The following is a 55,455-nucleotide window of genomic DNA, read 5'->3' as shown; positions in this document are numbered from 1 at the left end:
GACGGCGATAACGCCGCCGCCATGCGCTACACCGAAGCGCGCATGACCGAGGTGTCGACCGCACTTCTTGAAGGCATCACCGAGGATGCCGTCGACTATCGCCCGACCTACAATGAGGAAGACGAAGAACCGGTCGTTCTGCCGGGCGCTTTCCCGAATCTTCTCGCCAACGGTTCGTCGGGCATCGCCGTCGGCATGGCCACCTCGATCCCGCCGCACAATGCAGCCGAGCTCTGCACGGCGGCCCTGCTGCTGATCGACAATCCCGACGCCTCGGTCGAGGACCTGATGAGCAAGGAGCCCGGCGACGGGCTGGTGCAGGGGCCGGATTTCCCGACCGGCGGCATCATCATCGACGGCCGCGCATCGATCCTCGAGGCTTATGAGACGGGCCGTGGCGGCTTCCGCGTTCGCGCCCGCTATTCGGTCGAGGATCAGGGCCGCGGCACCTGGAACATCGTCGTCACCGAAATTCCCTATCAGGTGCAGAAGGCGCGGCTGATCGAGAAGATCGCCGAACTGCTGATCGCCCGCAAACTGCCGCTGCTCGAAGACGTGCGCGACGAAAGCGCCGAGGACATTCGCCTCGTTCTGGTGCCGAAGAGCCGGTCTGTCGACCCGGCGTTGCTGATGGAATCGCTGTTCAAGCTGACCGAGCTCGAAAGCCGCTTCCCGCTCAACATGAACGTGCTGTCGCGCGGCAAGGTGCCGAACGTGCTGTCGCTGAAGACCATTCTTCGCGAATGGCTGGAGCACCGCAAGGAAGTTCTGGTGCGCCGCTCGAAGCACCGTCTTGCCGAGATCGAGCGCCGGCTGGAAATCCTCGCCGGCTACCTGATCGCCTATCTCAATCTCGACGAGGTGATCCGCATCATCCGCGAGGAGGATGAGCCCAAGCAGGTGATGATGGCCCGCTGGGCGCTTACCGACGTGCAGGCCGAAGCGATCCTCAACATGCGGCTGCGTGCCTTGCGCAAGCTGGAAGAAATCGAGATCCGCAAGGAATTCGACGGGCTCAGCGCCGAGAAATCGGAAATCGAGTCGCTGCTGGTATCCGACGCCAAGCAGTGGAAGACGATCGCCTGGCAGGTGCACAAGGTTCGCCGCGATTTTGGCCCCGAAGAAAACGAAGCGCTCGGCAAGCGCCGCACGACCTTTGCGGAAGCGCCGGACCACGATCTGAGCGACATCCACCACGCCATGATCGAGAAGGAGCCGGTAACGGTCGTCGTCTCGGAAAAGGGCTGGCTGAGGGCGATGAAGGGTCATCTCAACGACCACTCGCTCTTCACCTTCAAGGAAGGTGACGGCCTGAAGCTCGCCTTCCATGCCCAGACCACCGACAAGATCCTGGTCTTCACCACCGGCGGCAAGTTCTACACGATCGGCGCCGACAGGCTGCCGGGCGGGCGCGGCCACGGCGAGCCGATCCGCATCATCGTCGACATGGACAACGACCAGGACATCGTCACCGCCTTCGTCCACGATCCCAAGCGCAGGCTGCTGCTCGTCTCGCATGACGGCAACGGTTTCGTGGTGCCGGAGGCGGAAGTCGTCGCCAACACCCGCAAGGGCAAGCAGGTGATGAACGTCAAGTCGCCGGATGAGGCCAAGCGTTGCGTGCCGGTGGCTGGCGACCATGTCGCGGTCGTCGGTGATAATCGCAAGATGCTGGTGTTCCCGCTTTCGGAAATCCCGGAAATGACGCGCGGCAAGGGTGTTCGCCTGCAGCGCTACAAGGATGGCGGCGTGCTCGATATCAAGCTGTTTGCGATGGAGAGCGGACTGTCCTGGCAGGATTCGGCCGAGCGCACATTCGTGCGGACGCGCGAGGAACTGACCGAATGGCTGGGCAACCGCGCCGCCGCCGGCCGCATGGTGCCGAAGGGGTTCCCGCGGACCGGAAAATTCGGATAGGGTATATTGATCTTCGGGTGATGGCGGCCTGCGAACGGCAGTTTTCTGCGCTTCCGGTACTCACGTACTCAAATGTACGCTCCGTTCCGGTTCTCGAAAACCGCCATTCTCGGCTCGCCCTGACCCGAATCTCAACATACCCCGGAGCTCCAAAAGCGGGCGCATCTCGATCTAGGCAGGCGGCGGCGCTTGCCAACTTTCCGGCATCATCTTTTCGTCCCACGCCTTTTGCCGGCGTGCGATCGGACCATATTGCTCCGACCATGCGATGAATGCCTTGAATACCGGTTTCAGGCCGTAGGCCGCTTCGGTGATTTCATATTCTACGCGCGGCGGAACGACAGCATGCGCAGTGCGCTTGACCAGCCCGTCCGCTTCCAGATCGCGCAGCTGCTGTGCGAGCATATGTTGGGTAATGCCGGGAAGCGCGCGGCGCAGCTCGCCGAAGCGGTGGGTTTTTTGAGCCAGCGCCCACATGATCTCGATCTTCCATTTTCCGGTCAGAGGCCGCATGGCTTCGAGAAAAGGCAGGTAAGGCAGTTCGCCGTCGCAGGCATCTTCGCCCGCCGTTCCATTGTTTTGATTTTTCATCAGGTCCGGATTTTTCATTCTGTCGGCTGGCGGGAGCGCGGAAGATGGGTATTCGCCCAGAGAAAAGGAAGCCCGAGATTGATTGCAGCTGCCTGTCTCTTCTGACGTTTTGTTGAATTTATGACTGCCGGTGGCACGGTGTCGTGATGCCGGCGCTTGACATTATTATTAACTGGTAGGTTAAATATAGATACGGCTGAGCGGCGATATGCTGTCCAGCTTGCCTGAGGGCGGCCGTTGTCGCAGGGAGGGCGGCAATATGAGCGATGACAGTATCTCGCCCTGGGAACGCTTTCTCGCCGCGCGAAAGGCAAGCGTCGGGCTTCAACGGATCAAGACGACACAGATGAATGAACTCGCCGGACACCTGCGAGACTATCGGCGTTTCTGGGACGATAGCCTTGATCGACTGGGTGCCTATCTGCAGCAACTGAAGAGGAAATGATTGCGATCGAGTTCCCGGTCGCGAGCGACCGGACCTCCCAGACATCAAGAAATTTCCGGGGCCCTGTCGGGAGCCGCAATTCTCGTTCGTCCTTGGATCGGGCCCTGAGAGGCTGACGACATCTGGAGGAATGAACATGCAATCCGCGATCCATACCGCTGAAACATCGGTCTCGAAAAGTGCCTATCGGGCAGGGTGGGCGATCAGCGGCCTGCTCATCCTGTTCCTGGCTTTCGACGGGGCGATCAAACTGGTGCCGCTCGACATCGTCACACAGACGATGGGCGAACTGGGCTGGCCTACGACCATATCCATGGCGCGCACACTCGGCGTGCTGACGCTGGCCTGCACCATTCTTTACGCAGTCCCGCGCACCGCCGTGCTCGGCGCTATCCTGCTCACGGCCTATCTCGGCGGCGCGATCGCAACCCATGTGCGCATCGGCAATCCGCTGTTTTCCCACACGCTGTTCGGCGTCTATCTCGGCGTCATGGCCTGGGGTGGGCTCTACCTGCGCGACGAGCGGCTGCGCGCATTGATACCGCTGGGGCGTTGAGGCGAAATCGGTGGGCCGGCCACAGGAATGTCACCCGGTCGGTACATCATGCGAGGCGAAGGGCACCGGAACCACAGGCGCCAATCAGGTGGAAATCACAGGGAGAAGACCATGAAATCCAATACATATCTCGCCTTCAACGGAACCTGCGAGGCCGCATTCAAATTCTACGAGAAGGTGCTTGGCGGCAAGATCGTGATGATGATGCCTCATGCCGGCACGCCGGCGGAGGGCTATGTCCCGGCGGAGTGGCGCGACAAGATCATGCATGCGCGCCTGACCTTCGGGGACGACCAGGTGTTGATGGGCTCGGACGCGCCGCCGCAATACAAGACCAAGATGGACGGGTTCTCGATCTCGCTGCAATTCACCGACAAGGCGGAGGCCAAGCGGGTTTTCGACGCCCTTGCAGAGAAGGGCGAAGTCAAGCAGCCTTTCGAAAAGACCTTCTGGGCCGAGGGTTTCGGCATGTTGATAGACCAGTTCGGCACGCCGTGGATGGTCAATTGCGAAGCGCCTAGCGCCTGACGATCAACTACGCCGGGTGTCGAACCGCCAGGGCGGCTCGGCGCCGGCGCCCATCCTGAAGCTGCCAGAGCGAATGGGCGATCAGCGTGACGATGAGGATCGTGCCGCCGATCATGCTGTTTCGGCTCGGGGCCTCGGCAAAGATCATCCAGATCCAGACAGGCGCCAGGATGGTCTCCAGCAGATAGAACATCGCCACCTCGGGGCCGGAAATGTATTTCGGGCCGTTGGCGAGGCAGAAGAACGCGATCGGCATGACCACCGCGCCGTTGAGAATGATCCACCACGGTGCGGCGACATTGATGCCGGTCTTCGATACCATCAGCACCGCGACCGCGAACGGGAACACCACGCCAACGAGCGAGGTGAAGCCCATGTCCTTGCCGCTGGCGCGGGTGATCGTGATGGCGCCGGCAATGCACAGCGTCGACAGCAGCGCCATGACGTTGCCGAACATCTGCCCGGTGCCGATCGAGTCGCCGACGATGATCAGCACCCCGAATACCATGAACAGCATGGCGATGAGCGTTGCTGGCCGTGGGCGCTCTTTCAGGAAAACCCACGACAGGAGTGCTGCGAACATCGTGTTGAAGGCAAGGATGAAGACGAGATTAGCGGTCGAGGTGTTGTAGACGGCCGTTATGAAGACGATCGAGCCGAGACCGTAGAGGGCTGCCACTGCAAGCCCTGCGCGGCCCGGAATGAGCTGCGGCGCTTTCGGGCTGAAGAAGCGCCATATTGCCCAGATGAGAAGAGCGGCGATTAGCGTCGTGCCGGTGCGCATGAACAGGATGGACCAGTGGTCGCCGTTTGCGAGCCGGATCAGGGGAATGTCGACGGTGAGCGTGAGGCCGCCGAAAGCGGTCAGGGCAAGACCCTTCGCATGGTCGGAAAATTTTGCGGACACGGGGAACTACTCCGGAAAGGACGGGAACTGTTGCGCGGTTGCGTCCAAGAAGCCGATTAGACGGCTTCGTGCGCGTAGCGCTCCCAGCCTTTCGACCCCAGATGTTCCTGCGGCGTGAAACGGACCTTATAATTCATCTTGCGCGAGCCGTTGACCCAGTAGCCGAGATAGACATGGGGCAGGCCGGCGGCGCGCGCACGCGCGATATGATCGAGGATCATGAAGGTGCCGAGCGAGCGCTCGTCCATCTCCGGGTCGAAATAGGAGTAAACCATCGACAGGCCGTCGGCCATCTGGTCCGACAGGGCAACCGCGATCAGTTCGCCGTGACCATGGCCGGTGATGAAACTGTCTGGTCCGCGCCGCCGGTATTCGATGATCTTGGTGTTGACGTGGGTATCCTCGACCATCATCGCGTAATCGAGCACTGTCATGTCCGACATGCCGCCCTTGCGGTGGCGGGCGTCGAGATATTTGCGGAAGAGAGAGTACTGCTCGGTCGAGGGCTCGGCGTCGTGCATGGCGCCGACAAGGTCGGAGTTGTGCTGCGTGACGCGCTTCAAGTTCTTCGTCGGTTTGAACTCGTTGACCAGGATGCGCACGGACACGCAGGCCCGGCAGGTTTCGCAGGCGGGCCTATAGGCGATGTTCTGCGACCGTCGAAAGCCGCCCTGGGTAAGCAGGTCGTTCATCTCCGGAGCTTTGTCGCCGACAAGGTGTGTGAACACCTTCCGCTCGAACTGGCCGTCGATATAGGGGCACGGCGACGGCGCGGTCAAAAAGAATTGCGGCGACTGGGTAGTATGGTGCGTCATGGCACGTCGATTCAATTCCCACGAATCGCTCTACCTTGGCGGCAGCCGCGAAAAATTCAACTGGATATTGATACCACCAGTCACCGCACAGTCACAAATCCGCGCAAGGGCGTAATCGCATTCGCCCAAAAGCTGAAAAACTTAGCGGTCGTCGCGCGTCACCACCGTGCCGAGCAGCAGGTCGTGCACGGTACGCTTGCGCTCGGTGAAGAGCGAGGCGAGCAGGATGAGCGGCGTCAAGACGACATTGCCGGCCCAAAACAGCACGGTATGGACGACTGCGAGCATGCCGTCGACGGGCTTGCCGTCGAGTCGGTCGAGCCGGATGCCCATCATGCGCATGCCGACTGTCGCCTGATTCCGGCCGCCGAGCGTGTTCCAAACGTAAATGATGGCGACCATCGGGAACAGGATGCCGAACAGCGCCCAGCCGATACCGAGCGTGATGATACCGAGAATCGCTACCAGAATAGCGAAGGGGATCATCAGCAGGCCGATGATCAGATAGTCGATGCAGAAGGCAAAAACCCGGCGCGACAGCACGCCGTCATAGGCGCGAACGTCGTCAAGCCGCGTCGCAATGATTTCGCCGTCGAGAACACGTGTGTTCATGTTTTTCCAAAAAGCTCCGTTTCGGGAAAACCCGTTTTCCAAAACATGGTAATTGCCGGTCGGAATTCAAGAAGTCTTAGCGTCTATTGCTGTGACGCATCCTTTGTTTCCCTGAGTTTCGCTAGCTGGATCTGTGCCTGTTCCAGAACATTGCGCGTGATGTTGAGATAGATTCTGGAGCCGGCGCTTTCGAAGAATGGAATGACGCCGTTCGCCAGGGACACGCTCTCCTCCAGCAACGGTATTTTCTCGGCATCTGAAACGGAAGACAGATCGGCAGCCGCGTAATGCTGGAGCGTGCGCGCCAGCTTCATCTCCATGTAGCTTGTCTCTTCGATATCCTTGCCTTTGTGGGTAATCTCGAAGGCTGCGCGATGCAGTTCGAGCGCACGCTTTATCTGCTCTTCGTTGCGTTCCAGTTCGCCGACCTGCAGCGTCGAATCGCCAAGATTGGCCATGTCTTCCCAGGTCGCCTCGCCGCTGCGGTACTTCATGCTCAGCTGATAGGCCTGGGTGTCGAACTGCATCGCCTTTTTGGCGTCATCCAGCGCCTTGGTCTTTTCGGCGATCCGGCCATAGGCAGCGCCAAGATGGCCGTAGATCGGCTCGAGCTCGTAGCCCAAGGAGTCCTTCTCGTATTTCTTCAGCCACGCCTCGAGCGGCGCGGCACCTTTCCTGACGTGGTCGGCACCTCTTTCAGCGCTGATTTCACCGGCATATCCAAGCGTGCGGGTGTAGTCCTTGGCGAAATCGAGTTCGTCATTCTTGCTGGGACTTGCCTTGCTGCGATAGGTGCGTTCCAGCATTTCGGCAGCGCGCAGCAGCAGCGCCTCGTCGGATTTCCACCGCCCGAGATCGGTCAAAGCCTGCATCAGTTTGTCGGGAACGTAGAGATTGCAATCCGTTTTGCCGGTGATGGGGCACAAGGCGATCTCTGCCTCGCCGCTTTCGACCTCCATGGCCGCGCCGAACAGAAATGCGGGCTGGTAGCCGGGAAAGGTGTCGCTGGCGAATTGCGCGACCCAGAACTTATCGAGAATTTCAGAAACCTGATCCGGCGCGTCCGCCGGAACTTCATCGAGTGCGGCCCTGAGAGCCGACAAAGCCAGCGTAACGCTTTTGTCTTTGCTGGCGTTGTCGCTGCCGGAAGTTGCCGTCGCAATCGTCGTGGCCAGTTCGACCAGTTGCTGGGGGCGATCTTCCGGTTTGGCGTTGGAAAGCCCTGCGCAGGATGCCTCAGAGGTTTCCGCAAAATCGTCGACGGGCGGTGACAGTTTTTTCAGCTCAGCGCAGAAACCGGCATCGCCCTCATAGTGAAACGCGTCGAGCAGCGGCGTCCTGAACCTGATCTCATGGCCGGATTTGTCGCGGAATACGCGCTCGGCTACGGGATTGCTGTCGACCGGAACTATAGGGGGTGGAGGAACGAAGCGATTTTTGTTGATGTTCACTGATGCGACGTAAAGAACGACCGCGCCCAGGACGACCCATAGCAGAAGGCGGTCTTTCATCGATCGGAATCCAGTTTAAGCACGGCGGTTTTCGTCAGGGTGAACCATATGAGAACGTCAGCCCTCCAATTCCTTGCCGATGGCGCGGAACAGGGAGATTGTCTCGTATTCGCGATAGGTGCTCTCGTCGTTGACCGTGCCATAGTCCGGGCTGGAGGATAGCTTGACGATGACCAGTTTCTTCGCCGGGTTGACGTAAATGAACTGGTTGTAGACGCCGATCGCGGCGAACTCGCCTTCCTCTCCGTCCGTCAGCCACCATTGGTAGCCGTAACCGAACAGCGAGTCGGATAGTCCGGTATCGCCGGGCTGGAGATGCGGACCATCCGCCGTCAAGGACGCTTTCACCCAGCCGGCCGGCACGACCTGCCGCCCTTGCCAGACGCCACCATTGCGGAACAGCTCGCCAAGCTTGGCGTAGTCGCGCGCGACGGCGTTCAGCCCGGCAAATGCCATTTCCATCCCGACTGAATCAAGCAGCCATTGTCCGTCTGCCTCCATGCCAAGCGGATGCCAGAGCTTTTCCTGCATGTAGTCGGCAATTGTCCGGCCAGTAGCTGCGACCAGCAACATGCCGAGAACCTGCGTGTCGGTGCTGTTGTAAAGGTTGAATGTGCCAGATGGGCGTTCACGCGAGAGGGTGGCGGGGAAGGCATCGAATGACCCGCCTTGCGCGAAGATGGCGGCGAAGCGGTTTATGTCGGAGTCAGGGTCGCTGTAGTCTTCGTTCCACCTTGCCCCGGAGGACATCTGCAGGATGTCCTTGATCGGCACGCCATCATAGGCGGAGCCGGTCAGCGCTGGCAGATAAGCGGTTATCGGCTCGCTGATATCACCGATGAACCCATCTTGCACCGCTATCCCGATCGCTGCCGACACGAAACTCTTGGCGACCGACATCGAAACCCATTTCGTTTCGCGCCCGCCCCAGGGCGCGTAACGCTCGAAGCGGATCGCGCCATCCTCGATGATGAGTAGCGCCATCGTTTCCGTGAGCGACAGGAAATCCTCGACGCTTCTCGGGGTTCCGTCATGAGAATATTGGTCGGGAAGTTGCAGCGGGCGACCTTCGGCGAACCGGAACGGCGCTGGTGCTGCCGTCATCGTTGCGACGGGAAAGATGCTGTCCAATCGCTGAAAATTGTCGCGCTGGCTGGCGCCTGTGAAATGGCTGGAAATGTAGTCGATGCGGTTCATGCCGGGCCTATTGAGCGAAGCGAAGACGGGGAAGTAGCACGCCGCTTTTTGAGCTTTACCCCTTCAACATCTGCGCCACTTCCGGCGCGAAATAGGTCAGGATGCCGTCGCAGCCGGCGCGCTTGAAGGCGAGCAGCGATTCCAGCATGGCTTTTTCGCCGTCGATCCAGCCATTGGCGCTCGCCGCCTTGATCATCGAATATTCGCCAGACACCTGATAGGCGAAGGTCGGCACCTGGAACTCGTCCTTCAAGCGGCGGATGATGTCGAGATAGGGCAGGCCGGGCTTGACCATCAGCATGTCGGCGCCCTCGGCCAGGTCCTGCTCGGCCTCGCGGATCGCCTCATCGCTGTTGGCGTGGTCGATATAGTAGGTCTTCTTGTCGCCTTTCAGCAGGCCCTGCGTGCCGATAGCTTCGCGATAGGGGCCGTAGAAGGCGGACGCGAATTTCGTCGCATACGACATGATCGCCACGTCGTGAAACCCGTTGGCGTCGAGCGCGTCGCGAATGGCGCCTATGCGGCCGTCCATCATGTCGGAAGGCGCAATGATGTCGGCGCCGGCGGCTGCCTGGAGGACGGCAGCGGCGGTGACCTGCTCCACCGTCTCGTCATTGACGATGATGCCGTCGCGCAGGATGCCGTCATGGCCATGGCTGGTGAAGGGGTCCAGCGCCGCGTCGGTGATGATGCCGATTTCCGGCACCGCCGCCTTGATGGCGCTGGTGGTGCGGTTGATGATGTTTTGCGGGTCGAGAATATGCGAGCCGGTCTGGTCGCGCAGGCCGATATCGACATTGGGGAAGGTCGCAATGGCCGGAATGCCGAGCTTGGCCGCGCGCTCGGCCTCCTGGACGGCGAGGTCCACCGACAGGCGGAAGACGCCGGGCATGGCGGGAATGGGTTCGCGCACATTCTTGCCGTCGATGACGAAGATCGGCCAGATCAGGTCGTCCACCGTCAGATGGTTTTCCTGAACGAGGCGGCGCGACCAGTCGGCCTTGCGCATGCGCCTCAGCCGTCTGCTGCCGGTAATCTCGTCAACGGTGCGCGCGCCGGCAGGCTTCAGGCGGGTCTGTCTGTTCATCGCATGATCTCCAGTTGCGCGTTTTTTAACATGCGGCTTTGCAGTTCACCAAGCCATGGGAATGAGGCCAGCAAGATTGACGCACCTTGCCGCATTCCTTAGCACTTGCAGTCCCGGTCGATAGGGAAGGGATTCTGTGCATGGACTTTGGCGGCGGCGACGAAATACGGTTCGAGCACATCGGCATGGCTGGTGTCGTCACGCTGACGCGGCCCAAGGCGCTGAACGCCATCACGCACAATATGGTCAAGGCACTGTCGCGGGCGCTGGACGCCTGGAAGACGGACGCGCAGGTCATGCGCGTCGTGGTCAAGGCCGAGGGCAGGGCGTTTTCGGCCGGCGGCGACATAATGGATGTTTATCAGGCCGGGCCAGGCTCCGCTGCCTCTCTTGAGTTCTTCGCTGACGAATACCGGCTGAATGCGCAGATCGCCCGTTTTCCCAAACCATACCTCACCTTGATCGACGGCATCGTGATGGGGGGAGGGGTCGGCGTTTCCTTCCACGGCTCGCACCGCGTCATGACGGAGAATGCGCAATTCGCCATGCCGGAAGTGGGCATCGGCTTCTTTCCCGACGTCGGCGGCAGTCATCTGCTGCCGGACCTCGGTGGCAGCTTCGGCATGTATCTCGGCCTCACCGGCAACCGCATCCGCTATGGCGACGCGCTCTGGTCGGGCCTGGCGACGCATACGATACAGTCGCAGTATATCGGTGCTCTGCTCGAGGAACTGTTCGAGCCGGGCGAGACAGACCTGACGCTGCGCGAGACCTTCATGGCGGCCAGGCGCGAGACCGACCGGGATACGCTGGAGAAGATCGCGCAGCATTTTTCGCTGCCGTCGCTGGATGCCGTGCTGGAGAGCCTCGAAAAGGCGGCGGTCGACGATGAGTTCGCCGCCAAGACGCTGGCGACGATGCGCCTGCGCTCGCCGACCAGCCTCAACGTGGCCTTCCGCCAGATCACGGCGGGATCGACCATGTCGATGGACGATTGCATGCGCATGGAGTTCCGCATTCTCAACCGAATGCTTGAAGGCCGGGATTTCTACGAAGGAATACGCGCGGCGCTCATCGACAAAGGCTCGACGCCGGTCTGGACGCCCTCGACGCTGGAAGAAGTGGATCCCGCCGCCATCGATGCCTATTTCGCGCCATTGCCGAATGGAGACCTCGCGCTGTGAGCGAACGCGCTGTCAGGTCGCCGGCGATAGGGCCCACGGTGGCGGAGTCGACGTTCGCCTGGTTCCTGCGCATCATCGCGGCCTATTGCCTGCTGTTCGGCGTGCTCTACTGGATAAGGCTGATCGGATTATACGACGAGCCGCTGTGGCGGTTCGATACAATGCCGGTCTATTGGCAGGTGACGGCCGTGACGCTCGCCGTCTTCTATCCCTTCGCCGGCATCGGCCTTTGGATGCTGGCGTCCTGGGGGCCGGTGATCTGGTTCATCTGCGCGGCAACCGAAGTCACCATGTATGCCGGCTTTCCCGACCTGTTCGGCCATCGCTTCGCCATCGTCGTTTCACACGCCTTCGTGGCCTTGCTCTATATCGCCTTCCGCGTGGTGATCTTCTTCCAGAAACGGCAGGCCAAGATCTGAGCCGTTTTCGGCCATTGCCCAGAGATCTCAGGCGTTACCTAAATGTTTAGGTTAATTTTCGCTCCTCGGCTGGCCGTTTGTTAACCTTCTTGCGAAACCACCCAAGGGTAAGCCCTTGTTAAGCCTGACGTTTAAGTCGAATTTTATACGTATTCGATAGTGTCGCGATCAAGGTGAGAAAAACAAAACAATCACCGGGCGACAAACGAGAGGCAAAGACAATGAACACTTCCCGTCCAGTGGCGAAGACCACTAGCGTATCCGATGACCGTCGCGAAGCAATCCGCTCGCTTTACATGGAATCCCTGCAGCTTGTTGAAAGACTGCACCGCCGTCTTCTTGATGTTATCAAGGACGAGTTCGACCGCAATGCACGCAGCGACATCAATGCAATCCAGGCGCTGCTGCTGTTCAACATCGGCAATTCGGAGTTGACGGCGGGCGAACTGCGCTCCCGCGGCTACTATCTCGGCTCGAACGTTTCCTACAATCTCAAGAAGCTGGTCGAGCTTGGCTTCATCAACCACCAGCGTTCGCGCATCGACCGCCGTTCGGTCCGCGTCAGCCTCACCGACAAGGGTTCGGAAGTGGCCGAGGTGGTTGCAGGCCTTTATGAGCGCCATGTCGGCTCGATCGAGCAGGTCGGCGGCATCAACACCGAGGAATTCAAGCAGATGAACCGGGCTCTCCAGCGCCTGGATCGCTTCTGGAACGATACGATCGCCTACCGCATGTAAGAACCGGCTCTGTCGGGCGAACAATATGGACCGTGGCGAAAGAACCACGGCGCGGACAAATTCTCCAGTCAGAGCCGGTGCCGAGGGGCGCCGGCTCATCTTTTTTCTGGCATACGCGCTTCGCGTCCCTTATGGCCACGCAAACGCCATATTCCGATGACTATGCGGAAGGGTGAAAAGGACCGTCAGGCTTCGAGGGATTGCCTGAGGGGGGAACTCCGGACGACGATGTGCGTTGAAAAGCGCTACCGACGCGGAGTTATGGTTGGCTAATTGTTAAGCATAGTCGCCATAAGCTACGGATGAATTCATCCGATCGATGCAACGCAGGATAGATGTCTGGAATGTCCATGAACACCACCCGCCGTTCCTTTCTGACCACAGCCGCAGCGCTTGCGGGAACTGCTCTCGCTGGAAAAGCCTTCGCGCAGGACGCGATCGGTGAAATTCTCAGCTCCTCGCGCCGCGGCAACTGGGACGACACGTTCGATGCACGCGCCAGCCAGGGCGGCAAGGTTGCCTCCAACCAGCCGATCTTCTCGCCGCAGACCGTGTCCTATGTCGAACAGGCAATCGGTCAGTACCAGGGTATCGTTTCGCAGGGTGGCTGGCCGGAAGTGCCGTCGACCAAGAAGCTGCAGCTTGGCGTTGAGGATGGAGACGTCAAGGCGCTGCGCCAGCGGCTGATGGTTTCCGGCGATCTCTCTTCTCAGGCTGGCATCTCGCCGGTGTTCGATACCTATGTCGACAGCGCCGTGAAGCGCTTCCAGGCCCGTCACGGCTTGCCGGCAGACGGCGTCCTCGGAAAGTATTCCTATGCCGCGATGAACATTTCCGCGCCGGTGCGTCTCGGACAGCTCGAGACGAACCTCGTGCGCCTGCGCTCCATGTCGGGCGATCTCGGCCAGCGCTATGTGATGGTCAACGTTCCCGCCGCGCAGATCGAGGCTGTCGAAAATGGTCGCGTCGTGCTGCGCCATGCCGCGATCGTCGGCAAGATCGACCGCCAGACGCCGATCCTCAACTCCAAGATCAACGAGATCATCGTCAACCCTTATTGGAACGCACCGGTTTCGATCGTCCGCAAGGACATCATTCCGCTGATGCGCAAGAACCCCAAATATCTGGCCGACAGCCACATTCGCCTGTTCGCGCCGGACGGCAGCGAAGTCGATCCGATCAATGTCGACTGGTCGACCGAGGAAGCAGCAAAATACCGCTTCCGTCAGGACCCGGGCGCCGGCAACGCCATGGCTTCGGTGAAGATCAACTTCCCGAGCCCGGATGGCGTCTACATGCATGACACGCCGCAGCAGAGCTTGTTCGGCAAGCTGATGCGCTTCGATTCGTCGGGCTGCGTGCGCGTGCAGAACGTGCGCGACCTCGTCACCTGGATCCTGCGCGACACGCCCGGCTGGAGCCGCCAGCATTTCGAGCAGACGATCAAGACCGGCACGACGACGCCGGTGCAGGTCACCAACCCGGTTCCTGTCTACTTCACCTACATTTCCGCTTGGTCGACCGGTGACGCCGTGGTGCACTTCCGCGACGATATCTATGGCCGCGACGGCGTCGATGAGCTGAAGATTTCCTCGGCGCTGTAAGCGTTTGCGAACAAAAGAAAAAAGCCGCCTGACAAGGCGGCTTTTTTCATTTCTGCCGTATCGGTTTCCGTGGCAAGGCCGCCCGAGTTTTTGGAGAATTGTTTGGCCGTCGCGACTTTGATCCTGCTGCTTCTGGTGCTGGTGGCTGTTTCCGGCGTGCTGGTGCGCTTTCTGCCGCTGCCTCTGCCGATCATCCAGATCGTGCTCGGAATCCTTCTCGCGTGGCCGATCGACGGGCTGCATGTGGAGATGGAGCCTGCGCTGTTCCTGCTCGTTTTCGTGCCGCCCTTGCTGTTCATAGAGGGCCTTCTGCTGCCGAAGCGGGAGTTCAGGGAACTTGCACCGCAGATATTCGGCCTGGCCTTCGGGCTGGTCTTCTTCACGGTCGTCGTCTTCGGCTATGCGCTGCACTGGCTGTTGCCGGTTGTGCCGCTGCCGGTAGCCTTTGCGCTCGCCGCCGTTCTGTCGCCGACCGACGCGCTCGCGGTTTCCTCCATCGTTGGCCGCGACATCGTGCCGGCCCGCATCCGCCATATCCTCGAGGGCGAATCCCTATTGAACGATGCATCCGGCCTCGTGGTTCTGCGTTTTGCCGTTGCCGCCGCGCTCACCGGCCATTTTTCGCTCGGCGAAACGGCGGTCACGTTCTGGCTGGTTGCCCTGGGCGGCGTCGCTGCGGGACTGGTGACGCTATGGGCGACGTCGAAGGTGCTGCGCATTGTCGCAAAGATTGGCGATATCAGGCCGGAGGTGCAGGTGATGATCCTGATCCTCTTGCCCTTTGCCGCTTACCTTCTGGCCGAGGAGATGCACGCGTCCGGCATTCTGGCGGCAGTGACCGCCGGGCTCTATACCAGCCGCACGGGTCTGTTCGGTGCGCTGAGCATTCCGGCGCGCATGCAGAACGCGGCTTTGGTCGATGTCCTGTCCTTCACCTTCAATGGTGCCATCTTCCTCATGCTCGGCCTGCAACTGCCCGGTATCATCCGTACGGTTCCGTCGGAGCTGTCGCTGTATGGCACGGTCTGGGAGCCGGTGCTGGCGGTGTTGACGCTGACGCTAATCCTGCTGGCGATCCGCTTCGCCTGGATCGTCTTCGGTTCGGCAGCGCGCGGCGCCATCGATCGTTGGCGCGGACGCAACGTGCAACGGCTGACCGGCCGGCTGAAAGTGGTGATGACGCTTGCCGGCGTTCGTGGCGCAATCACGCTGGCCGGCATCCTCTCGCTGCCGCTCGTTTTGCCGGACGGTTCGCCGTTTCCGGCGCGTGATCTGGTCATTTTCATCGCAGCCGGCGTGATCATATGCTCGCTGGTGGTGGCCAGTGTCGCTTTGCCCGCGGTCGCGCGCGGCATACCGCTGGAGGAAGAGGATGTGCTCGCCAACGAAGAGCGCCTGGCCCGGGTGACGGCGGCAGAAGCCGCGATCGCCCGTATCGAGCAGATGGTGGAGGAAAGCCGCGATGACCCGGCTCTATACGAGATGCGGATGGCTGCGTCGCAGCAGTTGATCCCTTTTTACCGGCAGCGGATCGTCCTTGGCGACGCAGACGATCCGGCCGCACAGGACCTGTTGCCGGTGATCGGCGCCATGACGGAGGCAGCACTGGATGCGGAACGCGCGGCCCTTGTTGGCCTGCTGCGGTCACACAAGATCAACGACACCACGATGCGCGCGATCATGAGTGAAGTGACGCTCACATTGGCCCTGATTGCCAAGAAGAAGGGCAGCGCCGGGCATTGAGTGCTGCCCGGGCCTCGCCTCCATTCAGCCGTCCGTTTCCACAACCGACGAGAAAAACTCTTCCGGGCTTTCGACCTCGACCAGCCGCCGCTTCTCGATCAGCCAGAAGCGATTGCCGACGGCCCTGACGAAGCTGCGGTCATGCGAGACCAGCAGGCAGCTTGCCTCATGCGCCATCAGCTCGGTTTCGAGCGCTTCCTGCCCATCGATATCGAGATGGTTGGTCGGCTCGTCGAGCAGATAGAAGTTGGGATTGGTCAGCCGCAGCACCAGCATCGCCAGCCGCGCCTTCTGTCCGCCCGAAAGCCGGCCGATGGCGCTGGCCTGCATTTCGACCGTCAGCCCAGCGCCCGCCAGCAAGGTGCGGGCGCGCTGGTCGCCGACCTCGAACCGGTGGCTGAGCGTGGCCAGCGGCGTATCGTCGTCCGCGAGGTCGGACAGACCCTGATCGCCATAGCCGAGCACCAGTGAAGGCGTTGCCTTGACCGTTTCCACAGATGCGGTCGGCTCCATTATCGCCTTCCTGATCAGGTTGACGAGGCGTGACTTGCCGGCGCCGTTGCGCCCGAGCAGGACGACACGGTCGCCCTGGCAGAGCCATTTCTTGCCGGTCTTGAACAGCAGCGTGCCATCCGGCGTCTCGACAGAGGCATCGTCGAGCGTAATCAGGATCTTTGCATGCGTGCCACGATTGGCGAGCTTGATTGCGCCCGACGATCGCTCCTGATAGCCGGGCCGCGCGGCATCCTCCATGCGCTCTGCCCGTTGCTTGAGCTGCTTGGTTTTGACGGTCAGCAGGTCGCTGCCGGAGTTGATGCCGATATTGTTGAGCTTGGCCGCCTGACGGCGCAGCTGCTGGGCCACCTTCATGTCCTTCTGGTATCGCCGCTCCTCGGAAGCATCGACCTCGTCCAATGCGGCGCGCGCTCGCGAATAAGGCAGCGAAAAGACCTGCGAGCGCTCGGCGCGCAGGAACAGCGTGCGATTGGTCGTGGCGTCGAGGAAGGCCCGGTCGTGGCTGCAAATGATCACCGGAACATCGCGTGGAAGTGCATTCAGCCAGTCTTCCAGCTGCCGGATACGGGCAAGGTCGAGATGGTTGGTCGGCTCGTCGAGAAGCAGCGCGTCGGGGTCAGTGACCCAGACGCGGGCGAGCATGGCAAGCCTCTGCCAACCGCCGCTGAGCTGGGCGAGGGGGCGTTCGCGCATCGCCTCCGGCACATCGAGCGAATCCAGCACGACATCGACGCGCCAGCTCTCCGAGTGGGCCTGTTCCGGGGACAAAACCTCCTGGACGGCATCGTAGAAGGGAACGTCGAGCAGCTTGGCGGGGATATCCTGCTCGACATGGCCGATGCGCAAGCCGCGCGAGCGGGTGATGTCGCCGGTCGTCGGTTCGACGTTGCCGGCTATGCATCGCAGAAGCGTGGATTTGCCTCTGCCATTGGCAGCGACGATGCCAAGGCGGTCGCCGGCCTCGATGGAAAGATTGAGATTGGAAAAGAGCGGAGCGCCAAGCGTGACGGCGAGATTGCGCAGATTGATCAAAGCCATTGTCGTTCTCTGGTCTGTCCGAGCGACTGTTCGGCATCCGAAGGCATCTTTGTGCCGTGAAAGCGGATTCTGAAAGTTCAGGCTCGGTGAAATTCCGATACGCAGGCGCTAAGCTGAAAGCTCAGAACTGCGTCACCACGAAGGGCAGACCGGGAGAGATGCTTTGTCGGCGATCGTTCTGGTCAGCCCTGCAAACGCATTTGCAGGGCGTTGACGGGGCCACGCTGACGATGATGACGAAAGAACGTATTCACGCAGCCCTCCTTTCCTGATCTTGACGAGCAACGATCCAGAAATAACCGTGCCGAAGGCAATATGCAACCAGCGTGGAGGCGGGCAGGGCGCTCTTTTCAGGTGCGCCGCGCCGTTCTGCCGCAAAGCGACCACCAAATTTCGCGCGGCGAACGTGGCGAGGCTCATGCAAGTGTGCTAATGGCGCGCCGCATGGAACATGATCTCCTTCCCTAAGGGATGATGTCCGCGCAACAGAGCACCGCCCCAGCTAAGGATTACCTGACATGGCAAGAGACTCGGCCGCCTCGCAACATTTCGAATCCTTCTTCGGCACGACGCTCGCCGATGCCGATCCGGAGATTTTCGGCTCCATCCGCAACGAGCTTGGCCGCCAGCGCCACGAGATCGAGCTGATCGCCTCGGAAAACATCGTCAGCCGTGCCGTTCTGGAAGCGCAGGGCTCGATCATGACCAACAAATATGCCGAAGGCTATCCGGGCAAGCGCTACTATGGCGGATGCCAGTTCGTCGATGTCGCCGAGACGCTCGCCATCGAGCGCGCCAAAAAACTGTTCGGCTGCAACTTCGCCAACGTCCAGCCGAACTCCGGCAGCCAGATGAACCAGGCGGTGTTCCTAGCACTGCTGCAGCCGGGCGACACCTTCATGGGCCTCGACCTCAATTCGGGCGGGCATCTGACCCACGGCTCGCCGGTCAACATGTCGGGAAAATGGTTCAAGGTCGTGTCCTACGGCGTGCGCCAGGACGACCACCTGCTCGACATGGACGAAGTCGCCCGCCTTGCCCGCGAGAACAAGCCGAAGCTGATCCTCGCCGGCGGCACCGCCTATTCCCGCATCTGGGACTGGAAGCGTTTCCGCGAGATCGCCGATGAAGTCGGTGCTTATCTGATGGTCGACATGGCCCACATTGCCGGCCTCGTCGCCGGTGGCCAGCACCCGTCGCCGCTGCCGCATGCCCATGTCGTAACCACGACCACGCACAAGTCGCTGCGCGGTCCGCGCGGCGGCATGATCCTGACCAATGACGAGGAAATCGCCAAGAAGATGAACTCGGCGGTGTTCCCCGGCCTGCAGGGCGGCCCGCTGATGCATGTGATTGCCGCCAAGGCAGTCGCCTTCGGCGAGGCGTTGAAGCCGGAATTCCAGACCTATGCCGCCAACATCGTCGCCAACGCCAAGGCGCTGGCCGACAGCCTGAAGGGCACCGGCCTCGACATCGTTTCGGGCGGCACCGACAACCATCTGATGCTGGTTGACCTCCGCCCCAAGAACGCCACCGGCAAGCGCGCCGAGGCGGCCCTTGGCCGCGCCAACATCACCTGCAACAAGAACGGCATTCCCTTCGATCCGGAAAAGCCCTTCGTCACCTCAGGCGTGCGCCTCGGCACGCCTGCCGGCACGACGCGCGGCTTCGGCGAGGCTGAATTCCGCGAGATCGGCAATCTCATTGCCGAAGTGCTCGACGGGCTGAAGGTCGCGAATTCGGATGAAGGCAATGCGGCCGTCGAGGCTGCCGTGAAGAAGAAGGTGGTCGAACTGACTGACCGCTTCCCGCTTTATCCCTATCTGGGGTGAACTTTCGTCGTTGGCGCTGCCCCTCACCCTTACCCTCTCCCCGTAAGAACGGGGAGAGGGAGGCGTCGGCGTTGGAGCTTCCTCCTTCTCCCCGTCACAATACGGGGAGAAGGTCGCGGTAGCGGGATGAGGGGCAGCGCCGACGCGCAAATGATCGCCCGGCGCACCTGCTGCATCCGCCTTTTCAAACACAATGTCTCCGAAAAGCGGTTTCCACTTTTCGCAATCATGCTCTAAGCCTTTCGCGAGAGGAATCGCGAAGGACGAAGCCGAGACATGCGCTGCCCCTACTGCCAGTCGGAAGACACCCAGGTCAAAGATTCCCGCCCCGCCGAAGATGGCGCGGCGATCAGGCGGCGGCGCGTCTGCCCCGATTGCGGCGGGCGCTTCACTACCTTCGAGCGCGTGCAGCTTCGCGATCTCATCGTGGTGAAGAAGTCGGGCCGCAAGGTGCCGTTCAGTCGAGACAAGCTGCTGCGCTCGATGGAAACCGCCGTGCGCAAGCGCAATGTCGATCCAGAACGCATCGACCGCGCCGTCACCGGCATCGTGCGCCAGCTCGAAAGCTCAGGCGAGACCGAAGTGACGACCGGCGAGATCGGACGTCTGGTCATGGAAGCGCTGAAAGCGCTCGACGATGTCGCCTATGTCCGCTTCGCCTCGGTCTACCGCAATTTCCGCGAGGCCAAGGACTTCCATGACGTTCTCGGCGAGCTCAAGGGCGAGGACGAAGAGGAACCGGGTTGAGCCATGTCCACCCGGTATGAAGAACAGCAGGCGACCGACCGCCGCTTCATGGCGGCCGCCCTTCGCATGTCGCGAAAACACGCCGGCCTGACGGCGACAAACCCTGCTGTCGGCACGCTCCTCGTTCGCGACGACGGCAACGGCCCGGTCATCGTCGGGCGCGGTGTCACCGCAATCGGTGGCAGACCGCACGCCGAAGCCGAAGCGCTGGCCGAGGCCGGTGAAAAGGCGCGTGGCGCGACCGCCTATGTGACGCTCGAACCCTGTGCCCATCACGGCCGCACGCCGCCTTGCGCCAATGCGCTGGTTTCGGCCGGGGTGGCCCGCGTGGTGGGTGCCGCGAGTGACCCCGACCCGCGCGTTTCGGGCAAGGGCTATGCGATTCTGCGCGAAGCGGGCATCGAGGTGGTCGAGCGGGTGATGGCCGACGAAGCCGCAGATCAGCTCGCCGGCTATCTGGTCAGATCTCTGAAAAAACGTCCGCAAGTGACTCTGAAACTTGCACTTTCCGCCGACGGCATGATCGGTCGACCGGGTGAGGGGCAGATCGCCATCACCGGCGCGATCTCGCGCCGGCAGGTGCATCTGATGCGCGCCGAGGCCGATGCGATTGTGGTCGGCATTAACACGGCGCTCGCCGACGACCCGGAACTGACGGTTCGTCTGCCGGGCCTGGAAGCCCGCTCGCCGGTGCGCATCGTGCTTGATCGATTGGCGCGGCTCGATCCGGCGTCGAAGCTGGCGCGGACGGCGGAAGAGGTTCCCGTATTCGTGGCCGTGGGACCGGAAGCGGATGCTGCGCGCAAAGCCGAACTCGAAGCGTTTGGCGTAAAATCGCTCGCAACCGACACCTATGACGGCCGCATCGCGCTGCCGGAATTGCTGGAAGATCTCGCAGCACTTGGCATGATGAATGTCATGGTCGAGGGCGGGGCGGAGACTGCGCGCAATTTCCTGGTCGACGACATGGTCGATCGTATCGTGATCTTTCGTGGCCCAGTCGAACTGGGCGCGGGCGGCATTGCAGCCCCCGTCGACGAGAACCATATGCCGGCAGGGTTTCGCCTGACGCGTCAGGCGCGCTTCGGCGACGATAGCTATGCCGAATGGACAAGGAATTTCTGATGTTTACCGGAATTGTCACCGATGTTGGTTCAGTCGCCTCCATCTCGCCGCTCCGCGAAGGCGTCAGGCTGCGCATCGACACGGCCTATGATCCGCAGACCATCGAAATCGGCGCCTCCATCTCTTGCGGCGGCGTCTGCCTGACCGTCGTCACTTTGCCGGAATCAGGCGCGAACCGCCGCTGGTTCGAGGTCGAGGCCTGGGAAGAAGCGCTGCGCCTGACCACGGCCGCCGGCTGGAACGCCGGCACGCGCATCAACCTGGAGCGCGCCTTGAAGATTGGCGATGAACTCGGCGGTCACATCGTTTCCGGCCATGTCGATGGCACGGCGGAGATCGTCGCGCGGCAGGACGAGGGCGATGCCGTCCGCTTCACACTCGAAGCGCCGCGCGAGCTGGCGAAATTCATCGCGCCGAAAGGCTCGGTCGCGCTCGACGGTACCTCGCTTACCGTCAACAAGGTCGAGCGCACGCGCTTCGACGTGCTGCTGATCCATCATTCGCTGACCGTCACCACCTGGGGCGAGCGAAAAGTCGGCGACCGCGTCAATCTCGAGATCGACACCATGGCGCGCTATGCCGCCCGGCTTGCACAGGCGGCGGAAGAAGGGCTTTGAGGTTCAGATCAAGCTTTTCCTGATCGCCAGCTTTTCGCCCGGTCCATGAACCGCGGCGAACAGCAGGCCGGCGATGAAGGTGAAGTGATCGATGAAGAATCCGAATTCAGCCTGATTGCCTTCCCAGTGCGATGGGCCGTGAAAGGCGAAAGCCAGGAATAGGACGTAAGCCGCCGCAAGAAGTGCTGCTTCCGAGAAGAACGCGCCTGTAAGAAATGCAAGAGCGAGTGCGACCTCGAAGAAGGCGGCCACCCACGCAAGAAATAGCGGAAATGGAAAACCTGCCGCGGCGATGTAGCCGGCTGTCGCTTCCATGCCGAGAAACTTGAAGCTCGCGGCCATGACGAAAACGCCGCCGAAAATCAGCCTTGCGATGAGAATTGCAACGGTCTTGCTCATTGATTGGTCCTCCACGGTGTCGTTTGGCCCACATAGGACGAATGGAAAACGCTGTTTCCGACATCCATGATGACGGAATTTGTTTCTCATTTCATAAGCCACCCGGATCTCGCGGTTTCAGAGCCTGCCCTTCATCGCAGGCAAAGGCAGCGCGGATGGAGTGTCTCGAACGGTCATCCGGCAATCTTCCGCTTGCGAACTTACCGGCTTCGGCCTAAGTCACCGGCGATCCCGGAGACGTTCATGGCCAGTTCCACAAAACCGCATTTGCTCATAATCGAGGCCCGTTTTTACGACGACCTCGCCGACGCGCTTCTCGAAGGCGCCAAGGCTGCACTCGACGATGCGGGTGCGACTTATGACGTCGTGACGGTCCCCGGCGCGCTGGAAGTGCCTGCCGTAATCTCCTTTGCGCTGGATGGCGCGGAAGAAGGCGGCACGGAATATGATGGCTATGTCGCCCTTGGCACCGTCATTCGCGGCGAGACCTATCATTTCGACATCGTCGCCAACGAATCGAGCCGGGCGCTGATGGACCTCGCGGTCAAGGAATCGCTTGCGATCGGTAACGGCATCCTGACGGTCGAAAACGACGATCAGGCCTGGGCGCGCGCCAAGCGCCATGAGGGCGACAAGGGCGGCTTCGCAGCGCGCGCCGCACTCACCATGATCGCCCTGCGCGAACGCCTCGGAGCCTGAAAAAGTGACTGAGCCAGCCGACAACGGTCAGCCCCCGATCCGCCAGGCCAACAAGCGTGGCGCTGCCCGCCTTGCCGCCGTGCAGGCGCTATACCAGATGGATGTGGCGGGTGCCGGCCTGCTCGAAATCACTGCCGAATACGAGGCGTTCAGGCTCGGCAAGGAGGTCGACGGCGCGCTCTACCGCGAGGCAGACGCGCAGTGGTTCCGTGCCATTCTTGCCGGGGTCGTCGAGAATCAGAAGACGGTCGATCCGGTTATTCGCCAGGCTTTGACCGAGGACTGGCCGCTGTCGCGTCTCGATTCGACGCTGCGCGCCATCCTGCGTTCCGGCGTCTACGAGTTGATGCAGCGTCCTGACGTGCCGGTGGCCGTCATCGTTTCGGAATATGTCGACATCGCCAAGGCGTTCTATGTCGAAGACGAGCCGAAGCTGGTGAATGCCGTGCTCGACCGGGTATCGCGCCGCGTGCGCGGCGAAGGACGCGGCAAAGACGCCTGATGAGCGACGCCGCGCAAAGCAACGCACGGCGAACGGCGATCATCCTGGCGGCCTCGCAGGCGATTGTCGGCTCGGCCGCTCCCATCTGCATTTCGCTCGGCGCGCTTGCCGGCCATTATCTGCTCGGCGCCGACAAGTCGCTCGCCACAGCCCCGGTGACAGGCTTCAATCTCGGTGTCGCGCTCGGCTCGCTGCCGGCTGCAGCCATCCTGAGATGGCTCGGCCAGCGCAATGGCTTCATGGCCGGGACTCTGGCAACGGCGCTGGGCGGGCTGGTTGCCACAATGGCGCTCTTTCAATCCAACTTTTGGTTGTTTGCGATCGGGCTGATGATCGTCGGTGTCGGTGGGGCCTTCGTCCAGCAGTTCCGTTTCGCGGCCGCCGACAATGCGCCGCGCGAATTCAAGGCGCGCGCCATTTCCTTCGTGTTGGCCGGCGGGGTGATCACCGCAATCCTCGGGCCGCAGATCGTCATCTTCACCCGCGAACTGTTTGCGCCGGTGATGTTTGCCGGCTCCTTCGCGGCAATTCTCGTGCTTTCGGCGGTCGGCGCGATTGTTCTGTCGTTCCTGCGCACCAACCCGGATACGCACAAGAAAACGGTCGATCACGGACATGCTCGCCCGCTCAGCGAGATCGTCTCGCAGCCGCGCTTCATCGTGGCGCTGCTTTGCGGTGTGGGCTCCTATACGCTGATGACCTTCGTCATGACCGGTGCGCCGCTTGCCATGGTCGGCTGCGGTTTTTCGCCGGATGAGGCCACGCTGGGCATTTCCTGGCATGTAATGGCGATGTTTGCGCCGAGCTTCTTCACCGGCAGGCTGATCCACCGTTTCGGTACGAATACGATCGTGGCTGTGGGCTTCGTCCTGTTGATCGGCTGCGCGCTGGTCGCGCTATCCGGCATCCAGCTCTGGCAGTTCTGGACGGCGCTTATCCTGCTCGGCCTCGGCTGGAACTTTGCCTTCATCGGCGCCACCGCGCTTGTGTCGGAAACCTATCACCCGTCCGAAAAGGGCAGGGCGCAGGGCTTTCACGATTTCGTCCTGTTCGGCAGCGTCGCCTTCGCCTCGCTGATGTCCGGCAAGGTCTACAACGCCTATGGCTGGGACATGCTGAACTGGGTGGTGTTCCCGGTGACGGCGATTTGCCTCGTGGCGCTGGTATGGCTGTTCGTAGCGCGCAGGCACGTGCCCGACACGTCGGCGGTGCGGCGGCCCTAAGGGCGTCGATTCTCCCTGACTGTCGTGAGGCCTTGGGGCCGACGGTCGCGTGGCCTAATCAAAAACGGCAAAAATCCGGCAAAAACTCAACACTGACTTGACGTTGGCCGATCCGTTTCAGACAAATAGTCGCAGACCGGATTCCGGCTATTGGCCAACCGGTCTTCATCGCAGCGCCCGGGGAGGGGTTCTACCGGGCTCACAATCAGGGAAGATCGGCATAATGACCATGCTTTACGTCGTCATTGCCTGCGGCCTGCTTTCTGTCCTTTACGCCATCTGGGCGACACAGTCGGTTCTTGCAGCCGACCAGGGCAATGCACGCATGCAGGAAATATCAGCCGCCATCCGGGAGGGGGCACAGGCTTATCTTGCGCGTCAGTATACGACCATCGCCATCGTCGGCGTGGTGGTCCTCCTTCTGGCCTGGTGGCTTTTATCGGCGACCGCAGCAATCGGTTTCCTCATCGGCGCAGTGCTTTCGGGCCTTGCCGGCTTCATCGGCATGCACGTGTCGGTGCGGGCCAATGTGCGCACGGCGCAGGCGGCCTCCAACAGCCTTGCCGCCGGCCTCGACATCGCCTTCAAGTCGGGCGCCATCACCGGCATGCTGGTGGCGGGCCTCGCGCTGCTCGGCGTGTCGGTTTATTACTGGGTACTCATCGGCCCGATGGGTCTGGCGCCGGATGACCGCACGGTCATCGACGCGCTCGTCTCGCTCGGCTTCGGCGCATCGCTGATCTCGATCTTCGCGCGTCTCGGCGGCGGCATCTTCACAAAGGGCGCAGATGTCGGCGGCGATCTCGTCGGCAAGGTCGAAGCCGGTATCCCGGAAGACGACCCACGCAACCCGGCGACCATTGCAGACAACGTCGGCGACAATGTCGGCGACTGCGCCGGCATGGCAGCCGACCTGTTCGAGACCTATGCGGTGACTGTCGTCGCCACCATGGTTCTGGCGGCTATCTTCTTCGGCGGCACTGCCGTTCTCGGCAGTGTCATGCTGTATCCGCTGGCAATCTGCGGCGCCTGCATCATCACCTCGATCATCGGCACCTTCTTCGTCAAGCTCGGCTCCAACGGCTCGATCATGGGCGCGCTTTACAAAGGGCTGATCGTCACCGGCCTGCTCTCCATCATCGGCCTGGGTGCTGCAACGTCGCTCACCGTCGGCTGGGGCGAGATTGGAACCGGCGGCGGCGTCACCGTCACCGGGCAGAACCTGTTCGTCTGCGGCCTTGTCGGCCTTCTGGTGACCGGCCTCATCGTCGTCATCACCGAATACTACACCGGCACCAACAAGCGCCCGGTCAATTCCATCGCCCAGGCGTCGGTGACCGGCCACGGCACCAACGTCATCCAGGGCCTGGCGGTTTCGCTTGAATCGACCGCACTTCCGGCTATCGTCATCGTCGGCGGCATCATTTCGACCTACCAGCTCGGCGGCCTGTTCGGCACGGCGATCGCGGTAACCACGATGCTCGGCCTTGCCGGCATGATCGTTGCACTCGACGCCTTCGGCCCGGTCACCGACAATGCCGGTGGCATCGCTGAAATGGCCGGCCTGCCCAAGGAGGTTCGTCACTCCACCGACGCGCTCGACGCGGTCGGCAACACCACCAAGGCCGTCACCAAGGGCTATGCCATCGGTTCTGCCGGCCTCGGTGCGCTGGTGCTGTTTGCGGCCTATTCGAACGACCTGAAGTTCTTTGCCGCCAATGGCGACAAATACCCTTACTTCCAGGGCATGGGCGAAGTATCCTTCGACCTCTCCAACCCTTACGTCGTCGCCGGCCTCATCTTCGGCGGCCTGATTCCCTATCTCTTCGGCGGCATCGCCATGACGGCGGTCGGCCGTGCGGCGGGAGCAATCGTGGAAGAGGTTCGCCGTCAGTTCCGCGAGGATCCGGGCATCATGAAAGGCACTTCCAAGCCCGATTATGCCCGCGCCGTCGATCTTCTGACCAAGGCGGCGATCAAGGAGATGATCATCCCGTCCCTGCTGCCGGTGCTGGCGCCGCTCGTCGTCTATTTCGGCGTGCTGCTCATCTCCGGATCGAAGGCCTCGGCGTTCGCCGCACTCGGCGCTTCGCTGCTCGGCGTCATCGTCAACGGCCTGTTCGTCGCCATCTCGATGACCTCGGGCGGTGGCGCATGGGACAATGCCAAGAAGTCGTTCGAAGACGGTTTCACCGACAAGGATGGCGTCAAGCATCTCAAGGGTTCCGAAGCGCACAAGGCTTCGGTTACGGGCGACACGGTCGGCGATCCCTACAAGGATACCGCGGGTCCGGCCGTCAACCCGGCGATCAAGATCACCAACATCGTTGCGCTGCTGCTGCTGGCAGTGCTGGCGCACTGAACCGGCCTAACGGCCAGTTCGAATCGAAAAAACCCGCGGGAGCGATCCCGCGGGTTTTTGATCGGGTAATGGAAGTGGCAGTGCTTACTGCGTCGTTCCGATCGGCAGGGTCGGCTTGCCGCCGGCACCGGAGATGAGCTGGCCGATGAAGTTCTGGTCTTTGCCGCCGGTCGGCGTGGTGCGCGCGATGAAGTCGAAGACCTTGCCGTCCTGCTTGCCGTAGTTGGCGATTTGCGTGACGCGGCCGTCAGGGCCGAAATAGACGGCCAGAACGCGCTGGTCGACCAGCGTCGGGTTCAGGAAGGCGACCGAGCGCCGGCGCGTCTGCGAAATGTAGTAGAACACCTCGTTGTCGAAGGTCGCGGTGGTCGACGGGCTGCCGAGCGCGAGGATAACCTGTTCACGGCTGGAGCCGACCGGCACGAGATCGATCTGCTGCTGGTCGATGACATAGCCCTGCGTCAGGGTCTCGCCCGGCGTCAGGCCGCCCAGAACCTTTGATGAGTTGCAGCCGGAAAGCCCCACCGCGGCAAGCATGCAAGCCGCTCCGACGGCGGCAGGCGAATAAATGGTCTTGAAATTCAGCGAGCCCAACAACAACTCCTTCAAATCGATCTTGGCAATATGTCTTGCCGCCCCCACCTTGCACGGAGCCGCAAAACCGGTAAACCAGCTTGCGCGCCGATGCAACAACGCCACCCCGCGAAACGGTTCCCCGAGGAGACCCGCCCGTCATGTTCAAACGCCTTTTCGGCCGCGAACGCAGCAATCGTACGATAACGGACGCGCTCTACGCCGAAATCGTGGCGGCGGCGCGGCAACCGGTATTTTATTCTGATTGGGATGCACCCGACACGCCGCTTGGCCGTTTCGAGATGCTTTCCCTGCACATGTTCCTGTTTCAGCAGCGCCTGCATGGCGAGGCCGGAGCGGCACGCGAGGTCGCGCAGATCCTGACCGACGATTTCTTTGCCGAAGTCGAACACTCCCTGCGTGATCTCGGAATAGGCGACATGGGCGTGCCGAAGCGGATGAAGAAGCTCGGCCGCATGTTTTATGGGCGCACCGCCGCTTATGCCGACGCGCTTGAACGCGGCGACAGGGAAGCGCTTACCGCAGCACTGGCCCGAAACATCAGGCCCGACAGCGAGGCCTGGCCGCAGGCAGACGCCCTTGCGGCCTATGTGATAGAGGCGGACAATATGCTGCGCGAGCAGGGATCGGAAACGATCCTTTCGGGGGCGATCCGCTTTCCGGTCGCGGGTGCCGCCTGATGAAACAGGGAAAGGAGACCGTCATGAAACATGAAATGCCAGTAAGCCCGGTTTCCTTCGTGGCCACCGTCGCACGGCTGCCCCAGAAGGGCCTGCCGGTAGTGATCGAGGCGGATGAGAAGCAGCGTGCGGCTCTTGCCGAAGAGCACGGGCTGGAAACGGTCGAACGCTACCGCGCCGAGTTGCTGATCACCGCCTGGAAGCGCAACGGCATCAAGGTTTCGGGAACCGTCGAGGCCGATATCGTGCAGGCTTGCGTGGTCACGCTGGAGCCGATCGAGACGCATGTCAGTGAAGAGGTTTCCGGGCTTTTCCTGCCGGAAGACTCGAAACTCGCACGGCACGGTTTCGGCGAGGGCGGTGAGATCATGCTTGATGCGGATGGTCCTGACAGCCCGGAACTCTTTTCCGGCGAGACCATAGATGTCGGCGCGCTCGCCGAAGAATTTTTTGGCCTTGCGATCGATCCGTATCCGCGCAAGAAGGGCGCTGAATTACGCCAGCCAAGCCATAACTTAGCCGAAGAGCCGGTCGAGAACGAATTGCAACGAAAGCTCCGCGCGCTGACACAAAAACGCTGAATGGCGGGCGTTTCGCACGAAATGTCGGTTGTGCGGCGGCTTAAAACCGCTATTTTCGCGAAGCCTTAACCAAGGCCCGCCGTTCGACAAACGTGAGATGAATACCGCGTGATCAGAATTTCCATCGACGCCATGGGCGGCGACCACGGGCCGGGAGTCCTTATTCCCGCACTTCTGACGGTCGCCCAGCGCCGTACCGACGTGCGCTTCCTGGTCTATGGGCGTGAGGATGCCGTACGTCCCGAACTCAATAAATATCCGAAGCTGGCGGCCATTACCGAATTCTTCCACTGCGACATCGCGGTGAGGATGGATGACAAGCCGAGCCAGGCGCTGCGCCATGGCCGCTGGAAATCGTCCATGTGGAAGGCGATCGAGGCCGTCAAGAACGGTGAGGCGGAAGCCTGCATTTCGGCCGGCAACACCGGCGCGCTGATGGCCATGTCGAAATTCTGCCTGCGCACCATGGCAACCATCGACCGCCCGGCGATCGCCGCCATCTGGCCGACGGCACGCGGCGAAAGCGTGGTTCTGGACGTAGGCGCGACAATCGGCGCGGACGCCCACCAACTGGTCGATTTCGCCATTCTCGGCACCGGCATGGCGCGTGCGTTGTTTGGTATGGAGCGCCCGACCGTCGGCCTGCTCAATGTAGGCGTCGAGGAGATCAAGGGCCAGGAAGAGGTCAAGGAAGCCGGACGCCTGCTGCGTGAAGCCGGCAAGATGGCGATGGATTATCATGGCTTCGTCGAGGGCGACGATATCGGCAAGGGCACCGTCGATGTGGTCGTCACCGAAGGCTTTGCCGGCAACATCGCGCTGAAGACGGCCGAAGGCACGGCGCGCCAGATCGGCGGCTACCTGCGCGCCGCGATGAGCAGGACGCTGATGGCCAAGATCGGCTACCTCTTCGCCAAGGGTGCGTTCGACACGCTGCGCGAGAAGATGGATGTGCGCCGCGCCAATGGCGGCGTCTTCCTCGGCCTCAACGGCATTGTGGTAAAAAGTCACGGCGGCGCCGATGCGGAAGGTTTCGCAGCGGCAATCGAACTCGGCTATGACATGGTCAGGAACGGGCTTCTCGACCGTATAGAGGCCGATCTCGATCTTTTCCACGCCCGCCACCCGCAGGCCACGAGATCGTCGGAACTCGCGGACGAGAATTAGGAACAGGATATTCTATGATCAGATCGACTGTGCGTGGCATCGGGTCTGCGCTGCCGCGCCGCATCATGAAAAATGCCGACTTCGAAGGCATGGTCGAGACCTCCGACGAGTGGATCGCCCAGCGCACCGGCATTCGCCAGCGCCACATTGCGGCGGACGACGAGACGACGGCATCGCTGGGCGAGGCAGCCGCGCGCGCAGCCCTCGACAATGCCGGCCTGACGCCGGCCGATATCGACCTGATCGTGCTCGCCACCTCGACGCCCAACAACACCTTCCCGGCGACCGCCGTCGAAATCCAGAACCGCCTCGGCATGCATCATGGCTTCGCCTTCGACATGCAGGCGGTGTGCTCCGGGTTCGTCTACGCGATCACGACGGCTGACCTCTATATTCGCGGCGGGCTCGCCAAGCGCGTTCTCGTCATCGGCGCCGAAACGTTTTCGCGCATTCTCGACTGGAACGACCGTTCGACCTGCGTGCTTTTCGGCGACGGCGCCGGCGCGCTGGTGATTGAGGCGGCGGAAGGCGAGGGCACGATCGCCGATCGCGGCATCCTGGCGGCGAGCCTCCGTTCGGACGGCGCCCACAAGGACAAGCTCTATGTCGACGGCGGCCCATCGACCACCGGAACGGTCGGCATGCTGCGCATGGAAGGCCGCGAAGTGTTCAAACATGCTGTCGGCATGATAACTGACGTGATCGAGGCGACTTATTCTGAAGCCGGCATCACCTCCGACGATCTCGACTGGTTCGTGCCGCATCAGGCCAACAAGCGCATCATCGACGCATCCGCCAAGAAACTCGGCATTGCCGAGGAAAAGGTCGTCGTGACGGTCAATCTGCACGGCAATACGTCCGCAGCGTCCGTTCCGCTGGCGCTTTCGGTGGCAGTTGCCGACGGACGCATCAAAAAAGGCGACCTCGTGCTGCTCGAGGCCATGGGCGGCGGTTTCACCTGGGGCGCGGTGCTTTTGCGCTGGTAGCAGGGGTTTACGGCTGCAATCAGCGGTCGATTTGCCGGGGAATCTTAGACCGGCTCGCATTGCCGCGACGCAGCATGAATCAGATTCGTCTGTTTCGGAAAAGTCAAAGCATTCAGGGCCTTGACCTAGACGGGTCAATTTTCTAACGTCTCGGCGTTAGTAACGAAATCTGTTGTTTGAGGATGGTTGACGGTCGCATGGGGGGAAAAACGCTTACGCGCGCCGATCTAGCCGAAGCCGTCTATCGCAAGGTAGGGCTTTCCCGAACCGAATCCGCCGAACTTGTCGAAGCCGTTCTTGACGAAATCTGCGAAGCGATCGTGCGTGGCGAGACGGTAAAGCTGTCGTCCTTCGCGACATTCCATGTTCGCGACAAAAATGAGCGCATCGGCCGCAATCCCAAGACAGGCGAGGAAGTACCGATCCTGCCGCGCCGCGTCATGACCTTCAAGGCGTCCAACGTCCTGAAAAGCCGCATCCTGCGCACCCATCAGAACAGCAAGGACAAGGCCGCAAAGTAATTTTGCCGGCGCCTTTAGCCTTGTCTCTGTGATCGATCATCCTGATTACGGTTGACAAACCTCGGTCTGATTCAGGCCGGGCTTGAATGTTAGCGCGCAAAGCGCTGAAATAGTGTACGAATCGGTTTCCGGGCGTGATCCTGAGTGGCGGGACCGAAGTCGGAAAGGATTGCGCTCGAACTGTTGGAAAGAGCCGCGTTGCGAAATCCTCGCGACGGACAGGCGTTCCGAGCGAGAGTTGCGCCCCATGGACAAGAGCCCCGACGCCTTCCGTACCATCAGCGAGGTCGCTGAAGACCTCGATCTCCCCCAGCATGTCCTGCGTTTCTGGGAAACGCGCTTCAACCAGATCAAGCCGATGAAGCGTGGCGGCGGCCGCCGCTACTACCGCCCTCAGGATGTCGAACTGATCAAGGGCATCCGCCACATGCTCTACGATCAGGGATACACCATCAAGGGCGTGCAGAAGCTGCTGCGCGAGAACGGCAACCAGTTTTTGGTCGCCATCGGCAATGGCGACGTTGCCGCGGTCGAGGCCATTTCCCAGCGCAAGCAGGCCGAGGCAGCACCCATGACCGCCGGCGCTCAACCACGTACCGACGACGAGATGCTGGTCGGCGAGCCCAAGGCCAAGCCGAACCGTCGTTTCTTCGGACTAGGCAAGGCTGACGACGAAGGCCCGGTGCAGCCCGACAGCGGAAAACTGTCCCGTGACAACCGCGCGCTGCTCCAGGAGGCGCTGTTTGATCTCCTCGAATGCAAGCGGCTGCTCGACCAGGTGCGTTGAATTCGCCATAGCTCGCCTGCGGTGGCACAACGGAAATCTGCCTGCTGTGACGGCGTTTTTTCCGTCGTCGGCTTTCGCTCGGCGATGAAACCGCTACGCTGCGGCCATGACAAAAGTCGGCAAGATCATCGAGTTATGGCGATATCCGGTCAGTTCACTGCGTGGTGAGCGGCTGGAGGAAGTGGCTCTGGATGCGCATGGGATTGCCGGAGATCGGCACTGGGGCCTCTTCGATGTCGAAGCCGGTAAGGTAGCTGCTCCGGAAAAGGAAAAACGCTGGCGCGTCGCGCCGGAAATGCAGTCGCGTCTGGTGGACGACACTGTCGAGGTGCTGGCCGGCGACGGCGTATGGCGGGCCGTCGGCTCGCCGGAAGCGGCGTCGGCGGCAACGGACGTTCTCGGATTTCCGGTGGAATTCCGGCGCTACGAAGACCCATTCCCGAAAGGCGAGACTGCTGCATCTGCGCCGCGATACGATCGCGCCCACCTGCATGTGCTGACGACCGCTTCGCTGGCAAGATTGGCGTCGCTGGCGCCTGCCGACGTTCAGGTGGATGTCCGGCGGTTTCGCGCCAATATGGTGATCGAGACCGAGCCCGAACTCGAAGGCTTCATCGAGAAGGAGTGGCTGAACCGCAGCCTTGCTATCGGTTCAGCCAGGGCAATCGTTGTCGAACCTTGCGAGCGTTGCAGTTTCGTCGCGCTGGCGCAGGGTGGCTTGCCCTTCGCGCCGCCGGTGCTCCACACCATCGCCCGTCATGGCGGTGGCGGCTTCGGCATACAGGTCAACGTGACGACACCCGGCGCCCTGCGCGTCGGAGATGAAGTCGTTCTCGCCTGATCGTTCCGGTTGGGGATGGCGCTAGCCGCGGTCTTCTTTCCTGCCGCTGTCGGTGACGTCGGCTTCGGGGCGGTCGCTGCCTTGTGCTATCTCCTCGTGCCATCTGCCGTCGGCGTCCTGATAGGAAATGCCTTCGGTCTTGCCGGCCAGCTGCTGCTCGGAGGCCGCTGCCTTGGCCGCGTTCAAAGCCTCATCGTGGGATCGAAAGGTTTCCGAAAACACGTCGCCGAGTTTGTAGGCCCAGCCGCCGTCATGCTCCACGATCTGATAAGTCACTTTTGTCATCGTCATGCTCCTGTCTGAGCGGATGAACGAATGCGGCTGTCTGTTGTTCCCGACCGAACACGCGGGCTGCGGATAAACAAAACATATCCGCGCCGAGACACGCGGCAAACCCCCGATATTGGCACTGCACGCCCGCTTCACTGTGAAGCGAGCGCTTTTGATCGTCGGCTAGACGCTGCTGCGTCCGGCCAGCGTATGATAGAGCCAAAGCACAACGACAGCGCCGATAACCGAGACGATGAGGCTGTAGATGTTGAGCCCCGTCACGCCGGCGGCGCCAAAGAAGTTGAAGATAACACCGCCCACAACCGCGCCGACAATGCCGAGGACGATGTCCATCAGCATGCCTTGTCCGCTTTTGTTGACGATTTTGCTGCCCAGGAAGCCCGCAATGAGGCCGAGAATGATCCAAGCGATGACCGACATACAGAATTCTCCTCCAACGTCAGACGACCGAGAGTTCCACAGGAACGAAATAAACACAACTGCTCGGTTGTGGGCTTGAAAAGCCGCCGCACAGTGCCACTATTGTAGGTGCGGGGGCGACAATCCTGGCACATGGAGGCCAATATGGGACTTTTCGACGACGCCGTACCTGGCGGCAATATCGCTAAACCCTTGGTTATTGCGCTCGGCGCGCTCTTGGTCGGCAAGATGCTGAGCGGCAAAAGCAGCCAGCCAGCAGCACCGCAGGCTCCGCAGGAGCCGGAGCCTGCAGACACCACTGCAGAAGCTGATGGCGGTCTTCTCGGCGGCCTTGGCGGGCTGCTCGACAAGCTGAAGGAGGCCGGCCACGGCACCGCTGCCGATTCCTGGGTCGGAACCGGCGAGAACAAGCCGATTGCGGCAAACGATCTCGGCAAGGCGCTCGGCGCGCAGACGATCAAGATGATTGCCGAGAGAACCGGCATCAGCGAACAGGAGCTGCTCAAACAACTGTCGACGGCGCTGCCGGGCCTCGTCGACAAGCTGACGCCTGGCGGGCAGGTTCCAAGCCAGGAACAGGTCGCTTCGGCCTGGCGGAAATAGGCCGAAGAGCTTTTCACCGGCAAATTGAATGCTTGATCCTGCTTCGGCATCCCCGGAGCAGGATTCTTTGTCTCTGTCGCCCGGCGAATATGTCGCCGAGGATTTTGCTGATGATTTACTGGGGAAATTTCAAGGGAAGATTGGTCGGAGTGGCCGGATTCGAACCGACGACCCCTTGACCCCCAGGAAAATGGGCATAATGCGATTTAGCTAAATAGGTCAAATGCTAAGCGCCTTTCCGTTTGGTGTTTCGGGAGTTTTTTCGGGACTTGGTGCTTTTCTTTTGCAACGCCTCCAAGTCAGCTGCCACTTCCTCGTCAAGCACATGGGCGTAGCGGCTCGTGGTTTTGATGTCAGCGTGTGACAACGCCTTTTGAACTTTTTTCAGATTGCCCGTGGCGCGCAGGAGCTTCGTCGCGAGATCGTGTCGGAAATCGTGGAATCTGAAGTCTGTGACACCGGCCGTCTTGCGTATACGTTTCCATTGAGATTTTAGACCGCTGTAGGTCACCGGGTAGCGCTGCCCGCGAATGCGCGCATCTCCGTCACCTTTGTACCCCGCGTCCGCCTTCCGCGCTCGCTTGGCCTCATACGTGAATACCCACTCCGGATGATGCCTGCGCAACGGCAGCAGCATAGCCCGCACGGTCGAAGTGATCGCGGTTTTGACGGTGCGCCCGCCTTTGCCTACGGTGACTATCCATCCAGTTTCCCAATCTACCTCGGTCCACCGGAGCAAGCATTCATCGAGCCGCAGTCCGGTCGCCCGCGCAAACTCGAATATGGGAGTGTAATCGTTCCGGGTCGCCAATCGCAGCGCTGCGCTCTCCCCACCATGCAATTCACGAACTCGCTCGTTGGGTTCGGCAAGGAAATGGTCACGCCAATTCGGTTCGACGGGAAACGTGTGTCGCCAAGTGCGCTTTGCTCGAGTGAATATCTTCTTCAGCACAAGCGTGGTCGAACGATTGACCGTGGCTGCTGAAACGAGGCGCATGGGCTTGCCATCCTTCGTCTCTGCGCGTCCCCATGCCGTTTGCGATCGGCGCCATTGAACCAACCTAGCCACCTCGTCGTCGTTGATATCAACGAGGAGCTTGGTAGGCCCGAAATAGTCAACCAGCCGCCCTAGGTCGGTCCAGGTGGTTTCGGCATTCGCGTGGTGTTCGCCCACTTCGCGCCAATAGCGAGCCGTCGCGTTATCGATGGTAAGCGGCCCACCGCCTGCCGCCTTGGCAGCCCTGACGGCTGTTTTCGCCTTTTCTCGATGGTCCCGCTCTACGACACGCGCGTCTCGCTCGTTCTTGCAGCCCGTAGTGCCGTAAAACCGCTGGCGGCCGACTTGGAAATCAAATTGATAGAATGGGCTGTTTTTGGGTTTATAGACGGACAATCACGTGTCCTCCTTCTGGCGATGAACTCCTCAATGTCGCGCGGCACGAAACCCAAACGTGGCCGTTTTGTACCGCATCCAATGGGGACATATGCAAGGTCACCATTGCGTACGTGGATCAGCAAGGTCTTTGTGGTGATGCCGAGCGCCGCCGCGGTTTGCTTGGCGGTCCAAAGCAGCACGGCAGGCGTATTATCATTATCTGCGGTGCGCATTCGGGTTCCTCCTCGGTGCGCATGAAAAGCGCCACCGCCCAAGAGGCGATGACGCTGTAGTCGTTCGGCGGGACCCGGATAGAAGATTATATGGTTTTGACCCGATTTTCTCCAGTCGGAGCGAAAAAGCCTCCGCCATCTCCATCATTGACTGTGTCGTCGAAATCCAACAACCTTCCGTTGCGGTGAACCGTCTGGCAACCGTAGGCCGGTGTGACGAAGAATAAACCCTCGTTGTGCCGGCCGTCGTCACCGACCCAGGCCAAGCACCAGGATTGACATCAGCACCTGTAACCCGCTTTGCGCCGGACGGAACCGATCGCGCGATGCGAGTTCTGCAAGACGAGCGGATTGCGGGGAGGCGAGCGCCGTTCCACGTCTATTATCGCACAAGGCGTGGTCGACTGATGGTCGACGCTGCTTATCGCCGCTCGGAAGAAGGCGCCATCGCCTCCATTCAAAAATCCGTCAAAAACGCAACTATCGTTGGTGTCGTGCGGACCATCCCGGGTATTGGGGGCCTGAAGGTCCCAGATAACCTGCCGGATTAATCAAAGCCCGCTCCTTGCAGGCAAAGGTGGACGCGGCAGCAATTGCCTGAGAACCCCGCCCGGCAAGCCGAACGGTCGCCACCGCGCCCGCGCGGGCAATAGGGCATGTAACATCACAATGACAATGACGAATTGTTTGCGTTGGAAACGCCTCTATAGATGTTGACCATCTGGTCAAAATCCGGAACTATGCTGGCGCGCGGCAGCCTGGGGGCAGCCGCAAGGCTGACGCTCTGGAGACTTGGGGGTCGAAAGCGCGTCAGCCATCTGCCCTAAGTCTGGGAACGCAAAAACCCCTCGCTAGGCTAGGCTTTCTGGCGGTGTAGGACTGTCAGGCGGCATCTTCCATTAACTGGTCGATGAACGGCGCCAGAACCGCAGCGCTAATGCTCTCCGATGATGTCGGCAGCAGCGCAAGGATACGCTCCCGAACAACGAAGATCGCATCAGTTAAACGGTTCATAGCCTCATCCGGCATGGGGGCCATGGACTTCGTCAGGTTTTCTAGCTCGGTGTGAGTGGTGATAAGGTGTTCGATGTTGCTTGGCTTGTTGTTAACCGTAATCGCGCTCATCAGATGCTCCTCGTTGCGTTAATGTTCAATATTGGGCATAGTGCACAACATTGACAACTAAGTCAACACAGTGCGCAACGTTGGGCTTCATGACAATTACATCATCGCAGTGCAGGGCCGCCCGAGCGCTTGTAGAAATGGATCAAGCAGTGTTGGCGAAGGCAGCCAACGTGTCGAGAAACACGATCGTTGACTTTGAGAAGGGGCGCCGAACGCCTGGCGCCAACAATCTTGCAGCCATCCGCGCTGCCCTGGAGGCGGCCGGCGTCTCCTTCTTAGCAGACGGTGAGGCGACATCAGGTGGCCCCGGCGTGCGCCTTCGTTAGAGTAATGCGAAGGCATATGCCCGAAAGCATGCTTCGCGTACGAAAACATGCAAATTAGCATTTAAAATCAATATTTTGGGATGTTGATTTTGAGTTGCAATCTGTCGCGCACAGGGCGTAATTGTGCCGCATAGGCATATTCTGGGACGCTTAGAGCACAAGGACCATGACCCTCGGCAAAATCTACACCTTGACAGAAGTTGCCGAGCACCTGCGGATCACCAATCGCGCCCTGGCGAAGACCGCCAAGCGCCACGGCTTATGCATGATCAATGGCCGCGAGATGCTTTTTTCCGAGGAGGATGTAGAGGGCATCAAACAGGCCATGAGGGCGACCCCGACCGAGCCTCCCCGACACAAGGTCACGCCTTCGCTGTCCGATTATCAGCTACACAAAAGCCTCGTAAATCTGACTCGCAAGAAGGGATCGAAGTTGCGAAAAATCGCGCTTGAGCAATCGCAACGACCATCGGCAAGGAAGCATCTCAAGGAAGAGTTCGGCGAATGACGAACGAGCCTAAAACCATCACCAATGCCGCATTGGATAAGCTGCCGCTGTTTGCCACGGATAATCAGGTTGCTGTTGCGATCGTCGGTAAGGAGCGAGCAAAACACTGGATAGTGGCAATTTTGCCTGTGCTTGAGCGAAAGGGTTTTCCAGGCAAGGATCCGGCGCACGGCGGAAGGCCGGTTCCGCTGGTCCGAAAATTCTATGATGCCTATTTCGGCATAACCGCAGGAATCTCGATGGCCAAGCCAGATGGGGAGGAAAGAGAATGGGTACCGAAGAGAGCGCGGAAGGCCGCGCCAGCCGACTAACCACCCCCTGACATAGGCGAGGCATGCGGCTGTTCATAGTCCGCCGGCCTGTCATTGAGGATGTTCATCGTCCGCCGCATTTGGCGGTGCAGGTCATCGATCGCGTCCCAATAGACGGCGAAGGGTGTCATCGACAATTGCGCGTTGTTTAGCGCCAGGCGAAGAGGGCCGATTTGCAGGTCAATTTTCTAGAGGTGATAGGAAATCTTATCGCGGTGCTTGCGGCGGGGCATTCTCTCCTTGTCCTGAACTAGAACAAAAATAGGAACAAATGCCTTTGGCAATCAAGGTCGATTGGAAGCCGGCTCCAAAGCCAGTTCACTTACGTCTAGAAAACGGCCACCGGATTTGAGTTCAGCTTTGCTAAAGTGGCTTATGCATTGTCATACCGTTTGCACCAAACAAACGACTATAAAATTCAACTGCATATCGATCAGTCATCCCAGCAATAAAATCGCATATTGTTCTACACCTATTCAATTCGTCGCCATTCTTATAAACGTCCCGAAAATCTTTTGGCAGCAACCTGTCCCCACCCTTTTCATTTATGGCTCCGTATATCTTTTGTATTATGTCTTTCCCTCTGTATTCAACAACTTGTAGCGCCGGTGCTCTTATGACCGCCTCGTAGGTGATATTTTTCAGAACTTCCACAGTTACAAATGTTTTCAGGTCCAATCGCACATTGTGCAACTGAGGATAAGTCAAATTCGGCTGGACTTCGAGACCTTGTATGAATGCCTGCACAAGATTCGACGTAAAAGCCGTTCTAGAGTAACCATCGTCTGCGTACAGTCTTGATCTTTGCTGTGCTTCAACCGAAAAATACATTTTCTTATATTCGTTTGAGGCTTTCCGATTCTTCAATATCTGGATTTGCTCCGTCCCAAACGTGAATAGATCGGAAAAGACGTCATGCAATATCTCGTGAACGTCTTTCGCACTAATGCGTGTTGAAACATCTGGATATTGCTTACCCAAGCGCTTGTTAATAGTGCTGACTACTTTATCGTATATTGCGGAATCCAGAGAAAACAAATCGAGAGGGCTTAGAAAGCCACTTTTAAATACATCTTCAAGATCGTAGGTTGAATATGCAATATCATCAGCAATATCCATTATTGAACATTCAACGGTCTTAAATTTACCGGAGAAGCTCTTTTCTAATACTTTTTCTTTAATTTCCTCTACCAATTTTTGATCGGCTTCGTAGTAACCTTTTACCACTTCATTTTGTTTGTCCAAGGGTCTGTCGGCCGACCGAATTGGTATTATTGAGTCATACTTCAATATGGAAGCTAGGGATCGATAAGTAAGGTTTAGTCCGCACCTTTGATCCTTCTCATCGATGAAGGGACGCAGATCTTGGGGGGCTGTTAGCGTTACCTTTTTCTCAAGGCGTGACAGAATGCGCAAAGTTTGGGCGTTGCCTTCGAATCCGCCACTATGTTCACGCATGCACTCATCAAGCGCTTCCTCGCCGTTATGGCCGAAAGGCGGATGCCCAAGATCGTGTGCCAAGCCTGCGAATTCCACGAGATCCGGAGCTAGCTTTTGAGCTGGGTCCGCAAATAGCTCATGTGTGGCGTTCAGCCTTATCGCAATAGACTTTGCGATCTGGGCAACCTCTAGCGAATGCGTCAGCCTATTTCTGAAGAAATCACCTTCGTGGCCTGGGAAGACTTGAGTCTTCCCCTGCAGCCTGCGAAAGCCAGAGCTATGTATGAGACGAGCATAGTCTCGGCGCCATTCGTCTCGATACTCTTCCGAATTTGGGGTATTAAGTACGCGTCCGCAATCGGACTCAGAATACAACGGACGCATAACCCCCCAAGCGCGCTATTTTAGTTTATCGATGAACCTACCGTTAGCGGACGAACGTTCTTTCAGCAATGTCCAACTTCCACTTGGGCTTTCTACAGCCGTCTGTAGCGTGCGAAGTTCTCGAACCACGGTCTTGTAAACGGGATTCTTGTCGGTAGCAGCCGCAGTTGCGGCTTTTCTTCCGGACACCACAGTCATGGACTTTGCCATTACCATATCTCCCCTTAATGCCACGAAATGCTACTGCATTGGGTTTTGCAAAGACAGCGCATTCGTCAAAGGCACAGTTTCATATCGCACGATTGCGAATTGGTTAAGCCTTGTATCCTCTCGCGAGGGTCAGAATCAACGGACTTAGCTCGTACAGGTTCCGACATATGCCAAAGCAAATCAACGCTTCGTCGTCGCAATGATCATGTTGGCACGATTATCGTGTTTCATTGATTTAACGCGCGCTTTATTCTTCCTCAAGCGCTGCATCCAGGCGCAACGCGCCTACCCTCGACTTCCTCTCCGCCCCATGCCAACATTCCTGGGGGATGGGGAAAAATCAAATGAAGCGAATTATCGTTGCTGCTGCCGCGTGCATGCTTGCTGCAGGGTGCGCCAAGGCGCCAAGTTCGATCGCTGCCGCAAACGTGTCGGTGACTGGCTATCAAGCTTGGTCATGCGACCAGTTGGCCAATGAAAATGCCAAGATCAGTACATCGCTCGATTCACTTTCCGCAACACAATCGCAGGCGGCAACCGGTGATGCGTTCGGCGTATTCCTTGTTGGCCTGCCCGTCGCAAGCATGACGGGTGGCGACCGCGAGGGAGAAATCGCCAGGATCAAGGGCGAAAAGGCCGCGATTTACCAGGTGCAAACCTCTAAAAAGTGCATTGGATAGGCCACCCGCGCTATAGCGCGGGTGGCCTAGTTTTGTATGACTACGCCACAGGTCCGAGAACCTGCAGAGTCGGCGGTGACGTACTATCGTCCACCGCGCAGATAACTCCGCCACGGCGGGGGATGACGTAGTTTGCCACATTAGGGCACCAGAACGCGCCCGATGCGTGCGTAAGCGTTACGGTGTCCAAGGCACCCGTCCCGGTGTTCTGGATGACAATGATGGGTGTTGCCACGCCCATCCCGGACAGGGTTACGCTAGTAACGGTAATGCCGCCCGTGCCGTTCAGCTTGATTAGAGACTGATCGACCATCAGAACTCCTGAGGCCAGGGTCTTCGTTGCGTGAGGGCGAGCACCCAATACAATGGGGGCGGCCAAACGTGCGAAATTATCCGAACCTATGGAGCGAGGCGCGTACTTCTGCGTCATGTCAACGCCAGCTTCAGTAATTCGGAAATCCTGCGTACACGACGCAAACGTATTGCTGTCACCGATCTGGATCGTGGAGTTTGCGCTGCTGTCGGAAAGCGGCACAAACACGCCACGCGAAGCCGTGACCATGGCATCCGTAGTGAGTCGGATCTGGTTCCCATCGACCAGGTTTCCGATAGTACGCATATCTGTTGAATGCTCACCGATCTGGACGCCAACTAGATTTGCCGTGCCGTCCGCTATTCTCGGGTGAACGTTGCGAATGCTGTTGTTCTTGACGGAGCAGTACCGCGCCGAGCCGGACGAGTTGCCGAGAAGAACGCCGCCTGTTTGGAATTGCGTGATCTTGTTATTTTCGACCGTTAGGTCTTCCACGTACTCGAAAAGTCCAGTCGAAAGATCGCGATACCAGCCAGTAAACAGAACACCCCAGCCGTTGCCGCCGCCACGCTCGGCACGCCACACCGTGGCCTCAGTGTACCATTCGGGAGCGTTATCCGCCAACGTAACCACGTCGCCCGCGACGCTGCTCACCTTGGAAATGAATGGGTCTTGATGCGTTAGCTTCGGCACGATGACAACAAAGTCACCGCTAACGAATTTAGCGCCTTCGCCCGTTTTCAGCGTCAAAGTCGGGCTTGACCGATTGATGGTTCCCGTTCCGCTCTTCTCGCTGTCGATGATGATTCCGGCACCGAAGCATGAATTGTCAGAAACGGTTCCGCGCTTGCAGCCGTAGGTGCCATAGATGTTGGAAGCACCAGAGCAGCGAACAGTGTTTTCGGTAACTGAGAAATCCACGGTCGCGGTATCTGGTCCAATTGACCAACTTGCAGCGTCCGTAGCGCGCAGGGAGGCAGGTACGATCATAAGGGCACGGGCTGTAGCAGCCGTATCGCTAGTTACGTTGATGACCTCCATCACAGCGATCTCGGTAGACGGCGTTCCCACCAGCGTGACAAGCTGGCCGATAAGATCGGTGTCGAATGTCCCGGCCGTGACGGCCGATAGGGCCATGACTTGACCCGTGCCGTAACCGCCGCCCGTCTCGGTCGCTTTGATAACCTCGCTCTTGGTCAGATCGACCGAGCCGACGAAGATGCCACCAGTCAAAGCGCCGAAAACATTGTTGCCGCGAACGTCAAAATTCTGGTTTGAGCGAGACAGAGAAAACCCGTTGTCCGCAGAATGCTCTATTTGATTGTCGTTGAAACCACCGTTCGCGCAGAACAGGATGCCAGGATCCTTTGTGCGAGTGAAGATGTTTTCCGTGATATTGCAAGACCCTCGGAAGGTGAACACCTGAAAGGGAGGCCCCCTCAGCGACTTGAACCGACAAGCGTGGACCCGAAGCCGCGACGTTCCGTCGAGCATACCGCGCAGAGCGAACGCAGTCCGCATCCTTGGCGTAGTCGTTCCATCTGTTAGGCCGTTGTAAGGGAAAGTCTGGCGCACCCATTCGCCATCGAATGTCACGCCCTCGATATCGAAATTCTGGACGCGGTTGTCGGTCGAGATATTGCCCGTCGCGTCGCAGAAGAAACCGACGACATTGACGGCCGCTTTGATCGTTACAAGATCGCGGCCTGCTCCGCGCACCACAACATTAGATCCGTGAACAGGGCGAAGGTGCGTGCTCAGGTAGTACGTGCCGGCCGAGAGGACCATCGGCCGGCCGATGTTAAGCACGGCCTGCATTGCGTTATACGTATTGGCGTTGACCGTGCCAGCCGGATCGGCACCGAGCGCGATCGGGTTGATTTCTACGTCGGCAATTTCGTACCAAACGACAGTCACAGCATCGGCGAGCGTTATCGAGAATTTGCCGATGTGAGAAGGTTCGGAGGCAACCTTCTTGTAGAGCGCACCGCCACCATCGCCTGCCGCGCTGTATCCCGCCGTGCGCAGGAACAAGGGAGCCACAGAAGGTGCATAAACGCTCACTGATGTAATCGTCGCAAATTCGGTAAGCTCGACTGCTGACGCAGCCGCTTCGGCCGCAAGCTGCGCATCGATTGCTGCATCCCGAGCAGCCTCGGCCGCGGCTTGGATTGCGGCGCTGGCCTGATCGGAAATGAGGCGGAGCGTTCCGCCTGCCACATAGCCGGCTACGATCATTCCGGCTGTTAGGCCGCCGATGGCGACGTTGCTGCCAGAATTGGCCTTGATGGTAAGGGGCGACGCGCCGTTGAACGCCACCGTTACCGGTGACGCGGTGTTGGCAATAAAAATCGGCAGCGAGATAATCGCGCCACCATCCGCAGACGGTAGCGGAATGCTGGTAGTCGCGACAATCGCATTAGGAGTGCCGGCGCCAACATTCGAGGCTCGTATAAAGCTATAAGGCAATTCTCCGGTGCGAACCCACTCACCGAGACCGACGCCGCCAGTCTTCCGGTAAACGCCGTTGTTAGCGACAACCGGGTCGCTCATTACCCAGGCCATCGTGCGGATTGGCGGATTCAAATCTGCGTCGAGGGAGGCTTTTGTCGGGTAAAGAAGTCCGCCCGTCGTTACAAAGGCGTTGATATAGCCCTCATACCCGCGCAGCAGCTCCCTGATCTCGGCCTTGCGCGGCTGCCATTTCCCAGACGTCGGGACGCCGTCGGTAACAAAATCTCGATAAACATTGTCGGCAATTTGCGCCATCGTATATCCAATAAAAAGGCTCGCCGAAGCGAGCCTGGTGAACCGGCGAGCCGGGTAACTATTAAGTGTGATTATTCGAAACCTGTGCCGTCGCTAAACTGCACGCCGTCATCGAAGGGCGTGCTCTCTTCCGGCACGTCCTCCTGCTTCGGCTGCTCTTTGCTATCGGCGCTATCGCGCTGGACGCCTTCCCTGAGCATTTTTCGGGCAAGCCGATGCGTTTGCGCCGAAGCACGTTCGAAAGTGTTCATGTTTGGATTCCTGTGAGGGGGCCTCGCGGGAGGGCCGACTATCTGGTCGGACCAACGCTAGACCGCTATATTCTGAAAAGGCTCTGGCGACTGATTCGCTGGGGGTGCGACAATTTATGTCAGCTATGCGGACTTAATGTATGTTGACAGGTTGTACACAGGGTGTACCCTCAGTGCAGCGCACGGCATAGAAGGTTATTTACTTTTCTTTAGGAATCTGCCAAAGAAAAAGGCAGACGGCTATAAGCCGTCTGCCTTCTATCTGAAGCGTACTCGCGGTCGAGTGGTGCCGAGTGGACGACCAAGGATCGCGAGTCCGTTCCCTAGCAGGTCGGTAACTAGTGCTCGGAGGCTTTTTTGGCAAGCCACTGGAGCAGTCACTTATGATTACCTGTCCTCCCAAAGATGACCGCGTAAGGCCTGCTCCGTTTCGCTCGGAAAGGAGCAATCGAAATGGCCGACGTTCAGGTAAAGTGCATCAACAAGCAGCCGCGCAATAACCCATATGAGGGCATTACGCACCTCGGTGGCGACGGCTGGAAGTGGACTCGTCAGCAAGTCATCGATTCGATCGAATCGAAAGCCAACACCTTCTTCACGTTGGTGAACGGCAACCGCGGAAACATTGGTGTCGTGGATGGGCCCAATGGAAAGTATCTCCGCACCTACGCTGACGGTAAGTGGAATGACAACCTGCTCTCACTCCCCGAGTGCAAGTAGTAGTCTTTCAAACGGAGTGCCGTGCTCAGCACGGCACTCCTTCTCGTTTAGCGCGGCAAAGCCCACCTAGCTTACCTAAAATACTCGCTCCCCGGCTCTTCATCGGACGGCGGTGACCACGTTACTTTTTCAAAATCGGATGGGGTGGCGCCCAATTTTCCAAGAACTACCCGCAGTAGCTGCATTCCGGGTACTCCAAGTTCACCTGTTTCCATCTTCGCCGTTAGAACGGCGGCAATCTCCACAATGAAGCGGTGCGTTGTATTCAGCCAGGGCATGGCAGGAACTATATCCCGCCATGCATTCTTGGCGCTATCCGATAGCCATTCGCTAGGCTCACCGAGTGGGCCGAAGCCAGAAGGTTCGCGGCGGGTGCGATACCGCTGCGGATTCTTGTCGATAGCACCTGACAGACGCGCCAAGGCCCGAGGTGTTCTCGGCCCGGCCATCGTTGACCCTCATATTTTCAATCGGAAAAATGTGCGCGAATGACCCGGACCGTTCCCGCAGACCTAGACCTGTGAAGATCGAAGGGCGGGGGGTGGAGGTCATCGACGGCCGCGAATCTCCTGCGAGTAAGCCTTCATTCGCGCAGCCAACGCCGCCGCCGCGTCGAGCGCCTCACTGTTATCGATGACTGCGGGCAGTGCCAGTCCCCGCAATGATGCACGGAACTGTTCAGCGGCTTCGTCTGCGCGCTCGCTCGCTGTCTTCTCTTTGATCGATGCAACCCTGGCGAGATCATTGCTCGGCTCGTCAACGATAGACACCTCGCGCAGATCGACTTCTTCGATCCAGCGTTTCGTCGTGCCGCGGCCTGAGGTCGCGCGCTTTACACGAAAACCGATAGACAGCCCGTCCAGCGCGCCACCCTTCATTAATGACAGAATTCTGCGCCCGTAGTCGGTGTTCAGCGCGAGTAGCTGGCCTTCAACGTAAAGTCCCTGTGAATCCTCACGCATGGACGTCCAGATGCCGCATGGAAGGTCGTCTCCAGTGAATGGATTGCCGTTGCTGCCATGCATCAGGAGCATCCTCGGTAGCCGTCCCTTGGCCTTCCAAGCCGCCAACGATACATTAAACGCGCCGCGTTGTATGACGTCCGCGTGACTGTCGAGGTTACCGAAGACCGCCCCATAGCCGCTAAACACGCCGCTGGCTGCGTCGATCGCAGCCGGTGTGAACCTAAAATCAGATCGCTGCGTCATGCCGCTTGGCCCAAGTCTTCAATGCCGCCACAATCTTCTTGCCGGTTGTCGGATTTGGGGGATTTGCAGGCACTTTCATATCGTAGTCGTCGCTGTCTTTGCGAAGAGTAGCTCTCTCAAAATCGGTCATTACAAATACCCCAAGGGTACAGCCGTCTTGTCTATATACCCACGTTTAACGCCGTCCCGCAGGGCATAGCTTGCGTGGTCATTTCGGCGGTTGGGCAAGCCCATGATCTCAGCGCCGAAGTCGTGAAGCCCCTCGCTGCTGACGCCCGCGTGCTCAAGACGTTGTTTGATATCGCCAAACCTAGAGTGCACAGACACGGCCTTGGCAAGATGCTCGTAAAACTCACGCGCGAGCGCTTCCTGCTCAGCCTTAAACTCGGCGACAATCAACGTAGAGGCTTTGGTGCGCTCGACGCGGATGAGTCCGGCCAATTCATGCGTAGCTTCGACCAGGAGTCCACGCCGACGCGCAAGTGCGGCCATGCGATCCCTAGTATCGGCAGGCGGCTCATAAGCGGAGCCTTTAATCAACGCATCAATTTGAGTCTCTCGATCGTCGTTACGCCTAGCCTGAGCGTTTTCGCGGGCAATTTCGCGCTGACCCTCGTCACATTTTGCTTGCTCTGCGATTAGCGTCTCTTGGCGCGCCAAGAGATTGCGCAGTTCTTCGGATACCGAATCTGGCGTTGGGACAGGTTTGTCAAAATCGATTTTGGGCTTCAACATTATGCGGCACCACGTTCTGCAGGCAGCAGTTCGCGCGAGATCTGCGCAACTGCACGATTGGTTAGAAGGGTAAATCTCTGAAGACCGGTCTTCCCGGTCGGCTTTCCGCGATAGTGCGCGGCATTAATGATGGCGCGGCCTTCGCCAACAAGAATTGAGCCATCGCGGAAATCGATGTCGCCGAAACGCCACCCGACGGCCGTTTCGACCAAGTCCGTTAGTTCATCCTCGAGGGTCGGCTGACCTACGCCGACGGCCAGATTGAGAGCGCCAATACGCTGTTCTGTGTCGACGGCATCGCGGATTGTCGAAGAGGTCAGCGCAAGGAGCGTCCTGGCGATTGCGCGTGGCGTCGGCTCGGGGGAAACGGGTCGGCCGGAATCGATTCGGTTTCGAGCTTTGAGCGCGGCGATGATCTGGCGGACAAATTTCGGTGGCAATTGAAGATTCTCGACAAACACGTCTACGACGTCTCGGACGAGCTTTCGGTGCTCGGTGGTCATTGATTGGCTTTCGCTTATTGGAGGGTAAAAAAGAGCGGCAGGAAGCCGCTTAGAATAGTCCTGTGCTGGTACATCCGCAGACACAGGCTCGGCTTAAGCCGAAAAGGTGCCGACCGCGCTGGAGAATGCGGCCGGCTATCGGTGGGGGAACTTCGCGGGAACGCCCACCGAAATTGTCGGTGGATGCTGCCCGAAGGTGCGTCCACCGTCAGGGCAAAACCCTGAATCAAAAAGGCCGCCTCGATGGGCGGCCTCTATCTCTCAATATAACGCTTGGGGCGCCAAAATGGGCATGCCCTCCTATCGCAGCCCAGCCGCCTTGGCTCGTTTCGCACATTCGACGGCGCGCTGGCGCGCTTCCCGATCGTATTCGCGCCACGCCCGCTCGAGCACTTCGAAGCCGAGGAAGACAAGCGCTCGGCCGGCGCCTTTAGCGCCCGTCGAGTTTCCAACCCAATGCGCCCGACCGATAGCCTCCAGCGTATCGCCGCCAATCACGGCTGCTTCAAATGCCTCGCGCAGGGCGCCAAGATGCTTGCGTAGGTGAGCGAGTAGTGGGCGGGCGTCAATAGCCGCATTCAACGGACCGTCGCCCTGCCATTTTTGGGCGATCGGCTTCGCCCTTTTTCTAGTCTTATCTGGATCTGCGCTTACGGCGCGAGTCGCGGCCGTTTCTGGCTTGGCTCGTTTGCCGGTCACGGTCTTGGCCCCCTTGTAAGATATCTGGCCGGTGCTGGGATCGAGCGTCGATTTCTGGTCGAGCGTGTAGATGCTGTCGACATCGACGCCACGAAGTTCAGCCGCACAGCGATCGAACATATGGCGATAGCGGATTGCCAGCGCCAAGTATCCATCCGCGCCTTCCGTCTGGAGCAGCCCGCCGAGCGGCCAGTTTTGATTGTCGCCGGCAGGACGATCGCGCCACTTCGATGAGGCATACCAGGCGATCCCCATATTGATCCTGCGAGATAGGGACGGCCCGTCATTCTCCAAGAGAATTGGTTTACCGCGCTTTTGCGGTTGTTTCGGCGGACTCCATTCGCCCTTGCAAAATAGGGAGACGACGTTGCGACCGCGGTCGAAGACCGGAACATCCTGGTTACGCAGCGCCGGATTGTTATCATTGGCCGCAACGCGACCGTCCGCCGAGGCGGAAAGTGAGGCAATAGACATCTTTGCGAAGTTCCACTCAGACCCGGGTCCACCGGGGCATGCCAGTACAGCCAATATATGGTTTGGGCCGCGATTTCTCTAGGGGCGCCCTTGCGCGCGTACGCGCGCTTGTGCACGCGCGAGGCAAAAAACTGAATTAGCGATACTAGCGGACTTGCCCGCCGGTCCCGGATTTTGCCAGCGGGGAGGACGCGACCACCCCCGGCCCAGCCTGACGGAGATAGAGAATGTTTCTTGTTTGTTCTACCCTCTTTGCGGTATTCTACCCTCGATAAGAAGGCGAATCAGGGCGAAAGGGAACTGGAATGATGTACTCCCAAAATCCTCGTTTCCATTGGTGGCAAGGCTCATCGGGATATTGGTGGATAGCAACGGTGTTGCCGCTCGGCATACCGGCGCTCGTCGGCCCAGCTGTTTACGTTATGGTCCGTCGAGATACATTTGGACAAACCATGCCGCTTTATATTGGGCAAACCGGCAACCTGTCTGATCGCATGGCGGAACACTTGCCAACGAAGCTTGCTTCCGCCCTAGCTCTCGGTGGCAATGAACTTCATGTGCATCTACTTACACAAACCAGCGATGAGCGATTTGCGGCAGAAAATGATCTGCGGCGGGGTCATTGGACACCGCTGAACCAACAGCCGGGCGGATTGTTTGGTCTTAGGGGGCTGACCGCATTTAGGTGAAGGTCTCCGCGTCCTTGCGCTCCCGCTTCTCATTATCATTCGCCGGCCGCAGATCTGGCCGCAGGGCATAGAACTCCTGCCACGACAGGCGTCGGCCGCGAAAGGCGCCGTCGTATCTAGCGTCATCGTTGGTACGTTTGGAATCTGGGATCATCCGGGGTTCCTCGCTACGTGATTTTGTGCGACCGAACGGCCGCACCGTACTAGAGAATTGATCCGTTCGTTCGCTCATGTGGGGGGACATAAATGCCCCCCACACAGGGTGAGTTTTTTGCTTTTACCGAACGGGCCGTTCTGTTTGATTTTATTAGATAATTTCGCATTTTTCGGATGCACCCGTTCGGTTCGTTCGAACGGCGTTCGGTGAGGTCGAAAAGCCTCAAAAACGGCCAACCGTAACCACCGGTACGTTCAGGCGTCCGTTCGCTCATTTTCGGCTCTTGAGGATCATGCCGGCGATGCCTTCGGCGGTAGCTTTTTCACGATGGCGCTCACTGCGAATATCGACTGCAGCCTCGTTCCCTGCCGCGGTTAGTTTCCAGCCTTTTCGATCGACATACTCGACCAGCTTACTTTTGCGCAGCTTGTCCAGCGCAGTTTGCGCACGTCTTTTGTGCGGCTGCCCGTCGACCAGCCAATCGGCTGCCTTGGCGACTTGTGAGGTTGTTGTTGACCCTTGCTCGACACGGAGGATGGCTTCGTCCTCGTCGTTGCGCGCGGCCTGCTTACGAGAGCGGACGTCTCCGTCAGACATCGCAGTAGCCATAACGGTGGGTACGTCACGACCCCTAGTATCTTTCAGTAGGGGAGCCGTCACCGTTTGGAGATCGAACACGACAGGCTCGAAATCCGGACCGCGGTGTTTCCCCTGCCAGTGAAGTTTGACAGTTCCATCACCGACCCTTGCGCAAGTCAGATTGCCATCCATTTCGGCGATGAAGGCGCCGCCACCGCGGGGCAAGAGGTTTGACTGGTCAGCGCTCTTGGTCGGATGACATGCCACCAGAACGCACGGCTTCCCCTCAACGGTGGTGAGCGTACGAAGGTCACGAGCGTGTCTTCCCATCTCGACGTTTCCGTTTTCGTCCTGACCCTGGAAATAAGCAGCAGAAGTGTCGACAATGATGAGATCCACGCCTCCGAGGGCATCGACGGCCTTTGAGACTTCCGCGAAAAGGCCGGCGATGCTGAATACGCCAGCGACGAAATGAGCATCGATGCTGTCAGGGTCGAAGCCCATGTGATGAGCCATGGCAATCCATCGCATTTTTACATCGTCCGGATTTTCACCCGCGAAGTAGACGATCCGACCCTTGCGCACATCACGATGACCGAGTTCACGTCCAAGCGCAGTCAGCGCAGCAAGTAAAAGCAGGATAGCCGTTTTTCCCGTCCCGGATGAGGCCGTCACGCTGTAAACGAAGCCCGCTTGAATGATGCCGTCGACCGCGTAGTCCGGTGGCACAAATCCGCGGACAAATTCGCCACTGGAAACGATACCAGGGAAGGGAACCGCAGCTTTTCGATTGTCGTTGAATGGGGCTGGCCGGCGAGTATCGGCTTCCTTATTGGCATTCGCTGCAGCAACCGCCTCCAGCCGCGCCTCGATGCGCTCGGCTGCTTTTTTGGAAAGAGGCGGGATAACGAGGGGGTGCCTTCGCATCGCCCTGGCGAGCGTCTCTCCGGGTGGTAGTGGCAGCGTTGGTTCCAGCGGCGCCATCAATCGGGCGACCGTGCCCCATGGAAAGTCGTCAATTTGCGTAGTGTTGTTCACTGTCATCAATTCCTGCTGCATCAAGCGTCATGGAAATAATCTGGCGCCGTACCTCCGGCGCCATACTCACGAGTTGGCCATCTCGTTTCGATGGCGGCCCGTAGACAAAAATTCGGCCGTCCGGAGCGCGGACGAGCGTGCAATCGAAGATGAGTAGGCCCTCTGTCGCCTCGAGATTGAATCGACAAAGCGTGTTGAACCCCTGCGGCGATCGTTCTTGGCGAACGCGCCGCGCGTCTTTAATGCGCATGAGTTTCTCGTGGTTGTGGATTGATGGACAGAATCGCTCGGCAGCACGGATACAGAACATACGCGCTGTCACTTCGGGACTTTTTCGGGACTCTGTGTTCCAGAACGGGCGATTTGAGCGCCCTTTGTTCCCAAATTGCGAGAGAAGCCGCTGGGGCGGCTGTTAAATCTCTCAACAATTTCAGGATGTTAATGGTCGGAGTGGCCGGATTCGAACCGACGACCCCTTGACCCCCAGTCAAGTGCGCTACCGGGCTGCGCTACACTCCGGACCGCGGAAAGCCATATATTTTCAATGGTTGCGGCGCAAGGCCTAAATCTGCCTGCGAGAACAGAAGCCGATCATTTCCGGCAAAACAGGCCCATTCCTGACGAAAACTCCCACGGAAAGTCCCACAGCGTTCGCGAAGCGTTCTGTGGATAGGTTTGTTCTAAGAGCTCTATATTGGCTTGATGCGTTGGTTGCGGGGGCTCGCAACACCGGGAGCGACATTTGCTCCGGATAGCCGTTTAATACGCGATAGTTCCAGATTTCTCCGGATTGAATGCTCGCAATGGACCTCCAGACTTACAGCCATTCGAATCCTTTTCGGCCCGCCAAAATCGCTGATTGCCCTGGCGTCGATTGCCACCTGAATCACCTCTGGTAGAGAACGGGAGATAGTCCACGCGTAGACAGACGTAGAGGCGGCGTTATTGGCGGTGAAAAAATTTGAACCGTCGACGGTCGATAGTTGATTTTGACTCTACGTCGCGTACACACCTGCTGCCACCACGCCGGAGGTCGCGATTTACTTGCCAGGACAACGCACATCGATCATCGCGTGCGGCTGTCAGCTGTGATACCTTACCAGTCTTAGTAATCTGAATTGGCCCGGTCTATCGAGTGGACTCGTATCTGAACTTAGCTGCCAACGTGCTACGAGCGTCCAAACGCCCCATGAGCGCGCGCGCCATTATCAGCGCTGCGTATCGTGCTGGCATCGTACCCGAGCATTTGTATGGCAAGACGCAGTACAAGACACTGCAAGCGCGGTTGAGCGAAGAAATTCTGTATAACCGCCGCAACACGTTGTTTTTCCGAACCGAACCAGGCGTCTTTTTCCTAACCGAGTTCATGTCGGATCCCGCCATCCCCCAGAAGTTCAAAACCGCGTTCCCCGCACGACGACGGACACGCGATCTTCTGAACGAGCCCAGTCTGGCCTTGTCGACGCGGTACGTCATGTCCGATAGGTTTTCGCAGTTCCACACATGGCACGAACTGGTCAAAGATGCCGAGCGGCATGATGCGCTCAAATACGTCGACCCCAAAGCCGCGTCCGCGGACTTCACGATGATCTGGTCATTCTCCTTGGTCCGAAGGGCTGAAAGCGTCCTCTCTTACCGGATTGGTCGTTATAGGGATGACCGAGATCAATTCGCAAATCGGCGAACAATCGGCTTCCCCGGAATTGTTGGCTTTACCGACAACACGCTGTTCTCGGAAGGCGGCTACGGTGCTGCGGAGGGAGCGCTTGAGGCGGTCTTGACCGACCTCGATCTTTCGTTACGCGCCTTCACAAGTGATGGTCACGTCGAGCTTCCAGCTTCAACAGACATTGTAATGCTCAATCGAGACGAAGACCGACCTATTCTCTTGTTGATAATGCAGTGGAATTGCCCTGATTGGTTCGAGCCGACTACTCGGCGTTTGTCTTTGAACGATGTATGTTGGTACAATCTCTCCACTAAAATTAACAATATCGACGACTTCGAACCTTGGTCCCGCGCCGCATTGGAACATGTCCGCTAACAGCAGTAGTGAATGGCGCTCGCTCCGATCATCACCCCTCAGCAAACGGCTTTCATCAGGTTCGAACTGGATCACGGCGACGCGCGTCGCAAGAAGAAAGCGCTGCAAGACGTTTCCCGATTGTATCGCGGTGGAGTCCGCTTCAATGCTGAGAGCTTGGAGGCCGTCGAAAATACGATTGATGGTCTACTCCTCCAAAGCAACCAAGACCGCAAGGTAGTCCGCTGGGGGCTAAACGCGCTTGGTCAACTTGGTCGGCGGATGGTGTCCGATAACCCCATCAAGCTTGCGCTAAGACACTATGAGGGCGATCCGGAAATCACTGCGGCGGGGATTGCAGCGCTATCGAGCATGCACGCCGGCCACCTGGAAGAAATCGACTTATACCAGAATTGCGATCCCTGTCTCCGCACCCTCGCTGCGCTGCAAAACACCGACCCTAAGTTTCTCGACCTCTCGAATATCCGAATCGATATCGACAAGGCGGACAAGGAGATTCTGAAACTAGCTCTGATCACGGTCGGCCTGAACAAAGATGTCGACAATCTCTTTCATCCGCGACACAGCAACGGGCAGATCGTGAAGGCGCTTGGCACGTATCCAGATGATATTGTCGTCCAATACTCCGTCTGGGCAATCATTGAAAACCAGAAGCTAGGAATGCACGATTTGGGCGTCAGTACGCATCCTGTAGATGCCCTTCCGTCAAATGTGCAGGCTAAAATAATGCAGCTTGTTGCGATGCGAGAGGCCGATCACGATAAGCGGCATAAGCTCATGCTGGATGGGCCGTATCTTCCGAGTGCTGACGCACGCGAAGGTATGGCGAAGGGATTGCTTAGTGTCTACTATGATGGGTTGGAAGGAATCACGCTCGACTGGTCCAAGCAAGAGGCTATGGAGCATGTGCGGAAGCTACTCGCTCAGCACTTCGCCCGATTCTCGAATGTTTGCGTACTGTACGAAGAAGAGGCCTTAAGACTTTTCGAGGCAAATCCGGAATTGCGCGACCACCTCCTGCTCGGCGCGGAGGGGCAACCGCTCTATCGGCGGCTACGCATGCAAGACCTGCGGATGGGTACGGCCGATCTTTTTGGTGGGGAGGACGAGTTCATGAAGACGATAAAGCGGCAAGGGAAACCGAAGGAACGCGTCGTTAAGGCATTGATCCTTTCGGCCGCGCCAAAAGACGCCGATCGTCTTCGGCTAGACCAAGAGGCTCGCGATCTTAAGGAGAAGCTACGGGCTGTCGAAAGGAGGGTGGTGACTGTCGAAGTTGTCAATGAATGGGCTGTTCGTGTTGATCAGATTCAAGATGCGCTCTTCAATGCAAAGCCGCAGGTCCTCCATTTCAGCGGACACGGTGACATCGGGACGTTGTTTTTCGAAGACCGAAACGGAAATGCCGCACCAGTGGAAGCTAAGCCATTCGGCGAGTTAGTCGGCCTTCATGCCGACTCCGTCCAATGCGTCGTCCTCAGCGCTTGCTATTCCGAGGATGTCGCGAAGGCGGTGCGTGCCCATGTTCCGTGGGTCATCGGCTGCGACAAGTCGATTGCCGACGAAGCAGCGATTGCGTTCTCCCGCGCCTTCTATCGAGCCCTAGCGAACGGTGAGGACTATCAGAAGGCCTTCAGACATGCCCGAAATGAAATTTCGCTGCACGGGATGAGCGGCGAGGCCGACAAGTACAAATTGATTTGAGACAATAGTTGCTTACTATCCTGCTAAAGTCACGATAAAGCAAATTGATGACGCACTCGCATAGGCGCCTTCTTCATACGGGGTTCGAGAATTACGATCACGTCGATCTCGATGCAGGCACAGTGTTCTTCGCCGAAGCGCTCCGGCGACACGACTGCCTCTGCTGCGGGATCAGGATGCTAGCCTTTGAGCACGAGCTGTCCACAACACCTTTGAAACCTGGCTACAGCCAATTTCAGTGGCTAACGCTCGAAATTTGTCCGGAGTGTGGTTGGTGGAATTTCAAACAGGACATGGCTGCCGGTCTTCCCTCCGTCCCCGAAAGGATAGTGCGGGCCACTTGGTGGGAACTAACCCATGCAGTTCAAGCTGAGATCGACCTAGGATCACACGCGCTTCCGATCGACCTCCTCCGACGGCATCTTATGCGGCATTGGGAAGATAGGAAGCTGATGTCCGCCCAGCAGGCGGAAGATCTCGTCGCCTCGCTTCTTCAGGACCATCATGGCGGACGGGTAATGACCTGCCACTGAACTTTCATCCAGCGGCGATTAGAGCCTCGGCCGTTTTTGATCCGATACCATTCTTTGGACCGC

At 59.1% G+C, this 55,455-nt stretch carries 58 protein-coding genes and 1 tRNA gene (1 of these 59 only partly in view); 34 read left to right on the top strand and 25 right to left on the bottom strand.

Going from position 1 to position 55,455, the window contains the following annotated elements; genetic code table 11:
- A protein-coding gene (gene parC, locus WBQ96_RS18465; protein ID WP_336552888.1) for a DNA topoisomerase IV subunit A crosses the window boundary here: on the top strand, positions 1-1,917 show its 3' portion. It extends 360 nt beyond the left edge of the window; only the last 1,917 of its 2,277 coding nucleotides appear in the window; the start codon falls outside the window, past its left edge; its stop codon occupies positions 1,915-1,917.
- Between the two features lie 171 nt (positions 1,918-2,088).
- Here parC and WBQ96_RS18460 read toward each other — a convergent pair whose 3' ends face one another.
- The gene (locus WBQ96_RS18460) at positions 2,089-2,430 is read right to left on the bottom strand and encodes a winged helix-turn-helix transcriptional regulator (protein WP_336552945.1); all 342 of its coding nucleotides are present in this window, start codon (positions 2,428-2,430) and stop codon (positions 2,089-2,091) included.
- A gap of 337 nt (positions 2,431-2,767) precedes the next feature.
- On the opposite strand from WBQ96_RS18460, the gene WBQ96_RS18455 reads away from it, so the two are divergent.
- The 3 genes from WBQ96_RS18455 (at position 2,768) to WBQ96_RS18445 (ending at position 4,037) form a co-directional block, all read left to right on the top strand.
- The gene (locus WBQ96_RS18455) at positions 2,768-2,953 is read left to right on the top strand and encodes a hypothetical protein (protein ID WP_336552889.1); all 186 of its coding nucleotides are present in this window, start codon (positions 2,768-2,770) and stop codon (positions 2,951-2,953) included.
- Between the two features lie 136 nt (positions 2,954-3,089).
- The gene (locus WBQ96_RS18450; RefSeq protein ID WP_336552890.1) at positions 3,090-3,509 is read left to right on the top strand and encodes a DoxX family protein; all 420 of its coding nucleotides are present in this window, start codon (positions 3,090-3,092) and stop codon (positions 3,507-3,509) included.
- A gap of 111 nt (positions 3,510-3,620) precedes the next feature.
- A complete protein-coding gene (locus WBQ96_RS18445) occupies positions 3,621-4,037 on the top strand; it encodes a VOC family protein (protein ID WP_336552891.1) in 417 nt (138 codons plus the stop codon).
- A gap of 7 nt (positions 4,038-4,044) precedes the next feature.
- Here WBQ96_RS18445 and WBQ96_RS18440 read toward each other — a convergent pair whose 3' ends face one another.
- From WBQ96_RS18440 to hemB, 6 genes are all read right to left on the bottom strand, one after another.
- Positions 4,045-4,944, bottom strand: a complete 900-nt coding sequence (locus tag WBQ96_RS18440) for a DMT family transporter (RefSeq protein ID WP_336552892.1) — start codon at positions 4,942-4,944, stop codon at positions 4,045-4,047.
- Positions 4,945-5,000: 56 nt separating this feature from the next.
- Positions 5,001-5,759 (bottom strand): arginyltransferase, encoded by a 759-nt coding sequence (locus WBQ96_RS18435; protein WP_336552893.1) that lies wholly within the window; start codon positions 5,757-5,759, stop codon positions 5,001-5,003.
- Positions 5,760-5,900: 141 nt separating this feature from the next.
- Positions 5,901-6,371 (bottom strand): RDD family protein, encoded by a 471-nt coding sequence (locus tag WBQ96_RS18430; RefSeq protein ID WP_336552894.1) that lies wholly within the window; start codon positions 6,369-6,371, stop codon positions 5,901-5,903.
- A gap of 83 nt (positions 6,372-6,454) precedes the next feature.
- Positions 6,455-7,882, bottom strand: coding sequence for a hypothetical protein (locus WBQ96_RS18425; protein WP_336552895.1), 1,428 nt, complete (start codon positions 7,880-7,882; stop codon positions 6,455-6,457).
- 57 nt (positions 7,883-7,939) lie between these two features.
- Positions 7,940-9,079, bottom strand: coding sequence for a serine hydrolase domain-containing protein (locus tag WBQ96_RS18420; RefSeq protein ID WP_336552896.1), 1,140 nt, complete (start codon positions 9,077-9,079; stop codon positions 7,940-7,942).
- 55 nt (positions 9,080-9,134) lie between these two features.
- Positions 9,135-10,166, bottom strand: coding sequence for a porphobilinogen synthase (gene hemB / locus WBQ96_RS18415; protein ID WP_336552897.1), 1,032 nt, complete (start codon positions 10,164-10,166; stop codon positions 9,135-9,137).
- A gap of 140 nt (positions 10,167-10,306) precedes the next feature.
- Here hemB and WBQ96_RS18410 point away from each other — a divergent pair, with 140 nt between their 5' ends.
- The 5 genes from WBQ96_RS18410 to WBQ96_RS18390 all read left to right on the top strand — a co-directional run bounded on the left by WBQ96_RS18410 (position 10,307) and on the right by WBQ96_RS18390 (position 15,853).
- Entirely contained in the window at positions 10,307-11,350 is a 1,044-nt protein-coding gene (locus WBQ96_RS18410) for an enoyl-CoA hydratase/isomerase family protein (protein ID WP_336552898.1), read from the top strand.
- Positions 11,347-11,769, top strand: coding sequence for a DUF6163 family protein (locus tag WBQ96_RS18405; protein ID WP_336552899.1), 423 nt, complete (start codon positions 11,347-11,349; stop codon positions 11,767-11,769). Before WBQ96_RS18410 ends, WBQ96_RS18405 begins: the two co-directional genes overlap by 4 nt.
- Positions 11,770-11,990: 221 nt before the next feature.
- The gene (ldtR, locus tag WBQ96_RS18400) at positions 11,991-12,506 is read left to right on the top strand and encodes a transcriptional regulator LdtR (protein ID WP_091917813.1); all 516 of its coding nucleotides are present in this window, start codon (positions 11,991-11,993) and stop codon (positions 12,504-12,506) included.
- Positions 12,507-12,856: 350 nt separating this feature from the next.
- Positions 12,857-14,110, top strand: a complete 1,254-nt coding sequence (locus tag WBQ96_RS18395; RefSeq protein WP_336552900.1) for a L,D-transpeptidase family protein — start codon at positions 12,857-12,859, stop codon at positions 14,108-14,110.
- Positions 14,111-14,212: 102 nt separating this feature from the next.
- Entirely contained in the window at positions 14,213-15,853 is a 1,641-nt protein-coding gene (locus tag WBQ96_RS18390) for a Na+/H+ antiporter (RefSeq protein WP_336552901.1), read from the top strand.
- A gap of 24 nt (positions 15,854-15,877) precedes the next feature.
- On the opposite strand, the gene WBQ96_RS18385 is transcribed toward WBQ96_RS18390, so the two are convergent.
- On the bottom strand, positions 15,878-17,407 hold the full coding sequence (locus WBQ96_RS18385) for an ABC-F family ATP-binding cassette domain-containing protein (RefSeq protein ID WP_336552902.1): 1,530 nt from the start codon (positions 17,405-17,407) through the stop codon (positions 15,878-15,880).
- A 518-nt stretch (positions 17,408-17,925) separates the two neighbouring features.
- Between WBQ96_RS18385 and glyA the strand changes: the two genes are divergently transcribed.
- From glyA to WBQ96_RS18365, 4 genes are all read left to right on the top strand, one after another.
- Positions 17,926-19,239, top strand: a complete 1,314-nt coding sequence (gene glyA, locus WBQ96_RS18380) for a serine hydroxymethyltransferase (RefSeq protein ID WP_336552903.1) — start codon at positions 17,926-17,928, stop codon at positions 19,237-19,239.
- Between the two features lie 276 nt (positions 19,240-19,515).
- Positions 19,516-19,986, top strand: a complete 471-nt coding sequence (nrdR, locus tag WBQ96_RS18375; RefSeq protein ID WP_165120755.1) for a transcriptional regulator NrdR — start codon at positions 19,516-19,518, stop codon at positions 19,984-19,986.
- Positions 19,987-19,989: 3 nt separating this feature from the next.
- Positions 19,990-21,111 carry a bifunctional diaminohydroxyphosphoribosylaminopyrimidine deaminase/5-amino-6-(5-phosphoribosylamino)uracil reductase RibD gene (gene ribD / locus WBQ96_RS18370; RefSeq protein WP_336552904.1) on the top strand — a complete coding sequence of 374 codons (1,122 nt, stop codon included), beginning with the start codon at positions 19,990-19,992 and terminating at the stop codon, positions 21,109-21,111.
- Positions 21,111-21,728: a riboflavin synthase gene (locus WBQ96_RS18365; RefSeq protein WP_336552905.1), complete on the top strand. Its 618-nt coding sequence runs from the start codon at positions 21,111-21,113 to the stop codon at positions 21,726-21,728. The genes ribD and WBQ96_RS18365 overlap by 1 nt, the downstream gene beginning before the upstream one ends.
- 3 nt (positions 21,729-21,731) lie before the next feature.
- Here the strand turns inward: WBQ96_RS18365 and WBQ96_RS18360 are convergent, their stop codons facing one another.
- A complete protein-coding gene (locus tag WBQ96_RS18360) occupies positions 21,732-22,127 on the bottom strand; it encodes a DoxX family protein (RefSeq protein ID WP_336552906.1) in 396 nt (131 codons plus the stop codon).
- A gap of 243 nt (positions 22,128-22,370) precedes the next feature.
- Between WBQ96_RS18360 and ribH the strand changes: the two genes are divergently transcribed.
- From ribH to WBQ96_RS18340, 4 genes are all read left to right on the top strand, one after another.
- Complete coding sequence (gene ribH, locus WBQ96_RS18355; RefSeq protein ID WP_119818340.1) at positions 22,371-22,826, top strand: 6,7-dimethyl-8-ribityllumazine synthase; 456 nt, start codon at positions 22,371-22,373, stop codon at positions 22,824-22,826.
- Between the two features lie 4 nt (positions 22,827-22,830).
- Entirely contained in the window at positions 22,831-23,328 is a 498-nt protein-coding gene (gene nusB / locus WBQ96_RS18350) for a transcription antitermination factor NusB (RefSeq protein WP_336552907.1), read from the top strand.
- Positions 23,328-24,551, top strand: coding sequence for an MFS transporter (locus tag WBQ96_RS18345; RefSeq protein ID WP_336552908.1), 1,224 nt, complete (start codon positions 23,328-23,330; stop codon positions 24,549-24,551). Before nusB ends, WBQ96_RS18345 begins: the two co-directional genes overlap by 1 nt.
- A gap of 223 nt (positions 24,552-24,774) precedes the next feature.
- The gene (locus tag WBQ96_RS18340) at positions 24,775-26,913 is read left to right on the top strand and encodes a sodium-translocating pyrophosphatase (protein WP_336552909.1); all 2,139 of its coding nucleotides are present in this window, start codon (positions 24,775-24,777) and stop codon (positions 26,911-26,913) included.
- 84 nt (positions 26,914-26,997) lie between these two features.
- On the opposite strand, the gene WBQ96_RS18335 is transcribed toward WBQ96_RS18340, so the two are convergent.
- Positions 26,998-27,507 (bottom strand): outer membrane protein assembly factor BamE, encoded by a 510-nt coding sequence (locus WBQ96_RS18335; protein WP_165120748.1) that lies wholly within the window; start codon positions 27,505-27,507, stop codon positions 26,998-27,000.
- A 140-nt stretch (positions 27,508-27,647) separates the two neighbouring features.
- On the opposite strand from WBQ96_RS18335, the gene WBQ96_RS18330 reads away from it, so the two are divergent.
- The 7 genes from WBQ96_RS18330 (at position 27,648) to WBQ96_RS18300 (ending at position 33,070) form a co-directional block, all read left to right on the top strand.
- Positions 27,648-28,187 carry a ubiquinol-cytochrome C chaperone family protein gene (locus tag WBQ96_RS18330; protein ID WP_336552910.1) on the top strand — a complete coding sequence of 180 codons (540 nt, stop codon included), beginning with the start codon at positions 27,648-27,650 and terminating at the stop codon, positions 28,185-28,187.
- 23 nt (positions 28,188-28,210) lie between these two features.
- Positions 28,211-28,768, top strand: a complete 558-nt coding sequence (locus WBQ96_RS18325; RefSeq protein ID WP_336552911.1) for a YceD family protein — start codon at positions 28,211-28,213, stop codon at positions 28,766-28,768.
- A gap of 108 nt (positions 28,769-28,876) precedes the next feature.
- Positions 28,877-29,935, top strand: a complete 1,059-nt coding sequence (plsX, locus tag WBQ96_RS18320; RefSeq protein ID WP_336552912.1) for a phosphate acyltransferase PlsX — start codon at positions 28,877-28,879, stop codon at positions 29,933-29,935.
- A 14-nt stretch (positions 29,936-29,949) separates the two neighbouring features.
- Entirely contained in the window at positions 29,950-30,921 is a 972-nt protein-coding gene (locus tag WBQ96_RS18315; protein ID WP_336552913.1) for a beta-ketoacyl-ACP synthase III, read from the top strand.
- Positions 30,922-31,118: 197 nt separating this feature from the next.
- Positions 31,119-31,442, top strand: coding sequence for an integration host factor subunit alpha (locus WBQ96_RS18310; RefSeq protein WP_091917796.1), 324 nt, complete (start codon positions 31,119-31,121; stop codon positions 31,440-31,442).
- 247 nt (positions 31,443-31,689) lie between these two features.
- On the top strand, positions 31,690-32,229 hold the full coding sequence (locus WBQ96_RS18305) for a MerR family transcriptional regulator (protein WP_165120743.1): 540 nt from the start codon (positions 31,690-31,692) through the stop codon (positions 32,227-32,229).
- A gap of 106 nt (positions 32,230-32,335) precedes the next feature.
- Positions 32,336-33,070, top strand: a complete 735-nt coding sequence (locus tag WBQ96_RS18300) for an MOSC domain-containing protein (RefSeq protein WP_336552914.1) — start codon at positions 32,336-32,338, stop codon at positions 33,068-33,070.
- A gap of 21 nt (positions 33,071-33,091) precedes the next feature.
- Here the strand turns inward: WBQ96_RS18300 and WBQ96_RS18295 are convergent, their stop codons facing one another.
- On the bottom strand, positions 33,092-33,355 hold the full coding sequence (locus WBQ96_RS18295; protein WP_165120741.1) for a DUF2188 domain-containing protein: 264 nt from the start codon (positions 33,353-33,355) through the stop codon (positions 33,092-33,094).
- 168 nt (positions 33,356-33,523) lie between these two features.
- Complete coding sequence (locus tag WBQ96_RS18290) at positions 33,524-33,781, bottom strand: GlsB/YeaQ/YmgE family stress response membrane protein (RefSeq protein WP_165120740.1); 258 nt, start codon at positions 33,779-33,781, stop codon at positions 33,524-33,526.
- Positions 33,782-33,925: 144 nt separating this feature from the next.
- Here WBQ96_RS18290 and WBQ96_RS18285 point away from each other — a divergent pair, with 144 nt between their 5' ends.
- A complete protein-coding gene (locus tag WBQ96_RS18285) occupies positions 33,926-34,384 on the top strand; it encodes a YidB family protein (protein ID WP_165120739.1) in 459 nt (152 codons plus the stop codon).
- 226 nt (positions 34,385-34,610) lie between these two features.
- On the opposite strand, the gene WBQ96_RS18280 is transcribed toward WBQ96_RS18285, so the two are convergent.
- Entirely contained in the window at positions 34,611-35,777 is a 1,167-nt protein-coding gene (locus WBQ96_RS18280; RefSeq protein WP_336552915.1) for a tyrosine-type recombinase/integrase, read from the bottom strand.
- A 622-nt stretch (positions 35,778-36,399) separates the two neighbouring features.
- On the opposite strand from WBQ96_RS18280, the gene WBQ96_RS18275 reads away from it, so the two are divergent.
- Complete coding sequence (locus WBQ96_RS18275; RefSeq protein WP_336552916.1) at positions 36,400-36,543, top strand: hypothetical protein; 144 nt, start codon at positions 36,400-36,402, stop codon at positions 36,541-36,543.
- Between the two features lie 331 nt (positions 36,544-36,874).
- Here WBQ96_RS18275 and WBQ96_RS18270 read toward each other — a convergent pair whose 3' ends face one another.
- Positions 36,875-37,117: a hypothetical protein gene (locus tag WBQ96_RS18270; RefSeq protein WP_336552917.1), complete on the bottom strand. Its 243-nt coding sequence runs from the start codon at positions 37,115-37,117 to the stop codon at positions 36,875-36,877.
- Positions 37,118-37,206: 89 nt separating this feature from the next.
- On the opposite strand from WBQ96_RS18270, the gene WBQ96_RS18265 reads away from it, so the two are divergent.
- From WBQ96_RS18265 to WBQ96_RS18255, 3 genes are all read left to right on the top strand, one after another.
- Positions 37,207-37,443, top strand: coding sequence for a helix-turn-helix transcriptional regulator (locus tag WBQ96_RS18265; RefSeq protein WP_336552946.1), 237 nt, complete (start codon positions 37,207-37,209; stop codon positions 37,441-37,443).
- 166 nt (positions 37,444-37,609) lie between these two features.
- On the top strand, positions 37,610-37,951 hold the full coding sequence (locus WBQ96_RS18260; RefSeq protein WP_336552918.1) for a hypothetical protein: 342 nt from the start codon (positions 37,610-37,612) through the stop codon (positions 37,949-37,951).
- Positions 37,948-38,262, top strand: a complete 315-nt coding sequence (locus WBQ96_RS18255) for a hypothetical protein (RefSeq protein WP_336552919.1) — start codon at positions 37,948-37,950, stop codon at positions 38,260-38,262. The genes WBQ96_RS18260 and WBQ96_RS18255 overlap by 4 nt, the downstream gene beginning before the upstream one ends.
- A 363-nt stretch (positions 38,263-38,625) precedes the next feature.
- Here the strand turns inward: WBQ96_RS18255 and dgt are convergent, their stop codons facing one another.
- Entirely contained in the window at positions 38,626-40,086 is a 1,461-nt protein-coding gene (gene dgt, locus WBQ96_RS18250) for a dGTP triphosphohydrolase (protein ID WP_336552920.1), read from the bottom strand.
- A gap of 554 nt (positions 40,087-40,640) precedes the next feature.
- Here dgt and WBQ96_RS18245 point away from each other — a divergent pair.
- Positions 40,641-40,976 carry a hypothetical protein gene (locus WBQ96_RS18245; RefSeq protein WP_336552921.1) on the top strand — a complete coding sequence of 112 codons (336 nt, stop codon included), beginning with the start codon at positions 40,641-40,643 and terminating at the stop codon, positions 40,974-40,976.
- A gap of 40 nt (positions 40,977-41,016) precedes the next feature.
- Here the strand turns inward: WBQ96_RS18245 and WBQ96_RS18240 are convergent, their stop codons facing one another.
- Both WBQ96_RS18240 and WBQ96_RS18235 read right to left on the bottom strand, forming a co-directional pair.
- A complete protein-coding gene (locus WBQ96_RS18240) occupies positions 41,017-44,058 on the bottom strand; it encodes a right-handed parallel beta-helix repeat-containing protein (RefSeq protein WP_336552922.1) in 3,042 nt (1,013 codons plus the stop codon).
- A gap of 71 nt (positions 44,059-44,129) precedes the next feature.
- Positions 44,130-44,309, bottom strand: a complete 180-nt coding sequence (locus tag WBQ96_RS18235; RefSeq protein WP_336552923.1) for a hypothetical protein — start codon at positions 44,307-44,309, stop codon at positions 44,130-44,132.
- A gap of 453 nt (positions 44,310-44,762) precedes the next feature.
- Here WBQ96_RS18235 and WBQ96_RS18230 point away from each other — a divergent pair, with 453 nt between their 5' ends.
- On the top strand, positions 44,763-45,029 hold the full coding sequence (locus WBQ96_RS18230) for a DUF3892 domain-containing protein (protein ID WP_336552924.1): 267 nt from the start codon (positions 44,763-44,765) through the stop codon (positions 45,027-45,029).
- A 548-nt stretch (positions 45,030-45,577) separates the two neighbouring features.
- Here the strand turns inward: WBQ96_RS18230 and WBQ96_RS18225 are convergent.
- The 5 genes from WBQ96_RS18225 to WBQ96_RS18205 all read right to left on the bottom strand — a co-directional run bounded on the left by WBQ96_RS18225 (position 45,578) and on the right by WBQ96_RS18205 (position 48,648).
- Entirely contained in the window at positions 45,578-46,237 is a 660-nt protein-coding gene (locus WBQ96_RS18225) for an HK97 family phage prohead protease (RefSeq protein WP_336552925.1), read from the bottom strand.
- The gene (locus WBQ96_RS18220) at positions 46,221-46,367 is read right to left on the bottom strand and encodes a hypothetical protein (protein ID WP_336552926.1); all 147 of its coding nucleotides are present in this window, start codon (positions 46,365-46,367) and stop codon (positions 46,221-46,223) included. The genes WBQ96_RS18225 and WBQ96_RS18220 overlap by 17 nt, the downstream gene beginning before the upstream one ends.
- Positions 46,367-46,972, bottom strand: a complete 606-nt coding sequence (locus tag WBQ96_RS18215; protein WP_336552927.1) for a hypothetical protein — start codon at positions 46,970-46,972, stop codon at positions 46,367-46,369. Before WBQ96_RS18215 ends, WBQ96_RS18220 begins: the two co-directional genes overlap by 1 nt.
- A complete protein-coding gene (locus tag WBQ96_RS18210) occupies positions 46,972-47,475 on the bottom strand; it encodes a hypothetical protein (protein WP_336552928.1) in 504 nt (167 codons plus the stop codon). Before WBQ96_RS18210 ends, WBQ96_RS18215 begins: the two co-directional genes overlap by 1 nt.
- A 300-nt stretch (positions 47,476-47,775) precedes the next feature.
- Entirely contained in the window at positions 47,776-48,648 is an 873-nt protein-coding gene (locus tag WBQ96_RS18205) for a hypothetical protein (RefSeq protein ID WP_337035908.1), read from the bottom strand.
- 305 nt (positions 48,649-48,953) lie between these two features.
- On the opposite strand from WBQ96_RS18205, the gene WBQ96_RS18200 reads away from it, so the two are divergent.
- Complete coding sequence (locus WBQ96_RS18200) at positions 48,954-49,337, top strand: hypothetical protein (RefSeq protein WP_336552930.1); 384 nt, start codon at positions 48,954-48,956, stop codon at positions 49,335-49,337.
- Positions 49,338-49,764: 427 nt separating this feature from the next.
- Here the strand turns inward: WBQ96_RS18200 and WBQ96_RS18195 are convergent, their stop codons facing one another.
- From WBQ96_RS18195 to WBQ96_RS18185, 3 genes are all read right to left on the bottom strand, one after another.
- Positions 49,765-51,117 (bottom strand): AAA family ATPase, encoded by a 1,353-nt coding sequence (locus tag WBQ96_RS18195; RefSeq protein ID WP_336552932.1) that lies wholly within the window; start codon positions 51,115-51,117, stop codon positions 49,765-49,767.
- The gene (locus tag WBQ96_RS18190; RefSeq protein WP_336552933.1) at positions 51,089-51,361 is read right to left on the bottom strand and encodes a hypothetical protein; all 273 of its coding nucleotides are present in this window, start codon (positions 51,359-51,361) and stop codon (positions 51,089-51,091) included. Before WBQ96_RS18190 ends, WBQ96_RS18195 begins: the two co-directional genes overlap by 29 nt.
- A gap of 192 nt (positions 51,362-51,553) precedes the next feature.
- Positions 51,554-51,630: transfer RNA gene (locus tag WBQ96_RS18185), tRNA-Pro, on the bottom strand.
- 670 nt (positions 51,631-52,300) lie between these two features.
- Here WBQ96_RS18185 and WBQ96_RS18180 point away from each other — a divergent pair.
- Both WBQ96_RS18180 and WBQ96_RS18175 read left to right on the top strand, forming a co-directional pair.
- Positions 52,301-53,155, top strand: coding sequence for a hypothetical protein (locus WBQ96_RS18180; RefSeq protein ID WP_336552934.1), 855 nt, complete (start codon positions 52,301-52,303; stop codon positions 53,153-53,155).
- Positions 53,156-53,167: 12 nt separating this feature from the next.
- Positions 53,168-54,859 (top strand): CHAT domain-containing protein, encoded by a 1,692-nt coding sequence (locus tag WBQ96_RS18175; RefSeq protein WP_336552935.1) that lies wholly within the window; start codon positions 53,168-53,170, stop codon positions 54,857-54,859.
- Positions 54,860-55,455 lie beyond the last annotated feature (596 nt).

This window comes from Mesorhizobium sp. CCNWLY176 (assembly GCF_037153935.1).
GTDB classification, from domain to species: domain Bacteria; phylum Pseudomonadota; class Alphaproteobacteria; order Rhizobiales; family Rhizobiaceae; genus Mesorhizobium_M; species Mesorhizobium_M zhangyense.
This window is presented reverse-complemented; position numbering and strand designations above follow the sequence as displayed.

Excerpts from the sequence above, each read along its gene's own strand:
- WBQ96_RS18360 (WP_336552906.1), bottom strand. The coding sequence starts at position 22,127 with ATGAGCAAGACCGTTGCAATTCTCATCGCAAGGCTGATTTTCGGCGGC.
- WBQ96_RS18230 (WP_336552924.1), top strand. The coding sequence starts at position 44,763 with ATGGCCGACGTTCAGGTAAAGTGCATCAACAAGCAGCCGCGCAATAAC.
- hemB (WP_336552897.1), bottom strand. The coding sequence starts at position 10,166 with ATGAACAGACAGACCCGCCTGAAGCCTGCCGGCGCGCGCACCGTTGAC.
- WBQ96_RS18435 (WP_336552893.1), bottom strand. The coding sequence starts at position 5,759 with ATGACGCACCATACTACCCAGTCGCCGCAATTCTTTTTGACCGCGCCG.
- WBQ96_RS18305 (WP_165120743.1), top strand. The coding sequence starts at position 31,690 with ATGGACAAGAGCCCCGACGCCTTCCGTACCATCAGCGAGGTCGCTGAA.
- WBQ96_RS18285 (WP_165120739.1), top strand. The coding sequence starts at position 33,926 with ATGGGACTTTTCGACGACGCCGTACCTGGCGGCAATATCGCTAAACCC.
- dgt (WP_336552920.1), bottom strand. The coding sequence starts at position 40,086 with ATGCGTCCGTTGTATTCTGAGTCCGATTGCGGACGCGTACTTAATACC.
- WBQ96_RS18345 (WP_336552908.1), top strand. The coding sequence starts at position 23,328 with ATGAGCGACGCCGCGCAAAGCAACGCACGGCGAACGGCGATCATCCTG.
- WBQ96_RS18325 (WP_336552911.1), top strand. The coding sequence starts at position 28,211 with ATGAAACATGAAATGCCAGTAAGCCCGGTTTCCTTCGTGGCCACCGTC.
- WBQ96_RS18450 (WP_336552890.1), top strand. The coding sequence starts at position 3,090 with ATGCAATCCGCGATCCATACCGCTGAAACATCGGTCTCGAAAAGTGCC.
- WBQ96_RS18315 (WP_336552913.1), top strand. The coding sequence starts at position 29,950 with ATGATCAGATCGACTGTGCGTGGCATCGGGTCTGCGCTGCCGCGCCGC.
- WBQ96_RS18215 (WP_336552927.1), bottom strand. The coding sequence starts at position 46,972 with ATGTTGAAGCCCAAAATCGATTTTGACAAACCTGTCCCAACGCCAGAT.
- WBQ96_RS18330 (WP_336552910.1), top strand. The coding sequence starts at position 27,648 with ATGTTCAAACGCCTTTTCGGCCGCGAACGCAGCAATCGTACGATAACG.
- WBQ96_RS18395 (WP_336552900.1), top strand. The coding sequence starts at position 12,857 with ATGAACACCACCCGCCGTTCCTTTCTGACCACAGCCGCAGCGCTTGCG.
- WBQ96_RS18420 (WP_336552896.1), bottom strand. The coding sequence starts at position 9,079 with ATGAACCGCATCGACTACATTTCCAGCCATTTCACAGGCGCCAGCCAG.
- WBQ96_RS18295 (WP_165120741.1), bottom strand. The coding sequence starts at position 33,355 with ATGACAAAAGTGACTTATCAGATCGTGGAGCATGACGGCGGCTGGGCC.
- WBQ96_RS18340 (WP_336552909.1), top strand. The coding sequence starts at position 24,775 with ATGACCATGCTTTACGTCGTCATTGCCTGCGGCCTGCTTTCTGTCCTT.
- ribH (WP_119818340.1), top strand. The coding sequence starts at position 22,371 with ATGGCCAGTTCCACAAAACCGCATTTGCTCATAATCGAGGCCCGTTTT.
- WBQ96_RS18205 (WP_337035908.1), bottom strand. The coding sequence starts at position 48,648 with ATGTCTATTGCCTCACTTTCCGCCTCGGCGGACGGTCGCGTTGCGGCC.
- WBQ96_RS18240 (WP_336552922.1), bottom strand. The coding sequence starts at position 44,058 with ATGGCGCAAATTGCCGACAATGTTTATCGAGATTTTGTTACCGACGGC.
- WBQ96_RS18235 (WP_336552923.1), bottom strand. The coding sequence starts at position 44,309 with ATGAACACTTTCGAACGTGCTTCGGCGCAAACGCATCGGCTTGCCCGA.
- WBQ96_RS18225 (WP_336552925.1), bottom strand. The coding sequence starts at position 46,237 with ATGACGCAGCGATCTGATTTTAGGTTCACACCGGCTGCGATCGACGCA.
- nrdR (WP_165120755.1), top strand. The coding sequence starts at position 19,516 with ATGCGCTGCCCCTACTGCCAGTCGGAAGACACCCAGGTCAAAGATTCC.
- WBQ96_RS18255 (WP_336552919.1), top strand. The coding sequence starts at position 37,948 with ATGACGAACGAGCCTAAAACCATCACCAATGCCGCATTGGATAAGCTG.
- WBQ96_RS18275 (WP_336552916.1), top strand. The coding sequence starts at position 36,400 with ATGGTCGACGCTGCTTATCGCCGCTCGGAAGAAGGCGCCATCGCCTCC.
- ribD (WP_336552904.1), top strand. The coding sequence starts at position 19,990 with ATGTCCACCCGGTATGAAGAACAGCAGGCGACCGACCGCCGCTTCATG.
- WBQ96_RS18200 (WP_336552930.1), top strand. The coding sequence starts at position 48,954 with ATGATGTACTCCCAAAATCCTCGTTTCCATTGGTGGCAAGGCTCATCG.
- WBQ96_RS18410 (WP_336552898.1), top strand. The coding sequence starts at position 10,307 with ATGGACTTTGGCGGCGGCGACGAAATACGGTTCGAGCACATCGGCATG.
- WBQ96_RS18260 (WP_336552918.1), top strand. The coding sequence starts at position 37,610 with ATGACCCTCGGCAAAATCTACACCTTGACAGAAGTTGCCGAGCACCTG.
- WBQ96_RS18265 (WP_336552946.1), top strand. The coding sequence starts at position 37,207 with ATGACAATTACATCATCGCAGTGCAGGGCCGCCCGAGCGCTTGTAGAA.
- WBQ96_RS18385 (WP_336552902.1), bottom strand. The coding sequence starts at position 17,407 with ATGGCTTTGATCAATCTGCGCAATCTCGCCGTCACGCTTGGCGCTCCG.
- WBQ96_RS18180 (WP_336552934.1), top strand. The coding sequence starts at position 52,301 with ATGAGCGCGCGCGCCATTATCAGCGCTGCGTATCGTGCTGGCATCGTA.
- glyA (WP_336552903.1), top strand. The coding sequence starts at position 17,926 with ATGGCAAGAGACTCGGCCGCCTCGCAACATTTCGAATCCTTCTTCGGC.
- WBQ96_RS18210 (WP_336552928.1), bottom strand. The coding sequence starts at position 47,475 with ATGACCACCGAGCACCGAAAGCTCGTCCGAGACGTCGTAGACGTGTTT.
- WBQ96_RS18245 (WP_336552921.1), top strand. The coding sequence starts at position 40,641 with ATGAAGCGAATTATCGTTGCTGCTGCCGCGTGCATGCTTGCTGCAGGG.
- WBQ96_RS18175 (WP_336552935.1), top strand. The coding sequence starts at position 53,168 with ATGGCGCTCGCTCCGATCATCACCCCTCAGCAAACGGCTTTCATCAGG.
- WBQ96_RS18220 (WP_336552926.1), bottom strand. The coding sequence starts at position 46,367 with ATGACCGATTTTGAGAGAGCTACTCTTCGCAAAGACAGCGACGACTAC.
- WBQ96_RS18425 (WP_336552895.1), bottom strand. The coding sequence starts at position 7,882 with ATGAAAGACCGCCTTCTGCTATGGGTCGTCCTGGGCGCGGTCGTTCTT.
- WBQ96_RS18270 (WP_336552917.1), bottom strand. The coding sequence starts at position 37,117 with ATGAGCGCGATTACGGTTAACAACAAGCCAAGCAACATCGAACACCTT.
- WBQ96_RS18310 (WP_091917796.1), top strand. The coding sequence starts at position 31,119 with ATGGGGGGAAAAACGCTTACGCGCGCCGATCTAGCCGAAGCCGTCTAT.
- WBQ96_RS18300 (WP_336552914.1), top strand. The coding sequence starts at position 32,336 with ATGACAAAAGTCGGCAAGATCATCGAGTTATGGCGATATCCGGTCAGT.
- WBQ96_RS18430 (WP_336552894.1), bottom strand. The coding sequence starts at position 6,371 with ATGAACACACGTGTTCTCGACGGCGAAATCATTGCGACGCGGCTTGAC.
- ldtR (WP_091917813.1), top strand. The coding sequence starts at position 11,991 with ATGAACACTTCCCGTCCAGTGGCGAAGACCACTAGCGTATCCGATGAC.
- WBQ96_RS18190 (WP_336552933.1), bottom strand. The coding sequence starts at position 51,361 with ATGCGCATTAAAGACGCGCGGCGCGTTCGCCAAGAACGATCGCCGCAG.
- WBQ96_RS18365 (WP_336552905.1), top strand. The coding sequence starts at position 21,111 with ATGTTTACCGGAATTGTCACCGATGTTGGTTCAGTCGCCTCCATCTCG.
- WBQ96_RS18195 (WP_336552932.1), bottom strand. The coding sequence starts at position 51,117 with ATGACAGTGAACAACACTACGCAAATTGACGACTTTCCATGGGGCACG.
- WBQ96_RS18445 (WP_336552891.1), top strand. The coding sequence starts at position 3,621 with ATGAAATCCAATACATATCTCGCCTTCAACGGAACCTGCGAGGCCGCA.
- WBQ96_RS18460 (WP_336552945.1), bottom strand. The coding sequence starts at position 2,430 with ATGCGGCCTCTGACCGGAAAATGGAAGATCGAGATCATGTGGGCGCTG.
- WBQ96_RS18455 (WP_336552889.1), top strand. The coding sequence starts at position 2,768 with ATGAGCGATGACAGTATCTCGCCCTGGGAACGCTTTCTCGCCGCGCGA.
- WBQ96_RS18290 (WP_165120740.1), bottom strand. The coding sequence starts at position 33,781 with ATGTCGGTCATCGCTTGGATCATTCTCGGCCTCATTGCGGGCTTCCTG.